This is a genomic window from Tepidanaerobacter sp. EBM-38 (genome assembly GCA_001896545.1).
Lineage (GTDB): Bacteria > Bacillota > Thermosediminibacteria > Thermosediminibacterales > Tepidanaerobacteraceae > Tepidanaerobacter.
The window spans coordinates 1-57,671 of record MPOT01000041.1; the positions used below are offsets into that span (position 1 = coordinate 1).

Sequence of the window (57,671 nt, forward strand, 5' to 3'; positions counted from 1 at the left end):
CACATGCAAGCCGAAGTGGTGGAACTGGCAGACGCGCTGGACTCAAAATCCAGTGGTAGCAATACCATGCGGGTTCGATTCCCGCCTTCGGCACCAGATATGACAATGACTACAGAGTTTTGGAACAAAAATCCAAAACTCTGTTTTTTTAGTTTTGACCACCAAAAAACATATTATATGTAAAAACCTACATATCGTTTTTCAATACATTATCTAATCTTTTTGCTGCTTTAATATCTGTATTTTTAGTTACCTTATTAATAAATATTACAATCTGTATGAAGATTGCTTTTTATAAAAAAACTTCTTGATTTTTGTATTAAACGATGGTACTCTATATATCATAGACATGCATTCGCAAGACGCGTACAAGAGGGGAGGTTAGATTAGCTGTAAAACGGTATTCCTTACTTGAATATGATGTTATTATAAAGGGGGAAAAGTAAATTGAATTTAAAACGAATGAGGAAACTATTTGTTGTATCTGTAATTCTTTTGTTAACAATGTCACTTGCGTTGTCAGGCTGTGGCAGCAAGCCGGCTGAAACAGAAAAGAAAGATGATGGTGCTGAACAAAAAGCTGCAGATGAAGATGTTATCAGAATTGGCGTTTATGAACCCATGACAGGGGCTAGTGCTGCTGGTGGCCAGATGACAGTAGAAGGTATTGAGTTGGCAAAGGAAATGTATCCAGAAGTGCTTGGTAAAGAAATCAAGTTGTTTATTGTAGATAACAAGACAGATAAAACTGAATCTGCTAATGCCGTTGCACGATTGATTGAAAAAGATAAAGTCTGTGTAATAATCGGTTCCTACGGTAGTTCAAATTCAATGGCTGGAGGACAAGTTGCTAAAGAGAAAAAAGTCCCGGTAATTGGATGTTCACCAACAAATCCTCTCGTTACCCTTGACAATGACTATTATTTTAGGGTGTGTTTCATAGATCCATTTCAGGGTAAAGTAATGGCAAAATACGCATTTAATACACTAAAAGCCAAAAAGGCCGCCATAATAATGGACATGGCCAATGATTACTCGGTAGGTCTTTCTAATTTCTTCAGAGAGGCTTTTATAGAGCTAACCGGAGATAAAGATGCCATTGTTGCTGAAACGAAATATAAGACAAATGACCAGGATTTTTCAGCACAGCTGACTGCAATAAAAGATTTAAAACCTGATGTAATTTTTGCTCCTGGTAATTATGGTGAATCCGCCTTGCTTATAAAACAGGCAAGAGACCTGGGAATTACCGCACCATTCCTTGGCGGAGATACCTATGAAGCACCGGAATTTATAGATATAGGCGGCAAAGAAGTTGAAGGAGTATCGTTTAGTACCCATTACACAGCTGAAGCTCCCGTTACCGAAGTTTCAAAAGAATTTTTAGATGCCTTTGAGAAAAAACATGGTCAAGCCCCGAGCGCTTTTGCAGCCTTAGGTTTTGATGCCTATCTTGTAGCTAGAGAAGCAATTGAAAAGGCCGGTTCTACAGATCCACAGGCTATAAGGGATGCAATTGCTAAAATTCAAGACTTTGAAGGCGCAACCGGTATAATTACCCTTGATGAAAATGGAGATGCAAATAAAAGCGCAGTGATAAAACAAGTAAAAGATGGTAAGTTCGTTTATATTGAAACAGTTCAACCCGATTAAACATAAGAATTTTTTAAAGTAAAATTTAGCATACCTTTAAACAATAAAATAAAATAGCTCTGCCCGGGGTATCCCGGGCAGATTCATGAAACTGGAGGTTTTTTCATATGACAGTTGGACTTTTTTTTCAGCATCTTGTCAATGGTATTTCCCTTGGAAGCCTCTATGCCCTTATTGCTATAGGATATACTATGGTATATGGAATTGTAAGACTTATAAACTTCGCTCATGGTGATATAATCATGTTGGCGGCATATTTTGTATTTTTTGGCGTAGGGATGTTTTCACTTCCATGGTGGCTGGCAGCCGTAGTCTCCATTGCACTTACGGTCTTGGTCGGCATAGTCATAGAAAAGGCCGCGTATAAGCCGCTAAGAGAGGCACCGCGAATCTCTGTACTAATTTCAGCTATAGGGGTTTCGTTTTTTTTAGAAAACATGGGTTTGGTAGTGTTTGGAGGCCGCGCAAAAGCATTTTACGTACCACCTATTTTTAAAGGTGTTATCAACATATCAGGTGTTTCAATCACAAGTCTTGGCATAATTATACCTATAATTTCTGCAATCTTATTGATCGGTATGGTGTATATTGTCAACCATACCGTAACCGGAATGGCAATGAGAGCATGTTCCAAAGACATGGATACGGCCAAGCTCATGGGTATAGATGTGGATGGAATAATATCATTCACATTTGGAATCGGTTCTGCCTTGGCAGCAGTAGGCGGCATTATGTGGGCACTAAAATATCCTCAGATTCATCCGCTCATAGGCATTATGCCCGGACTCAAGTGCTTTATAGCCGCGGTTGTAGGCGGTATCGGAAATATTCCAGGAGCTATGCTTGGGGGATTCCTTTTGGGACTTGGAGAAATTTTGCTTGTAGCATTTTTGCCTGGTCTTTCAGGATATAGGGATGCATTTGCATTCATTATTTTGATAGTAATTCTGCTGTTTAAGCCCACCGGTATCTTGGGTGAGAAAGTGGCAGAGAAGGTGTAGGTGAAAAATATGGCTAAAAAATATCGAAATGCTATTTTAACCACTGTTCTGATAGCAGCTTTTTTTATTTTTTTATCTTGGACTAAAACTCATTTAGATGCCTATGTAATGAGAATATTTAATCTTTGTGCGATAAATACCATTCTTGCGCTGAGTTTAAATTTAACCAATGGATTTACAGGTCTTTTCTCTTTAGGTACAGCCGGATTTATGGCTATCGGGGCATATACCAGCGCTCTTTTGACAATGCCTCCGGGTATAAAAACCATGAATTTTTTCATGCAGCCTATAAACCCAATGCTGTTAAATATCAATGTCCACTTTTTCTTTGCGCTGCTCATAGCCGGTATTTTGTCGGCCTTAGTTGGGTTTCTGATTGGTGCACCGGTATTGAAACTTAAGGGTGATTATCTGGCTATTGCTACATTGGGTTTTGGAGAAATAATTTCAGTTGTATTTACAAATACCCAGACGATTACTAACGGTGCCTTAGGTCTAAAGGGGATACCTCAATATACCGACCAATATTGGAGTTGGGGTGTAGCTATCGTAATTATTTTAGGATTAAAATCATTAGTAAACTCTAGCTATGGTAGAGCCTTCAAAGCCATACGTGAAGATGAAATAGCTGCACAGGCTATGGGTATTAATCTTTTTAGTCATAAGACACTATCATTTACTGTAAGTGCGTTTATTGCTGGCATTGGCGGTGCTCTTCTTGCAAATCTGAATTCAACAATAGATCCTACCATGTTTAGATTTTTCTTCACATATCAGATTCTGTTGATGGTTGTGCTTGGCGGCATGGGGAGTATTACGGGATCCGTTATTTCGGCATGCATAATAACGGTTCTGATGGAATTGCTTCGAGTAGTAGAATCGCCCATGGATTTAGGATTTATAAGCTTACCTGGAATTTCTGGAATGAGAATGGTGGTTTTTGCTATTCTTCTTATTCTGGTAGTATTGTTTCTGAGGCATGGGATAATGGGTGAGAATGAAATATCATGGGATATGCTGCTGGGAAAGGAGAGCGGTCATCGTGGCAATTTTGGAAGTCAATAAAATAACCATTAAATTCGGAGGTTTAACCGCAGTTTCTGATTTTTCATTAAATCTAAACGAGGGTGAAATAGTAGGCTTAATTGGTCCAAACGGTGCAGGCAAGACTACCGCCTTCAACGCCATAACCGGAATATATGTTCCTACATCCGGAAGTATAATGTTTCAAGGAAACGATATTACTAGACTTTTACCGGATAAAATAACAAAACTCGGAGTGGCAAGGACGTTTCAAAATATACGACTTTTTGAAAACATGTCTGTTTTTGAAAATGTTCTGGTAGGCCATCATCTTAGAATAAAATCGAGTTTTATTGATGCAACCTTGCGAACACCTAAATATAATAGAGAAGAAAAAATGATGAGAGATCAGACCCTTGAACTGCTGGAAAAAGTAAATCTCACGGAATACCTTAATGAAAAGGCAAGTTCGTTGCCATATGGTCAACAAAGACATTTGGAAATAGCACGGGCTCTTGCAACCCGCCCTAAACTTCTTTTACTGGATGAACCGGCTGCCGGAATGAACCCCAAGGAATCGGAAGAGTTAATGAAGTTTTTAAAACAAATCCGGGATAAATTTAACCTGACAATTTTGCTTATCGAACATCATATGCAAGTAGTTATGGGGATTTGTGAAAGAATTCTAGTACTTGATCATGGAATAACCATAGCTGAAGGCACGCCTGATGAAGTTCAAAACAATCAGAAGGTTATAGAAGCATATCTGGGGGTGGAGTTGGATGCTTGAAGTAAAAAATCTGAATGTAAGATACGGTGGTATTCATGCGGTAAGAGGCATCGATTTTAATGTTCCTGAAGGAAGTATCGTAACACTTATAGGTGCAAATGGTGCCGGTAAGAGCTCCTCTCTTAGAGCAATATGCAATCTAGTTAAGAAAACCGGCAATGTAGCATTTATGGGTCAAGACATTTCCAAAATACCTACAAAAGATATTGTAAAGATGGGAATAACCATGGTTCCCGAAGGCAGAAGGGTATTTAGTGATTTGACAATATATGAAAATCTGATTTTGGGTGCTTATACAAGAAAAGATAAAGAAAACGTAAAGAAAGACATGGAATGGGTCTACTCAATTTTTCCGCGGCTTAAAGAAAGGGAAACTCAGATGGCAGGTACGCTTTCAGGCGGTGAGCAGCAGATGCTGGCCTTGGGTAGGGCTTTAATGTCAAGGCCAAAGCTTTTAATGTTGGATGAACCGTCATTAGGCCTTGCACCAATACTTGTAAGGGATGTTTTTTCAGTAATAAAAAAGATTCATGATGATGGGGTAACAATTCTTTTAATTGAACAAAATGCTCGTATGGCTTTAAAAATAGCAGATTATGCTTATGTCCTCGAAACCGGAACAATAACACTTACCGGAACCGGAGAAGAACTTCTTAAAAATGACAAGGTGTTGAAGGCTTATTTGGGTGCGGTTTAGTTGCCGAAAAATTTAAGACTTACTTGAATTGAAAGATTAGGAAGAATTCTAAATAATTCTCCTGTAAGCTGTGGCAATATAAATTCTTTGAAGGAATTTTAAATACTAAAGTCGAATATTTAGAAGAATAAAGTGAGGGGAGGGCATATTACAAATTGAGTGCAGAAAAAGACCTCGTACGCCGGGCTAAGAGAGGCGATATTTCAGCCTTTGAAGACCTAATTTCCGGGTATGAGAAGAAAGTATATAATACTGCTTATCGATTTTTTAATAACGCAGAAGATGCTATGGATGTAAGTCAGGAGATTTTCATAAAAGTATTTACCTCCCTTCGTAGATTCAGGGAAGATTCAAGCTTCTCAACATGGCTATATCGTATTGCGGTAAATACGTGCATAGATTTTTTAAGGAAAAAGAGAGAGGATGTTCTTCCTATAAAAGAGGAAATAGTCATGGATGATAAAATAGAGTTAGGATTTCATACTGAATTGCCGGAAGAATTTGTGGAAAAGCAAGAGGCTAAACAAGCCATTATGAAAGCAATAAGCACCTTACCGGAAGAACAGCGAATATGTATTATATTAAGAGATGTCCAGGGCTTCAGTTATACTGAAATCAGCGATATACTATCATGCTCCCTCGGCACAGTAAAATCAAGATTATTCAGAGGCCGCCGGGCTTTAAAAGAAAACCTTAAGGATTCGGAACTTTTTTCAGCAAATGACGTCTAAATTTTATAAAGAGGGGGGAAGCAACGTGGCATGCAAAATTTACGAAGATTTGATTGACAAATATGTCGAAGGCCTGGTAACTGCTGAAGAAAAGAATATTTTAGAAGAACATATAAAAGTCTGCTCTGATTGCCGGCAAGAAGTAAAAGAACTTCAACAAATAATAAAAACGGCTGGTTCTTTGGAACAAATTGAGTTGCCACCAAATTTTGCACCCAACCTAATGGAAAAAATTAACAGCATTGCTTCCGAGCAAAGACCGGTTGATAAATCATCGCGTTTTATACGATTTTTAAGAAGTATTCCCGCATTTATATCAAATTCATATTATTATAACAAGAAGGCATTTACTGCGGTGATGAGCGTACTTATCATCGGTGTATTTGTGGTTACTTTATCCAAAATGGGAATTCTTAGTATGAATTATACTGAAAACAGTATAAAGGATGAAGCACCGCAGATTTCAGCACCTGCTGCCGAACCTTATGAGATGAGGAGCAGTTCCAAGATGCTACCACAGGATCAGATTGAAGATGAAAGTTTTGATGGAGCCAATGAGCTGAATATGGCGGGGCAGAGCTTGAAGACATTTGCAGCTGAGGAAAGAGCCCAAAAAATCATTAAAAATGCCGACATATCTATATATGTAGAGAATTTTGATGAAAAAGTCGATAAAATTATAAATTTTGTCGATGAATTAGGAGGCTATATAGAAAGCAGCCAAATTGAGGGTTCGGCATCTGCCGACTCATCTCGAAGAGCTTATATTACTCTAAGAATACCCCAAGCTGAACTTACAAAAGCTTTAGATGTGTTCAAAGCTATGGGGAAGGTCAGCAGCCAGCACATAGGCGGAGAGAACATTACCGAGGCATATTACGATACAGCCGCAAGAGTTCGTAATCTTGAGCAGCAAGAACAAAGGCTTCTTGAAATATTGCAAATGGCAAAAAGTGTCGACGAAGTATTGAAAATAGAAAATGAACTTAATCGTGTAAGAACAGATATTGATACACTGACGGGTCAACTTGTTGCGTGGGATAAGATGGTGGAAATGTCTCTTGTAAATTTAAATTTAATTGAACAGGAACCTTCAAAAGAAAAACTTGGCGCATTAAATTTACAGGAATTGTCACGAAGGGCGAAGCAAGGCTTTATTATAGCGATAAACTTTTTATTAAATCTATTGGCATCTTTAGCGGAAGTCATTGGGGCTTTGTTGCCTATAGCAATTATAGCAGGTGTTTTGTTTAAAGGCATTTACTCGATTATTAAAAGATTTACTAATCGGAAAAAGAAAAGCCGGCCTTAAATCCCTAAAGATATAGGGATTTTTTTGTTTCCTTGCAGGTTTTTAATAATTTTTGGTGAAATAATAGTAGTAAAATAGGAGTTGAGTAGTATGAAGAAAATGCTATTGATTGACGGAAACAGTTTACTTCACAGAGCTTTTCATGCACTACCGCCCCTGAGAACGTCCAAGGGTGTACATACTAATGCGGTATATGGTTTCCTCAATATGTTATTTAGAATTTTACAAGAGGAAAATCCGGATTATGTAACGGTAGCTTTTGATAAAAAAGGTCCAACATTCAGGCATGATGAATATGCGGCTTACAAGGCTACAAGGCCTAAGACTCCCGATGAGTTAATAGGGCAGTTTGATATTTTGAAAGAAATACTAAAAGCACTGAACATTAATTTTATTGAAGCAGATGGTTTCGAGGCAGATGATATATTGGGGACAATTTCAAAAAAAGGAGAGCAGGAAGGGATTTTTTCCATAATTGTAACTGGCGATAAGGATGCTTTGCAATTAGTTTCTTCAAAGACTAATGTTCTACTTACAAAAAAAGGCATTTCCGAAATGGAAACCTATGACCTGGAAAAGGTAAAATCAAGGTATGGCATATGTCCGGAAGCTGTAGCCGATATGAAGGGTTTGATGGGAGATAAATCCGACAATATACCTGGAGTGCCGGGAGTAGGTGAAAAAACTGCTACAAAGTTGATTCAGGAATTTAAAACATTAGATAATGTTTTAAAGAATACTGATAAGTTAAAAGGTAGGGTCAAAGAAAATTTAGAAAAATATGCCGAGCAAGCTGAAGCGAGTAAATACCTAGCTACAATTGTTAGAGATGTTCCTTTGGAATTCAACCCTGACGATATTGCTTACTGTGAGCCGGATTATGATAAATTGATAAACTTATTTAGGGATCTGGAGTTTTACAGCTTAATTGACAGGGTCAAAATACCTGCAACTGCCATAGATACGAAAGAGTTTGATGATAATGTAACGCAAAATATTGAAAACAATAATGCACTACAGAAATTAGTGAAAAAAATTAACTCCACAAAAAATATTGCGGTTCTTGTTGATGCTGAAAAAAAAGACTTGGTATCATATGCGATGGATGGTATATATATTTCAGTTGAAGACAAGTGTTATTCCATTAGTCATAAATTATTGAAAGAAAATAGCAGTATTTCATATTTGAAGCAAATTTTAGAGGATACTGCTATATATAAAATCACTCATGACGGTAAATTTACAAGAAATGTTTTGAGACAGTTAGGCATAGATTTCAGGTGCCAGTTTGACACTATGTTAGCTGCTTATCTTTTGGAATCATCAAAACCTCGTTATGATATACCGATACTTGTTATGGAATATTTAGGAAAGACACTTGCAGATACTTCCGGTTTTGATGAAAAAACCTCATATCTTTTTGAATTGAAGAAAATTATGGATGAGAAAATAAAGGATTATTTAATGGACAAACTCTTTTATGAGGTTGAAATACCATTTAGCGTTGTTTTAGCAGATATGGAACATGCAGGAATAAAGGTGGATTTTGCTAAGTTACAAGAACTATCTGAAAGATTTGGTAAAAAGCTTGCTGCTTTGACTGAAGAGATATATGATCTAGCTGGCACAGAATTTAATATAAATTCACCTAAACAGCTTGGTGAAATATTATTTGAAAAACTTTCATTGCCTGTTATCAAAAGAACTAAAACAGGCTACTCTACCGATGCTGAAGTTTTAGAAAAATTAAGACCGTCTCATCCTATAATAGAAAAGATTTTAGAATACCGCTTTTTAATGAAAATGAAATCGACTTATGCTGATGGGCTTTCTGCTTTGGTGGATAAAAAGACAGGCAGGATTTATACAAGCTTTAATCAAACAGTGACATCTACAGGGCGTATAAGCAGCACAGAACCAAATCTTCAAAACATACCTGTAAAAACTGAAGAAGGCAAGCACATTCGCGGGGTCTTTACCGCTGATGGGCCCGGTCATATACTTTTATCCGGAGATTACTCCCAGATTGAGCTTAGAGTTTTGGCACATATGTCACAAGACCCCGGTTTGATTGAGGCTTTTGTTAGCGGTGAGGACATCCATAGGCGTACAGCCAGTGAGGTTTTTGGCGTGGCACCAGAAGAAGTAACTCCATCGCTAAGAGATAAGGCCAAGGCAGTAAACTTTGGAATAATTTATGGAATAAGTGATTATGGTCTAGCTCAAAACTTAGGAATATCAAATCAGGAAGCAAAGGAATATATAGATGCGTATTTTGCAAGATATCCAGGAGTAAGAGATTATATAAGGGAAACCATAAAGTCGGCCAAGACCTTGGGATATGTTACCACACTGCTTAACCGCCGCCGTTATATTCCTGACATCAATAGTCGAAATTACCACCTGCGATCCTTTGCAGAACGGACGGCTGTAAACACACCTATTCAAGGCAGTGCTGCCGATATAATCAAAATAGCCATGGTCAAAGTATATGATAATTTAAGGCAGAACAATTTAAAGGCTAAGATTCTGTTACAGGTACATGATGAACTTATTTTAGATGTACCTGAAGAAGAGCTTATTATTGTTAAAGGAATACTAAAACAGCATATGGAAAATGCTATTCCTTTAAGTGTACCACTGGTAGTGGATTTTAAACAAGGCTTTACTTGGGAAGAATTGTAGAAGGGGGGATGGCTTTGACCGTAGTAGGCCTGACCGGTGGAATAGCCAGTGGAAAAAGTACAGTATCGTCATTGCTTAAGGATAAAGGTGCTGCTATAATAGATGCAGACGAAATAGCAAAAGAAACAATGTCAAAGGGTAAGCCTGTATGGGTTAGTGTTATAAATCATTTTGGAGAACAGATATTAAATGATGATAAAAGCGATATAGACAGAAAAAAACTTGCCGATATTGTATTTTCAGATAGAGTCCAACTAGAGGCCCTGAACAGTCTTACACATCCGGAAATTTTAAAAGAAATTAAAAAACAACTGGAAAACTATAAAAAAGCTGGAAGAAAAGTAATAGTTATTGATGCGGCGCTGCTTTTGGAGTCGGGTTTAGATACCCTTGTAGATGAAGTATGGTTGGTAGTTGTTGATGAAAAAACCCAACTAGAAAGATTAGTTATGCGAGAAAAGGATATGGATTTTGCTCAAGCTTTAAACAGGATAAAGTCTCAGATGCCATTAAAAGAAAAATTAAAATATGCAAATAGGGTTATAGACAATAATTCTAGTATAGAAGAAACGAGGGAACAGATAGATGAAATCTGGAGGGAAATTTCATAGTTGTGTCTAAAAAATCTGCAATAATATTGATAATAATTATTGGCGCTTTTGCCTTATACAACAATATATCTTGGTTCATGAAATACATTTACCCACTTAAATATGAAGAATCCGTCATTCGTTATGCGACAGAATATAATGTGGATCCGTATCTTGTGGCATCGGTAATAAAAGTAGAAAGCAATTTTTCGCCTAAAGCCGTATCAACACAGGGCGCCATAGGTCTTATGCAGTTAATGCCCGAAACTGCTCTTTGGGCTGCAGAAAAAATAGGAATACAAAACATCGATATATCAGATATTAACAACCCGGATCTTAATATAAGAATTGGAACATGGTATCTTGCCTCGCTGCTTAATGAATTTGATGATAATATTATTTTAGCTCTGGCTGCATATAACGGTGGCCGAGGTAATGTAGCCGAATGGCAAGCGCAAGGTAGTTTTGAAGAAAAAACAATAGACGAAATTCCATTTTCAGAAACCAGAAATTTTGTTGCAAAGGTAATAAAGTCCTATAAGTGGTACAAGCGACTTTATAAGCTGTGAGGTGAACATTTTTATGGATCAAGGAGTATTAATAATTTTAGTAATACTTATTTTAGGGGTACTTTCAAAAAACAATTCGCTTGCTTTAGCTGCTACTGTAATTCTTGGCTTAAAACTTATTAATTTAAAGCAAGTATTAATTTTTATTGACAAAAATGCATTGAAATGGGGTATAATCATTTTAACCATGGGAATTATTGCTCCTTTTGCAACAGGTGAAATCACTGTAAAAGATGTGAATGGAGCTTTAAAAAGCCCTTCAGCTCTTGCAGCACTATTAGCAGGAGCTCTTACGGTAATTCTTTCTGGTAAAGGGACCAATTTAATAGCGGAAAGTCCTCAGGTGGTTGTGGGTATTATACTTGGTTCTCTCATAGGTATAGCATTTTTCAAAGGTGTTCCCGTTGGCCCGCTTACAGCTGCGGGCATAGTTGCAGTAATTATGAAATACATAAAATAATAAGAGAGAGGTTTGCTTTATGGAAGAAATCAAATCATTAAATGATGTCAAAAACATTAAAATTGATTCAAAAAGGCGATTGTTCTCAGCCAATCACGACGAGATACTTGCCGGAATGACAACAGATATATATTTTATTAAAACCATGGAAATTTTGCGGCATATGAATATTTCAACAAAAGAAGTGGTGGCTGAAGTGTTCCCCAGAAAATCTGGCGTTATGTGCGGCGTTGAAGAGGTTGTAAGCCTTTTACGAGATAAAAACATTGAAATATATGCCCTTCCGGAAGGCGAGACCTTTGAGCCAAAAGATACGGTTATGAGAATAAAAGGTTCTTATGAAGAGTTTGGTATATATGAAACAGTTCTTCTTGGGATGATGGCGCATCCTAGTGCGTGGGCGACAGCAGCACGCAGTTGTCGAGAAGCTGCAGGAGAGAAGACTTGTATATGCTTTGGGGCAAGGCATGTCCATCCGGCTGTTGCACCGGTTATGGAAAGAGCGGCAGTAGTAGGTGGTGCCGATAATGCCAGCTGTATTTTAGCGGCAAAGCTTCTAGGCAGAGAACCCTCCGGGACTATTCCACATGCGGCTATAATAATGGCAGGAGATACTGTTAAAGTAGCAAAGGCGTATGATGAAATTATGCCGCCCGATTCTCCGAGAATAATTCTTGTAGATACCTTTAAAGATGAAGCTGAGGAAGCATTAAATATAGCTACAGCTTTAGGAAAGGACTTGGAAGGTGTGAGGCTGGATACTCCAAGTGAGCGTGGGGGTGTTACACCGGAGCTTGTATATGAAATCAGAAAGCGATTAGATCAAAAAGGCTATGACTATGTAAAAATATTTGTATCAGGAGGTCTTAGCCCTGAAAGAATAAAGATTCTTATTGAAGCTGGAGCAGATGCTTTTGGTGTGGGTAGCTATATATCCGGAGCCACACCTATAGATATGACACTAGATCTAAAAATGGTAGATGGAACACCTGTTGCCAAACGAGGTCGAATTCCCGGATTAAAGGATAATCCTAAACTTAAAAGAATGAAGTGATCTAATATAATAAGCATGGAAACCGAAGCATTATTTCAAGCTTTGAACATTCCTAGCTTAAGCATGAATAAGATTTTTGATGGTAGGAGCTGCAAAATTCAAGCTAATTGTACTTAAAAAACAGTTCCAACCTTATTATCGATTTAGCGATGATTTTATTGGGGTGCCGTAAATGAAAAGAAAATTGATAGCAATATTAATACTTATAACAGTATTTTTTAGTACAGCTTGTTCCGATACAAAGCATTTAAACCCCATTGAGCCAAAGGAACCTGAGAAACAAGAAACAGATGAATCTCCTCAAAGCGGCGGAACGGTTAGTCTTGCCACAACTTCGAATTTAAACCTAGATCCTTTAATGGCAAATGATGAGGAAACAAAGGCAATTCTAAGCATTATTTACGAAGGACTTGTGAGAATCGATGGTCAAGGCATGCTGCAACCTGCTCTTGCTGAAAGTTGGCAAATTGATGAAGATGGCAAAACATATACTATTACTCTGAGAACTGATGTAAAATGGCATAATGGGGAAACATTTTCAGCAGCAGATGTCAAAGCTACCTTCGATAGAATAAAAGAATTAAAAAAGTCTGTAAAAAAAGGCGAAAGGCCGGATTTTACTGAATTTGACAATGTCCAAAGCTACGAAGCGCTAGATAAAAATACTTTTATTATTTCTTTATATAAACCTGATGCTGATTTTTTATATGGCATGACTAGAGGCATTCTTTCAGCATCATTTATTGAAACATTAAAAGCAAATAAAAGTACAGAAAAAACAGTTTCAGAGTATATCGGTACAGGGCCTTTTAAAGTAGTTAACAAGTCAAGCGATTCAGTAAGCTTAATGCGAAATGATGACTATTTTAGTGAAAAACCATATATAGAAGAAATAAATATCAAAAATTTTCCGGATAATATTGCTATCAAAGAAGCCTTTAACAAGCGGGCAATTGATATGATTAATATTGAACCAGAGGACTGGAATGTATTTCATGAAATGGAAGATGTTTATCTGCTTCAATATCCTTCAAGATATTTTGAATTTATTGCAGTAAACTTAACTAATCCTATATTAAGTGATGTTAAGGTGCGTCAAGCTATACTTATGGGAATTGATCGCAACAGAATTCTCCAGGATACGACTTTAGGGCGGGGTTTAGTGATTGACGGTCCAATTTTACCTTATTCATGGGCTTTTAATTCTAATATGCAACATATAATGTATAATAAGAGAACGGCAGCGCAAAAACTTAAAGAAGCAGGCTGGGAAGACGAAGATAATGATGGAATTTTAGAGAAAACCATTGGTAAAAAGAAATATAAACTTGCATTTGAATTACTGGTCAATACTTCAAACGGAGCTAGATATCAAACAGCATCCCATGTGGAAAAGGATTTAAAAGAGTTAGGTATTTCTGTTAAACTGACAAATGTCACATGGGATGAATTGAAAAGCAAGGTTATGAGCAAAAAATATGATACTGCTATTATGGGGTGGAAACTTGCACCTAATCCAGATTTGCAGTTTATGTTTGCCAGCAGTGAAATAAAGAACGGATATAATTTTGTATCATATTCAAATCCCGAACTTGATGATATTTTAATTCGAGCTAAGACAAACTATGAGGGTAAAAAGGAACTTTTGTATGAGGTTCAAGAAATTATAAACCGTGATTTACCATATCTGTTTCTTTACAGTCCCAATGAAATTTTGGCTTTAAACAAAAGATTAAAAGGAGTCAAGCCTGACCCCATAAACCTGTTCAATAATATAAATGAGTGGTGGGTTGAACAATGAATTCATCTAAAAAACCCAATTTAGATGCAAAAGATATCTTAGCAATGATAATAGCAGCATTTGAGTTACTACTGCCTCCAGTGCTTATTATATTTGGTGCCGTTATGGTGATATATTATATGCTCAAGCTTTTGATAGCTTGAAATTCCTGGCTATTTTGTTTTATCAGATAAGCGGTTTTTCTACTAATAGCTATAAGCTTTTTGAAATCATAGGCATAGCCAGTAGACTTCAAAGTACAACTAAAAAGCGAGCTATATAGCTCGCTTAAAATTTACTCAGTATGGTGCGGAGAGCGGGAATTGAACCCGCACGGGATAACCCATACGCCCCTCAAACGTACGCGTCTGCCAGTTCCGCCATCCCCGCATATGACAATAAACATTATACCTTCTTATCGTTTTTATGTCAATACATCCCAAGCGATTTTTTCAAATCTCATTGTTTCATTATTATTTGTTTAGGTTTAAAAAAGAAGGGAGAGTTTGAAAGTGAAAGCCTTACTTGTTATCGATATGTTGAAAGATTTTATTGATGAAGGCGGTGCTTTGAGTGTGGGGCCGCAAGGTAAAGCCATTATAGGGTTTATAAAGGAAAAAATAAACAATTTCAGGGAGCATGACTATCCGGTTATATTTATTTGTGATAACCACGAAAAAAACGACAAGGAGTTTGAGATGTTTGCTCCTCACTGTATTGCCGGAACTTACGGTGCAAAAATAATCGAAGATTTAGATGTAAAAGATGATGATAAAATAATAGCAAAAAGACGTTACAGTGCCTTTTTTGGAACTGATTTGGATCTATATTTAAGGGAAAATAAAGTTGATGAGATATTTCTGGCGGGTGTTTGTACAAATATTTGTGTGCTTTATACGGCTGCTGATGCTAGAAATTTGGCATATAAAGTGAATATTTACAAAGACGGGGTAGCTTCTTTTGATGAAGAGGCACATAATTTTGCATTAAAAGAGGCCAAAAACACATTAGGCTGCTTGATTATTTAATGGTTTTCGCAGTTGCATCCCTTGTTATGGTCAGAATGACCGCAGTCTTTATCCTTATGTTGATGATTACAGTAGTTTGAAGGGTCTACAATTTTTATGCTGTCTAACTGTGATTTTAAATTTGCCTTCATAGAATCGATATAAAGCCGGCGTAGGTATGCCTGCTCTTTTTTTTCTTCTTCGGAAAGGCCGTCATTTTTTTGCTTTTTATAAAGTTCGTTGATGCGAGCGATTTGTTCCTTTGATACCATAAAAAATCATCCTTTTCAAGTTTTTTGAAGTGAACTTTCATTATAATGTATAATATAATTATAAAGATTTTCATAAAAAATTCAAATCGGAGAGAAACATGGATATAAAGCAAGACATAATTTGTTTTTCAAAGGAAATAGGTTTGGATAAAGTCGGTTTTACAACAGCTAAGCCGTTTGTGCATGAAAAGAAAATTTTATTAGAAAGAAAGGCAAAAAATCTAATATCCCCCTTCGAAGAACAGGATATTGAATTTAGATGCGATCCGGAAAAATCTCTGCCAGGCGCTAAGACCATTATATGTTTTGCCATGGGGTATCTTATATACCCGCAAAGCTCATTAGAGGTTGTTTCATCTCACATAGAAAGCAGGTTTGAGGGTAAAATTTCTAGGTACGCCCAGGTTAAGGATTACCATGTCGTACTAACTGAAAAATTAAAAAATGTCGTTGATTTTATTTCAAAAAAACGGTCCGGCAGATTTAAAATTATAGTTGATACAGGCAGCCTCATTGAAAAAGCTGCTGCCAGACGGGCGGGTTTAGGATGGATGGGCGAAAACACATGTTTTTTTACATCAGAATTGGGCTCGTGGATATTTTTAGGGGAGATTCTAACAGATATTGAAATCGAACCGGACAGCCCTATTGAAAGTAACTGTAACGGATGTGGCAGCTGCGTAAGTGCGTGCCCTACAGGGGCACTAACGGCACCTTTTCAAATAAATCCGTATAGATGTCTTTCTTATATTACTCAGATGAGGGGGCATATTCCGGAAGAATTTAGAAAAGTTTTGGGTGATAGGATTTTTGGATGTGATACATGTCAGGAGGTTTGTCCTTGCAATCAAAAGGTAAAAATCCCCAATCATAAAGAGTTTATACCTGATATTCCGGTAGAAAGAGATTTGGAAAAGCTTGCAATATTGAGCAAGCAAGATTTTAATATGATATTTAATAATATAGCTGCCGGCTGGCGCGGAAGAAACGTTATTCGCCGAAATGCCGTATGTGCATTGGGGAACCTGAGAGATAAAAATACTAGAAAATTACTGGAGACATTAACCAAGGATCCGTCGGAAATTGTAAGAGAACAAGCTCGTTGGTCATTACAGAATTATCCATGTCTTTAAGAGACATCATATCCTGGCAGGCACCTGCAAGTTGATATTTTACGCGGCAATCTCTGTTTTTAAACTGCTCATCCATGGAATTTATAAATAGAGGTGGCAAAAGAAATGCCTTCTGCCACCTTTTGACTGATTATTGGGGTGTGTACCAGCCGCGCTGATTCATTGCGTCAAAAATCATCTTTGCGTGTTGTTGTTCTTCATCTTGAATCTGCCGAAGTGCATTTCTTACAGTTTCGTTGGCGGCCTCCATTATTGCTGTTTCATAAGTTCCTGAAACATATTTTTCTGTCATAAGCATATCGTTTAGGATATCTTTATCGATTGTAGTTCCGGCTATATTTGTGTTTTGCGCTTGATTCACTAAAATACCTCCTTGTAGAAAAAATTATTGGCTTTACTATTGAGTTTAACTTTGTTGTAAAAGCCGGTTAATAGTGTCAATGTGCTGCTGCTCGCGACTGGCAAGGGTTTTAAACATAGAGGAAAGCTCTGTATCCTGCATTTGATTTGCATAATTATTATACTTTACAACACAAATCTGCTCATGACTTAAGGCATCCTTTAGCAGCATGGTCTCCTTTTGAGTTAATGGCAACTGATTCACCTCCAATAACTTTCATTCAACAGTCTTATTTTATCCCGTAATTTAAGTTACTATGCCTTAATTGTATTTTTCAAAACAAGTACATATTTTCAAATTGTGGTGATGAAATTTTTGATGAAATATAATTAAAAAAGGTTGAATGATGAATACTAATAACAGCAACAATAGGGAGGATGATTTTTTAAAAATATCAAAAACATCGGTGAGTTAGATAGCTTACTTTGTATTAGTAATTGTTCGAGCAAGAAAGAATTGAGGATTTTTCTGTTAATAAGTAGGGCAAAAGTTGATGACATAGGATGAACTTGTGATATAATAAAAATGTTAAACTTTATTTTGAACAAGTATCCGAGGATATTACTAAAAGGATAGAAAGTATAGCAGGTGATGAATTTGAGGCAGGTATATCTTGATAACAGTTCTACAACTAAGGTTTTGGATGAAGCAGCGCAAACTGTTTTTGATATAATGACAGTGTATTTTGGCAACCCATCTTCTCTGCATGGAAAGGGAATTGAAGCCGAGAAAATAATGAAGCAGGCACGTGAGAAGGTAGCACAAGTATTAGGTGTAGACCCTGGCGAAATATATTTTACCTCAGGTGGAACAGAGTCTAATAATTGGGCTATTAAGGGAGCTGCCCACAGCCTTCGACGGCAGGGCAATCATATTATAGCCACATATATTGAACACCCATCGGTTTTAGAGGTGTTTAAGGCTCTTGAAAACGAGGGCTTTAAAGCTACATATATTAAAGTAAATAAAGAAGGTTTTATAGACATAAATGAGTTAAAAAATTCATTAACACCGGAAACTATTCTTGTAAGTGTTATGTATGTAAACAATGAAGTGGGATCGATTCAACCCATAGAAGATATAGCCGAAATTATTAAAACACATAACAAAAATATACTTTTTCACGTTGATGCGGTACAGGCCTTTGGGAAAATGCCTCTTGTTCCTAATTTAAAAGGTATTGATTTATTGTCTTTGAGTGGTCATAAAATATATGGTCCTAAAGGGATTGGCGCTCTTTTTGTAAGAGATAAAGTGCGCATAGAACCCCTTTTACATGGCGGTGGTCAAGAATCAGGCCTTCGTTCAGGAACGGAAAATATGCCAGGAATTGCCGGATTAGGTGTGGCAGCCGAAGCTTGTTTTAATAATATGATAAATTGGCAAAGTAAAATGCAGGAACTTAAAAAATACTTAAAAGATGGTATACTAAAAGAAATTCCGGGTGCGGTTTTAAATGGTCCTGAGATAGGGGCTCCACATATTCTAAATATTTCTTTCCTCGGTACAAGGGGAGAAATACTTCTACACGCGCTTGAAGCTAAAGGCATATATGTATCTACAGGTTCGGCTTGTTCCTCCCACAAGAGTGGAACAAGTCATGTATTAAGAGCCTTAGGTAAGAGTCCTGAAGAACAGGATAGTGCTTTAAGGTTTAGCTTATCACCTTTTCTTTCATTGGATGACATGGATTACACCATACAAGTCCTTACTGAAGAAGTAAAAGAAATAAGAAAGTTTGTAAGGAGGTAAAAATGGAGAGTCTTTACTTGATAAGTTTTGGTGAAATAGCCTTAAAAGGCGGAAATAGACCTTTTTTTGAGAGAATTTTGATGCAGCGAATTAAACAAGCGTTGAGACCTTATGATGAAAACGTCCGTCTTCAAAAAACTCATGGACGAATTTATTGTTTTACAAAAGCCCCGCGAGAAAAAGTAATGAATGCCTTAAAAAAAGTTTTCGGTATAGTTTACATAAGCCCTGTGTTAAGCTGTGAAAATGATTTAGAACAAATAAAAAGAGCTGCTCTTGAAGTAGTCAAGGGCCAAAAATTTGAAGGTAAAACTTTTAAAGTAGAAACCAGACGACCTAATAAATCTTTTCCGCTTAAATCTCCTGAAGTGAGTCGAGAAGTAGGGGCACATATTTTAAGTAATCTGGGAAATTTAAAAGTCGATGTTCATAATCCTCAAATAAGGGTTGATATCGAAATTCGGGAAAAGGCTTTCGTTTACTGCGAAAGAGTTTCCGGACCGGGAGGGCTGCCTCTAGGATGTAATGGAAAGGCCGTATTGCTGCTTTCCGGAGGTATTGATAGTCCGGTAGCTGCTTATATGCTTATGAAGCGAGGAGTTGAAATTGAACCGGTATACTTTCACAGCTTTCCCTTTACAAGTGATAGGGCAAAAGAAAAGGTAATAGGCCTTTGCAGAGTCTTGGCAGGGTATTCGGGTCAAATGCGATTGCATGTGGTAAATTTCACGGAAGTTTTAAAGCAAATTAGTAAAGATACTCCTGATGAATTTTTAACTATAATTATGCGGCGTATGATGATACGAATAGCTCAAGAAATTGCTGAGAATGTAGGAGCAAGAGCGCTAGTAACAGGAGAGAGCTTGGGTCAAGTAGCAAGTCAAACTATGGAAGCATTAGTTGCAACCAATGAAGTTGCTACAATGCCGATATTTCGCCCGCTTATCGGTTATGATAAAATAGAGATTATGGACATTGCAAAGGAAATAGGGACATATGACATTTCCATAGAGCCATATGCGGATTGCTGTACGGTTTTCGTACCTCATCATCCTAAAACGCGTCCGGACCTTTTAAGTGTTCACAAGGCAGAGAGTGGAGTTGATGTAAAAAAATTGACAGAAATAGGTCTTGCTGATATTGAAATTATAGATGTGCAACCATAGTTTTAACTGCAAGATGTTCTAATTATTATAAAATAATTTCTAAGAATTATAAATATACCAAATGACGGTTCAAAAACCGTCTTTGCTTTTATGGGAAATAATTTTGAAAGAAAAATTATTAAATGATAATGAGGCGATTTTTTTTAATATTTCTAAAAGCTATAAACATGTATTAAAATGATAATTTTTTTTTAGCGAAGAACTTCTTGTCGAAAACGGTCCTTAAAGTATATTTGACAAAGGTTTCCCTAAATAGTAAGCGTAAAACATTTAAGAGAATATTAAAGGCATATTTCTTGCATTATTTTAAGGGTGTAAAACAGATAAAATGGTCAGATATTTTAAACTAGTAGCTAAATATTATTTGAAATAAGAATTGGAGGGAGATTAATTGCGTGTAATGCACCATCCCATTTTAGGGGATGAGACAAGACAATTTAATGCTACGATTACAGTGGATGGGAAAAAAATACAAGCTATTGAAGGAGAGCCGATTGCCGCAGCCCTTCTTGCCGCAGGCATAAAAAAATTTAGAGAAACTCAGAAACATCATAAACCCAGGGGAATATTTTGTGCAATTGGCCGTTGTACTGATTGCGTAATGACAGTTGACGGTATTCCCAATGTCAGAACATGTGTTACACCGGTTAAAGACGGAATGATTATAAGCACTCAGAAAGGTCTTGGGGAGTGGGGTGACAGATTATGAAAACAACGGATATCGCCGTAATAGGTGCCGGCCCTGCTGGTCTTTCGTGTGCCGTGGAAGCTGCAAAGGCCGGGGCAAAGGTAACGGTGCTGGATGAAAACTTAAAACCCGGGGGACAACTCTTTAAGCAAATCCATAAGTTTTTCGGATCAAGGGAACATAGAGCTGGAACTCGAGGATTTCGCATAGGTCGGCAGCTTTTGGAAGAAACCGAAAAACTTGGTGTAGAAGTACTGCTTGATGCTGCTGTTTATGGAATTTATGAGGACCGCCTTATAGCTTTTATTACCGATGGGAAAGATCACACTTTAAAAGCTGAAAAGATAGTGATGGCAACCGGTGCCTCAGAAAATGCATTGGCTTTTCCGGGATGTACACTGCCCGGAGTTATGGGTGCGGGTGCGGCGCAGACCATGATTAATGTAAATCGCGTTTTGCCGGGACAAAAAATTGCAATGGTAGGGTCTGGAAATGTTGGTCTTATAGTTTCATATCAATTGATGCAGGCAGGAGCTGATGTGGTTGCATTGATAGAGGCGGCTCCTAAAATAGGCGGGTATGGAGTTCATGCCTCGAAGATTCGAAGGGCTGGTGTTCCGATATACATCTCTACTACAATTAAAGAAGTGGCAGGAAAAGAAAAGGTAGAGGAAGTTATCACTGTAGAACTTGATGAAAAGTGGCAGCAAGTTAAAGGAACTGAAAAGCAATTTGATGCTGATACTGTTTGCCTTGCTGTTGGACTTTCGCCTCTAACAGAACTTGCCTGGATGGCAGGTTGTGAGTTTACCTTTATACCTGCATTGGGAGGTCATGTCCCTATTCACAACAGAAATATGGAAACAACATTAAAGGGTATATATGTAGCCGGTGACATCACAGGCGTTGAAGAAGCATCTTCTGCTATGGAAGAAGGACGACTAGCCGGTGTAGCGTGTGCCGAAAGTTTAGGATACTATGATGAAGAACAGGCTCTAGAGCTGAAAAATCAAATTTGGGACCGATTGGATGCATTGCGTACAGGGCCGTTTGGTGAAGGAAGATTTACAGCTAAGCTTAAGCAGATAAGTGCAAGGAGGCAACTGGCATGACACAAAAATCGGGAGTAATTTATCAAGGGTTTCCTTCGGAAGAGGAGCTTTCTAAAATTCCTGGAGTTCCGTCAAAAGACCGCATTCAAAAGGGCCCGGTAGCTTGCATAGAATGTGTCCAGGAGATACCGTGCAATCCATGTGAAGAGGCGTGCCCTTATGGCGCCATTACTGTCGGTAAACCTATTACTAATTTACCGGCACTTGATGAAGATAAGTGTATTGGCTGCGGAACATGTATAGCGGCATGCCCGGGACTTGCAATATTTCTATTAAACATTTCGGGGGAAAAAGCTGAAGTCAGTTTTCCGTTTGAATATTATCCACTACCTAATAAGGGCGATGAAGTTGATTGTGTTGATCGAAAAGGCAGTGTAGTGGTTAAGGGTAAAGTATTAAGAATAATCAAATCTCCAAAATACGATGCTACTGCCGTTATAACGGTTGAAGTGCCTGTCCAATATATGAACATAGTTCGGAGTATAAAACGCCTAGGGAGGTCTGAATAATAATGAATGAAGAATATATTTGCCGTTGTGAAGAAGTCACCAGGAAAGAAATTCAGGAGGCTATTGATGATGGAGCTACAACTTTAGCCGGAGTTAAGCGCAGAACTCGTGCCGGTATGGGTCTGTGTCAGGGTAGAACTTGCCAGCGTTTGGTTACTCAAATGCTGTCAAAGGTCAAGGATCCGGCTGAAATAAAACCACCCACCTCCAGACCTCCGGTACGTGCTGTAAAAATCGGAGAAATCGTGGAGGGGGAAGATGAGTGAAGAAAAATGCTGATGCAGTAGTTATAGGCGGTGGGGTAATAGGCACTTCTATAGCATATTACTTATCAAAGAAGGGTATAGGTGTAATTCTTCTTGAAAAAGACGACTTGGCATCAGGTTCTTCAGGAGCTTGTGATATAGACATAATTTTGCAATCTAAGAACCCGGGTATCCACTTACAGCTTGCTATGGAAAGTGCAAAAATGTATGAGACTCTAGCAGATGAATTGGACTTTGATATAGAATACAATGCTACCGGTGGCATGATTTTAATCGAAAATGAAGACCAATTGAAAGTTATGAAGGATTTTGTCAGACGGCAAAAAGACATCGGTCTTCAAGTGGAACTTCTAAGTCTTAAGGAAGCATCGAAGATTCAACCCGGGCTTTCACCGCATTTAGTGGGAGCTACATACAGCTTGCAGGATGCTCATGTAAACCCAATGCGGCTCTGTTTCGCATTCTCTCGAGCCGCAAAGAGATTAGGTGCAAAAGTATATCTGGGCACTTCGGTTTTAGACATAAGAGCAGAAAATGGTAAAGTAAAGTCAGTTATTACTAATAGAGGAGAAATTGAAACAAATATAGTTATAAATGCAGCAGGGGTTTATGCTCCATTCATCGGTGAAATGGCAGGCCTTTCACTTCCCATAAAACCCAGAAGAGGCCAGATAATTGTGACGGAGCCTGTACCGAAACTGGTTATGGCGGATGTGCTTTGTGCAAAATACATAGCGGCAAAATATAATCCAAATCTACTCAAAGAATCGGATAATCCAGAAACCCGGCTTGGAGTAGGCCTTTCGCTGAGCCAGACCCGTGATGGCCAGATATTAATAGGTGCTACTCGTGAATTTGCAGGTTATAATAAAAATACTACTCATGAAGCACTTCATGCCATTGTTAACAATGCTGTGCGTTTAGTACCTGCCTTAAGGCATATTCATGCTATCAGATCTTTTGCAGGCCTTAGACCTTATACTCCTGACGGGCTACCTCTATTAGGACCTGTTGAAAATGTACAAGGGTTTATAATGGCTGCTGGGCATGAGGGCGACGGGATAGCACTTTCTCCGGTTACGGGAAGGATTATTTCTGACTTGATTACAGAAGGCAAAACATTTATGGATGTAAGCAAATTAAGCCCTTCGAGGTTTGGGTCTTTGTCAGGTAATGAAAATGCAATGTAAATAAAGACTATGAGGTATAATAATAGGCAAAGGAGGTAAGGAATTTTCAATATTTTATAGAATATATACTTATTAAAGTCATTTAATTATCCAAGCATAAGGAGGACTATTGAATGGAAAAAATACGATTTGCAATAGCAGGTTGCGGTGCTATAGCTGATACGCATGCACTTGCCATATCCCACATAGAAGATGCAAAATTAGTTGCTGTTTCCTCAAGGAGTATTGGTAAAGCCAAAGAGTTTGCCGTGAAATATGGATGTGATTTCTATACGGATTTTAATAAGATGTTAAAAAGACCCGATATTGATGTAATAAATATTTGCACTCCCAGCGGCCTTCACGCAGATATGGCGATTGCTGCGGCTAGAAGCGGTAAACATGTAATTGTTGAAAAACCAATGGATGTTACTCTGGAAAAAGCTGATGAAATGATAAAAACTTTCGAAAAAAATAAATTGAAATTATGTGTTGTTTTTCAGCGAAGATATGAAAAAGATATGCTAACAGCTAAAGAAATAGTTAATGAAGGAAAATTAGGCAAGATTTGTTTCGGTGGCTGCTATATAAAATGGTACAGAAACCAACAATATTATGACAGTGCCGATTGGCGAGGAACATGGAAATTGGATGGAGGGGGTGTCCTGATGAATCAAGCCATCCATTATATCGATCTTTTACAACATTTTCTAGGTCCGGTACAGGAAGTTTTTGCAAATTGCGGCACATTCAATCACAAAATTGAAGTAGAAGATTTAGCAGTAGCAAACTTGAAATTTGCCAATGGCGCTCTCGGAATTATTGAAGCTACTACTAATGCATACCCGGGTTTAATGTCCAGAATAGATATATACGGCTCTAATGGTACTATGGTTATAGAAAACGATGCCATAACAAGTCTTCACATAATAGGCGGTGAAGATGTAGTTGATAAAACAGAAAAGCAGGGAACTGGTGCGAACAGTCCCGCTGTTTTATTTGAAAACCATAAGATGCAATTTGAAGAAATGATTAAAGCAATCCGAACCGGGTCGGATATAGGAGTAGACGGCAAAGAGGGTAGGAAATCCTTGGAGATAATCTTGGCAATATACAAATCATCCCTTTCCGGTAAGCCTGTCAAACTGCCGCTAACAGACAGTTTGTTTTTAAATGAAGGTATCGGGAATGGATTTAATTAGAATTTCTAAGTAGAAAAACTGCAAAAACCTTTTAAAGGCAAAGAAAATGCCGGTGCGAAACATTCGTTATAAAATACTAAAAAAGTTTTTAAGAAAAGAGGATTTTATATTTTTATGGCGAATATAAAATATAAAAAGATAGTTAATTAATTTAAATAAGTATCATTTAATTGTTTAAGATATAAGGATAAAGGTGATATATTTGGCAAAAGAACCAGGTAACAGTAAGTATGTAAAAAAGCTGAATAGAATGTCAGTTATAAATACAATAAAAAAACATGAACCTATATCACGCCAGCAGCTTGCAAAAGTTACAGGTCTAACCCCTCCGGCAATAACAGGTATAGTTCGCGAATTACTGGATATGGGTATTGTAAGGGAAGTAGGCCTTGACAAATCCAGAGGAGGGCGGCGACCGGTTAAGCTGCGTTTTAATCCTGATGCGGGATATGTTATGGGTGTAGAGGTTACGAGATTCGAGTCTTTTATAGGGACAGCGGATTTAAAAAATCCTCCCACGGATTTTAGAAAATTAAAGATCGATATGACAGAACCTGAAATAGGTATTAAGCAATTGTCTGCCGAAATAAAAAAGATTATGAGTGAAGAAATATACATTAAGAAAACATTTCTTGGAATTGGAGTGGCTTTTCCTGGTCTGCTGAATATTTGCGAGGGCAGTGTTAAACGTTCAATCAACTTAGGTTCAAGTTGGAATCATTTCCCAGTCAAAGAGATTTTAGAAAGAGAGCTTGAACTACCGGTTTTTATAGAAAACAATTCCAATGCATCAGCTCTGGCCGAACGATGGTTTGGAGGGGGATCTGACTGTAAAGATTTAGTATATATTAATTTAGGCGAAGGCATAAGTGCAGGGATTGTGATTAACGATAGGGTACTGCAGGGGGCTCAAGGCCATGCGGGTGAAATCGGTCATATGTCAATACAGGAAGATGGCCCTTTGTGTAATTGCGGAAACCGAGGATGCCTGGAAAGCATATGCGGTATCCCAGCATTGGTGAGGCAAGCCAAGGCGGAGTTGCCTGTAATCCCTGATGATGATGCATTAAAAAAGGCGTGGATGGCTAATAAGGAAATATCCATAGAAGATATAATAAAATCTGCATGTATTAAAGATTCATATTCTTGGGAACTCTTAAGGCAAATGTCTGTATATGTAGGTAAAGCGATAGCAAATGTTATAAACTTTTATAACCCCAAAATAGTTTTTATCGGTGGGAAAATGGCAGTAGTAGCAGATTATTTCATGGACATTATAAAGCAAAACGTTGATACTCATGCATTTCCTGAAATAGCACTTTCTACAGATATAGAAATTTCAACACTTAAAGATAAATCCGGAGTAATGGGGGCATGTGCCTTAGTGCTAAAGCATTTATTTAAATCAAATTCAGACATGCTTGAAGATGTACAGCAAGCTTCATATGAATAATTGTTGGGCAAGAACCTATAGTTCTAAAACTTGAACTTGCCGATTTTTACAAAATCTCAACCAAATCGGTCCGATGTTATATATAAGGCCTGCTTTTGGTATGTAAAAATCTAACAATTAGGTAGATAGTTAAAGAAAACGTAAAGATTATAAAGGGAGGCAAATTATTGAGTTGGTCAATGGCAGAATTTGAGATAAAAGTTCAGAGGGTCCGTGCTCTCATGAACGAAGTTGGAACATCTAATCTATTAATCAGTGGACTGATAAATTTTTTATGGTTAACAGGTGGTAGGCCTTACGTAAATATTACATCACCTAAATCCTGTGCCGATTTATTGGTAACTTACGATAAAATATATCTACTTTCGAGTAATATCGAGGCTCAGAGATTAAAAAACGAGGAGCTAGATGGCCTTCCAATAGAGGTTGCAGAATATCCTTGGTGGGAACCTGCAGCATATGATGATATTTTGAAGGAAATAATTGGAAGTAACAGTGTTTATACCGATTCTCAAATAAGCGATAAATTTTCCGAGTTGAGATGGGAACTACTTCCTGAGGAACAAGAAAGATATCTGGAGACCGGAAAATGTGCGTCGAAAATTTTAGAGGAGGTAGCCTTTAGTATAAAACCGGGCGATACTGAATTAGAAGTAGCAAGCATGATAAAGAAGGTCTCGGCAGGGAATGATTTTTATCCTTTCGTAAATCTTGTGGGTGCGGATGAACGGGCTTATACTTGCCGACATCCGCTGCCTACAAAAAAGCCTATTGAAAAGTACGTATTACTTGCAATTTCTGGTCATAAATATGGCCTTATGACATCGATTACTCGTCTTGTTCATTTTGGAAAAGTATCCGAAGATTTGAGAAAGCGACATCAAGCAGTGCTACAAGTTGATACTGCATTTATAACAGCGACAAAGCCGGGCGTCAAAGTTAAGGACATATTCGAAATAGGTAAAACCGCCTATGAGCAGGTGGGCTTTGCAAATGAATGGCATTATCATCATCAAGGTGGTATGGCCGGGTACAATTCAAGAGAGTTTAGGGCAACTTCCTATTGTGAGGTAACAGTCGCCTTAAATCAAGCGTATGCATGGAATCCCAGCATAGCGGGAACAAAATCCGAGGATACAATCTTAGTTACTGAAGATGGACCTGTAATATTAACTGAAGTTATAAACTATCCTGTTACAGAAGTCGAATTTAAGGGAGAGTCGATGTATAGGCCAGATATTTTAGTCAGGTAGTTAAGTATTTATAAGATAGTGAACTTAAAATGGAGGTTTTGAATGTGGACTACTTTTATCCTAGCAATGACGTAAAAGGTTACAGCCAAGTTGTAAAAGCAGGCAAAGACCTTGAATTTTGTGGGTTGGGCTTGCTGAAATTAGGCTCAAATGAGGTATGCAACCTGAAGACAGATGATGAAGAGGCAGTATTAGTTATTTTATCAGGCAAGTGTAATGTGGTCGTAAATGGAAAAGAATTTACCAATCTTGGAGAAAGGAAGGATGTATTCTCAGGCAACCCCACATCGGTTTATATACCAATTCAAAGTTCATTTAAAGTAGAAGAAGCACAAGGGTTTGCCCTGGAAGCTGCAGTGGTTTCTGCCAAAGCTGAAAAAAAATTCGAGCCATTTTTGGTAAGGCCGGAGGAAGTGGTATGCAATCATCGTGGTATTTTAAACTATCAGCGGGATGTCAGAGATATTATTGTGGCAAATGGTGAAGGCAAGGTTCATCGCATAGTAGTTGGTGAGACTATATCCTGTCCCGGACAATGGTCCAGCTATCCATCTCATAAACATGACGATTATAATCCTCCCTATGAGGCTAAAATGGAAGAAGTGTACTATTTTAAGATAAAGCCTGAAGATGGGTTTGGAATTCAAGTAATGTATAATGATGATTTGTCACTAAGAAAGGCATATATGCTAAAAGATGGAGATACAGTTATCATTCCAGAAGGTTATCATCCTGTAGCAGCAGCTCCTGGATTTCAGGTGTATTATCTGTGGGTAATGGCAGGAGATTACGGAAGGGAGCTTGTCCCAAAAGATGATCCTAAATTAGCTTGGCTTAACAATGTAGCTCCATTACTGAAATAAAATTAATCCTTAAGGGAGGTCAGGTTTTATGGTAAAACTAAATAAAGAATTATTAAAAAGTGATTTTAAATTTCCAAAAGACCTTATGGTGCAGCCTTTTCCTGATGATTTACCTGAACGGGTTATCCAGTTTGGTGAAGGCAATTTTCTAAGAGCTTTTGTTGACTGGATGTTTCATCAGATGAACAAGCAGAACTTATTTAACGGCCGTGTGGTAGTTGTTCAGCCGATTGCCCAGGGTTTGGTCGACAGGTTAAATGAGCAAGACGGCTTGTATACTCTAATTTTAAGAGGTCTAAAAGATGGAAAGCCTACTGAGCTAAAGGAAATTATAAGTTCGATAAGTCGCGGGATAAATCCTTATACTCAATGGGATGAATATCTTAAATGCGCGGAAAATCCTGATATTGAATTCGTGATTTCCAACACTACTGAAGCCGGTATTTCATATGATAAAAATGATAGTCTTAATAAAAAACCGCCCATTTCCTATCCGGGAAAACTTACAGCATACCTATACCACAGATTTAACCACTTTAAGGGCGATCCAACAAAAGGCATGGTTATTATACCCTGTGAACTTATTGATAGAAATGGCGATAATTTGAAAAAAATTATTTTGCAGCTATCCGATGATTGGAGCTTGCCTGAAGAATTTAAAAAATGGATAAAGGATAATAATATTTTCCTTAACACACTCGTAGATAGAGTAGTAACCGGCTATCCGAAAGATGAGATAGAGGATATCTTAAATTACCTAGGATATGAAGATGGCTTGGTAGACACTGGAGAACTTTTCCATTTATGGGTTATTGAAGGTCCTAAAGAGCTTTCTGAAAGACTTCCCTTTACCAAGGCAGGGCTTAATGTATTGTGGACTGATGACATGGCACCATACAGAACAAGGAAAGTCAGAATATTAAACGGTGCTCATACAGCCTCGGTGCCTGCAGCATTCCTATATGGTCTAGAAACTGTTGGTGAGATGATGGATCATGAAGTTCTAGGTAAATTTGCACGGCAGGTTATATATGATGAGATAATTCCTTCTATAAATTTAGACAAAAACATGCTGACTGAATTTGCAGATTCTGTTGTTGAGCGATTCCAAAATCCATATATTAAACATTATCTAATAAGCATACTGCTTAACTCATCATCGAAATTTAAAACAAGGGTATTGCCGTCAATTATCGAATATCAGCAATTGTACAGCAAGCTTCCGGAAAAACTTACATTTTCTTTGGCAGCCTTGATTTCGGTATACAAAGATGGAAAGGTCGAAGGCAGTGAAATGAAAGCTCGCCGAGATAAAGGCGAATTTATCATGAAAGATGATTTGTGGGCTCTGGAATTCTTTGAGAAAACATGGAGTGAATTTGACGGTAGTAAAGAAGCCGCTAAAAAGGTAGCCGAAACGGTACTTGCTAACAGCAAGATGTGGGAGCAAGACCTTAATAATATTGATGGTCTTACAGACAAAGTGGCTGATTATCTGTATCAAATTACCAATGATGGTATAAAAGCTACTGTTGAACGATTAGTTTAAGCATGTGAACATAGATATAGACAGATAAAAGAAACGGAGCAATAAAGGAAAGCAGTCCCTATGCTTGCCGGAAAAGCTTAAGGCGACGGCAAGCTTGCTTTTATCTTTGCACTCATGCGAAAGGATTGAAAGTTTTATGACGGTAATTAGAATACATGAAAAGGACAATGTGGCAGTAGCCATCGACAAGATAGACAAGGGCGAAGTTGTAAGAGTAGATTCATTTTCGATTACAGCCCTAGATAATATAGACCAAGGTCATAAAATCGCTCTTTGTGATATAAAGCAAGGCGAAAATGTTATAAAATATGGATTCCCAATAGGCCATGCTACGACCCATATAAAGGCGGGTGAGTGGGTTCATAGCCATAACCTGAAAACGAATTTAGGTGAAATATCAAACTATGAATATAACCCTCATCTTTCTAATATGGATATCATCGAAACTAGTCGCACTTTCCGCGGTTTTGTTCGTGAAGACGGCAAGGTAGGTATAAGAAATGAGATATGGATTATTCCCACAGTAAGTTGTGTAAACCGGAATGCTACTCTTATAGCCCAAATAGCTGCCGGAAAATTTGCAGACGTTAAAAACATAGAGGGTATTTACGAATTTACTCATCCTTACGGCTGCTCGCAGCTGGGTCAAGACCATTTAAGCACTCAAACAATTCTGGCAAATCTGGTCAAACATCCCAATGCAGGCGGAGTTTTAGTGTTAGGTCTTGGCTGTGAAAACAATAATATCGATGAATTTAAAAAAGTACTGGGACCATACAACCCTGATAGAGTAAAGTTCTTAGCAGCTCAAGAAGTAGAGGATGAAATCCAGGCAGGAGTAGAGCTTATAGGAGAATTAGTCGAATATGCATCACATTTCGAGAGACAGGCTTGTCCAATATCAGAGCTGGTAGTGGGACTTAAATGTGGTGGTTCTGACGGATTTTCAGGTATAACTGCAAATCCGTTAGTGGGTTCTTTTTCAGATAAGTTGATTTCTTATGGTGGGAGTACGATTTTAACTGAAGTACCGGAAATGTTTGGCGCTGAAACCATCCTTATGAACCGAGCTATAAATCAGGATGTATTTGAAGATATAGTAAAAATGATAAATAATTTTAAAGAGTATTTCATGAGTTATAACCAGCCAATTTATGAGAATCCATCACCAGGCAACAAAAAGGGTGGTATTACAACTTTAGAGGAGAAATCTTTAGGCTGTATACAAAAGGGCGGAACAAGTGATGTAGTAGATGTGTTGGATTATGGCGATGTGGTAAAAAAGAAGGGTCTTAGTTTGCTAAACGGTCCCGGTAATGATATGGTAGCATCAACGGTGCTTGCTGCTGCAGGGTGTCATTTAATTCTGTTTACAACAGGAAGGGGAACACCTTTGGGAACTGCAGTGCCTACCATAAAAATATCTACTAATAGTGACCTTTATAATCGGAAATCAAATTGGATGGATTTTGATGCAGGTAGGCTTTTATCCGGTGAAACAATGGAAAAACTAACTTTAGAACTTATAGACTACGTTACAGATATTGCTTCAGGACAAAAAAATAAAGCTGAGGAGATGGGATTTAGGGAGATTGCCATTTTTAAAAATGGAGTTACATTGTAACTTGTACGCTTACAGGAGGAGATAAATTGACAACAGTTGTTGAGAAATTTTGTAGCAAGGTTATATCGAATGGGTTGAATATAGAAGAGGCAAAAGCCGAGGCGGTTAATAATTTTGACGATATTTATCCAGATTCTATTCATGAAATTGATGCAAACATGATTTTTTTAGCTAGAATTGAAGGATGTAAGAAATTAGTTCTCATTGAGAATAAATCGCCAGCTTTGACTGATGAGTTTCAAACTGAGAGTAAAATAAACCTTAAGGATAAAAAGATAAAATTTGCATCTTTAAGTCATAAGAATGCTGACGTTTTGCGCAAACTCCTGCCTTTTACTTCACCGGTAACTTTTGGCAAAAATGGAATGAGTATGGGGCTGGGCGACAGACTGGGATTAGCATCACCGGGTCATCTAAGACTTATTAAAAATACTGCTGTAAAGCCTGTCCTTGCTCAACAATCCATAAGAGAGCTTGATTTGACAGAACGGACTTATGAAGAAGTAATGGATGCTGCCTCTTGGGCGGTTTTGCAAGAGGGATACCATAGCGGCTTTGGCGCAGATGGCGACCACTTAAAAACTGAAGATGAAGTTAAAATGGCACTTAATCTTGGCTTTACTATGATAACGCTTGATTGCTCAGAAAAAATAAACAATGATGTACCTTTAATGAACGATGATGAAGTAGTAAAAGCATATGACGAACTTAAGTCAGATTATAGGAAAAGGATTGAAAAAGATTATCTTGATAATGAGTTTGTTATTGACCAGTATAAGATAAAGTTTGATGATAAAAACCTTCAAAGATTAGCTTTAATATATGGAAAAGCCTTGGATTTTATTGCACATATTTTCTTTGATATAGTTAAGCCTATAGGAAGAACGATTGATTTTGAGGTTTCTATAGATGAAACCCAAACTCCTACCACTCCGGAGGCACACTTTTTTGTTGCATCAGAGCTTGAAAAGATGAAAGTTGAGGTTACTAGTATTGCCCCTCGATTTTGTGGTGAATTTCAGAAGGGAATTGACTATATAGGAGATTTAGACCAGTTCGAGAAAGAGTTTAAGGTTCATGCAAAGATTGCAGAGCACTTTGATTATAAATTAAGCATCCATTCCGGTAGCGATAAATTTAAAGTATTTCCTATAATTGGTTATTACACTAAAGGAAGGGTTCATGTTAAAACTGCTGGCACCAATTGGCTTGAAGCTTTAAAGGTTATAGCTGTAAATAACCCCAGCCTTTTTAGAAGAATATACGCATTTGCATTAGAACATTTTAAAGAAGCCACAAAGTACTACCATGTAACTACAGATTTAAGTAAAGTTCCGGACATAACAAAGTTATGTGACGAGGAATTAGATAAGGTATTGAACCAGAATGATGCACGGCAGATGCTTCACATAACTTATGGCTTGATTCTAACTGCAAGAGATGCGAACGGCAAATTTCTTTTTAGGGATGAACTTTACGAAACCTTAAATCTCCATGAGGATGATTACTATAAAGCTTTAGAAAGACACATAGGCAAACATATTGAACTGTTGAATTCTAACAGATAAAAAGCCATGGATATATGCTAAGTTCCGGTATGTATACTTATACTGCCGGAGCTTTTTTAACTTTTACACCAAAACCATGATATAATGATATTGATTACGGTGGGTTTTTACTGGAACACTTTTATATGCCAATTTTAAAATATAAACCGAGGGGTAGAAATGAAAACATTACTGGTAGGAATAAATGCAAAATACATTCATACAAATCTTGCTATACGGGACATTGCTGCCTATTGCAGATATGAAGATATTAGCGTCTACGAGGCAACAATAAATGACAATTTTGATGATATTCTAGAAGATATCATGTCTTACAATGCTGACCTAATTGGGTTTTCCTGCTATTTATGGAATATTGAAGACGTGTTGTACATCGCTGAAAATATAAAAAAAATAAAGAGTGAGACTGTGATTGTTCTAGGCGGGCCGGAAGTTTCGTATGAAACAGAAGAATTATTAAAAAGGGTTCCGCATGTAGACTATGTAATATTAAGTGAGGGAGAGAAGCGCTTTTGCGAATTACTTCAAGCTTTTAATGGGAAGATGCCTATAGAAAGCATTGATGGTTTAGCATATCGAATCAATGATAATATATTGGTAAACATTCCAAAGGAGTATGTGGATTTAAATGACATTCCCTTTCCCTACATCGATGAAGACCTGGAACATAAATTAGTGTATTATGAAACGTCTCGAGGATGCCCTTTTAAATGCGCATTTTGTATTTCTTCACTGGAAACCCACGTCAGAACAGCAGATCTGGAAAAAGTTAAAAATGACTTATTAAAATTCACCCAGATGGGAGTAAAGGTAGTAAAATTAGTAGACCGTTCGTTTAACTGCAATTTAGACAGAGCACTGGATTTGTTGGATATCATTCGTCAGTTTCCTGGTAATACAGTATTTCATTGTGAAATAAATCCAGAACTGGTAAATGACCGTTTTATAAAAGCTTTGTCAGGCATTGAAAAGCAGTTGCAGTTTGAAGTGGGAATCCAAAGTACCAATCCGGAAACTCTGAAAGAAATATCAAGGACACCAAATGTAAAAAGGGCAATTGAAGGAATTAAGCTGCTTAAGACAACCGGTATAAAGCTTCATGTGGATTTGATAGCAGGGCTGCCGCATGAGAGCTTTGAAAGGTTTGGTTATTCCTTTGATGAGGTATACAATCTTCATCCTGCTGAGATTCAGTTAGGATTTTTAAAGCTTTTAAAAGGTACCAGTCTGAGAAAATATGCCCATAAATACGGCATTGTCTATCGCACAAGACCTCCTTACGAAATTCTTTATAACAATGATATAAGCTATCAAGAGCTCTGCATACTTAAGGGAATAGCTCATTTAGTGGATAAGTATTATAACACTGGTCGATTCAGATACTCGATGACTTATCTTAATACAAAATTTGAACGGCCATTTGCGCTTTTTATGTCTCTTTACAATTATTGTAAAGAAAGAAACCTTTTTAGAACCAGACATTCTTTAAAAAATCAATATGATATATTATATTCCTTTGCAGAAAATATTGGCATTGATACAGATGCTTTCAAGGATATAATTAAATTTGATTTTATGCTAACTAGCGGTAAAGCAGCTTTACCAGAGTGTATTGAACCTATCGAAACTCGAGAATTTTTAAAGAAGGCCAAAGAATACGCATACAATAAAAAATGGCTTGAAACAAATTTGTTTCAAGCCATGGGTTTATCAAATCACAAATTATCCCAACAACTGAGTTACGGCCTTTTCAGGCATGATGTTCCAAACAGTACCAATAAAAAAACGAAGGGTATAGTTTTTTTACAGAAAGATGGGGAAAACTACTATGCTGAGTTTGACATCTAAGCCAGCATAACTCTATCTTCAGCAAATTTTTCACCTTGCAGCTGCTCAAACTTATTGAGCAGGCGGGGGATGGTCATGGTAGATTTTTCTTCACCACTTAAATCCATGACAATTTGCCCCTTATGCATCATAATGAGCCGATTGCCCATTTTTATAGCGTGTTCTAAATTGTGAGTTACCATGATTGTAGTGATATTATTCTTTTGCACGATTTCCTCTGTAAGACTATTTACCATTTGTGCTGTTTTTGGATCTAAAGCAGCTGTGTGCTCATCTAGGAGCAGAAGTTTTGGTTTTTTCATAGTAGCCATGATTAGAGTTAAAGCCTGTCGCTGACCACCTGAAAGTAATTTCACTTTAGTAGAAAGTCGATTTTCCAGCCCGAGAGGAATGTTCTTCAGATAATCTTTAAATATTTTCCTACGCTGAAAATCTAAACCCCAGCAAAGTGTCATATTATTGGGTCGTGCATAAGCCATGGACAGGTTTTCTTCAATTGTCATTGAAGGGGAAGTACCGAGCATGGGGTCCTGAAAAACTCGACCAATAAAAGCAGCTCGCTTAAATTCCGGAAGATGAGTAATATCTATGCCGTCTAGAAGAATTCTACCGCTGTCAACAGGGTGTACCCCAGCGACAACATTAAGCATGGTAGATTTACCGGCACCATTACTGCCGATTACGGTAATAAAATCCCCATCTTCAACTTTAAGCGATAAATTGTTTAAAACTTGATTTTCGTTAGGAGTATTCCGATAAAAAATTTTTTGTATATGGTCAAGAATTACCATAAGAATCACATCCTTTTATACGAAGTTTCAAGGCCTGTTTAATCTGGGGTGCTGTTAAAGCAATAACTACAACGATAGCAGTAAAAAGTTTTAAATCCGAGGCTTGAGCCAAACGGAAAGAAAGAACTAACGAAATACTAAATCGGTACAGGAAAGAGCCAAACAGCACTCCCAATGTGCTAATAAATACAGTTCTTCCACCTAAAAGGGTATCGCCGATTATTACTGAAGCAAGGCCTGCTACTATAGTGCCAACTCCCATTCCGGCATCTGCAAATCCAAGATACTGTGCCACTAAGGCGCCGGACAAAGCTACCAAGCTATTAGAAATAACTAAGCCGATTATCTTTGCAAGATCGGTATTTACACCTTGACTTCGTATCATTTGAGGATTATCACCTGTAGCTCTAAGTGCAAATCCCATTTGCGTTTTTAAAAAAGCATCCACTATAAACTTAATTAATAAGGCAAATATTATAAAAAATATCAAATAAACATGCTTTGACGGAAATGCCGGCCAAATCCCTTTTACAAAAGTATCTATTACTGAATAAATTGTCGGCTGATTTAACAGTGGTGTATTTGGCCGACCCATTATACGAAGATTTATTGAATATAGTGATGTCATGGTCAGAATCCCGGATAAGAGGTCGCTGATACCGGCCTTAGTATTTAAAATTCCGGTTATACATCCTGCCAATGCTCCAGCAAGAAGTGCCGCCAGAGTAGCGAAAAAAGGATGATAACCTCCTACTATAAGGGCAGCAGCTATTGCGGCTCCCAAAGGGAAACTTCCATCTACGGTAAGGTCGGAAAACTTCAGTATCTTAAAAGTTATATATACTCCCAGAGCCATTATACCGTACACCATACCCTGCTCCAATGAATTCAAGAGTAAGTTTTGCAACATGTGGAAAACACCCCTATTATTTTTCTATAATTTCATCTGCCCTGGATAGCACCTGTTCAGGAACGCTTAAACCTAATATATCGGCGGATTTTTTGTTTATTATGAGCTTTAAATCCTTAGATCCCTCAACGGGTATATCTGTAGGAGCTTCACCATTTAAAACTCTTGCAGCTACTAGACCTGTCTGTTTTCCTAAGAGATAATAATCTATTCCTAATGTGGCCAAGGCTCCACCATCTACATGGCCCCGCTCAGCGCCTATAACAGGGATTTTTGCGTCGTTCGCAACTTTTACAATATTACTTATGGCTGAAGCCACAGTATTATCAGTCGGAGTATATATAGCATCGACTTTTTCAATTAAAGATTGAATCGCCTGATTTACTTCACTGGTATTAGCTACGGTAGCTTCAAGTATTTCAAGTCCTAATTGTTTAGCCGATTCTTTAGCAATATTGACTTGAATAACTGAATTAGGCTCAGCAGCATTATAGACTATACCTATGCTTTTTGCTTCTGGAAGGATTTCTTTTAACAATTCTAACTGCTCATAAACAGGATTTAAGTCAGTGGTACCGGTAACATTTGTTTCCGGTTTTTCCAAACTCTTGACAAGACCTGCATCCACTGGATCGGTAACAGCAGTTACTAAAATCGGTATATCTTTGGTCGCATTTGCTGCTGCTTGAGCCGACGGAGTGGCAATGGCCAAAATAAGATCTACTTTTTCTGCTATAAGCTTACTGGCTATGGCTTGAGTAGTCGGAAAATCCGCCTGAGCATTTTCTATTAAAATATTTAGATTTTTACCTTCTTCAAAGCCGGCTTCTTTTAATCCGTCAATAAAGCCTTTGCAAGCTGCATCCAATGCCGGATGTTCGACAAATTGAGATATGCCTATTTTGAATATCTTGTCGGCAGTGGAAGGTTCAGGAGAAGATTTATCAGAATTTAAACTGCTGCTATCTTGACTGCCGCATCCAGCCAATATAAATGATAAAGCAATGATGAGGATTAATGTTGTTACGAAAATTTTCTTCAATTAAAAAAGCCCCCTTATCTTAGTTAGCAGTATGGGGGGGGATATGGACAAATAAAGAGTACACAAAAAAACACCCAGTAAGAGTGTTTTCGTACAAACAAAACCCATCTCCTACCATACTACCGTTCTACAAGTTATTTTGCATAAATCATATAACTATAATCAGAATTTGTCAATAGCAATTTTAATCTTGAAACTATTTGGGTTTGATTAGTAGTCATTGCCAGGTAAGGACCTGTGTCCTAAACCGATAACCACTTCATTAAAACTCAAAAAGCCTACGCCAAAAAACATAGCTACACTTATATGTTCTCCCCAGCGGGCAATTCCGATTTTGCCACCCACATTAAAGCCAACAGCTTTTTGCAAGACTTGTGAAAGAGCTTCTCTGGTGGCACCGATGAGAGCACCTTCCAATACGTGAACATTCTCCTTTATAACCCCTTCTCGCTTTGCGGCAACCAATGCCCTTTCAATAATTTTTTCAATGGAATTTACTAAATTACCTCCAAAATCTACGGCACAAACCTTTACATCCATATTTCGAAAAACCTGTTTTAGCTCAGCTTCTTCAGACCGTGTAGAAAGAGCCATTTTTATAGCCGCTTTTGCTACATCAGTACTCTCCAAAAAGAAAACCTCCCTACCCAAAGTATATTGTCCTTTAATTGCATATTTTTTATTATTATATCATAGAATAAACCACCTTACTACATTAATCTGCTTATTAGAAAAGCAGCTAAAAATCCAAATAATAATCCTGCATTTTCTAAATGCGTTCCTAAACTATGAGCTTTTGGAATGAGAGATGTACCTGTCATAAACAATATAGAGCCACCCGAGAAGGCCATTATCATTCCCAACCAAACATCGCTTAAATTTTTTAGCAGATAATATCCGGTTAAAGCGGCTAACGGGTCCAAAAGTGCTATAGTTATGGCCAATACCATGGCTGATTTTGCTGTAAGTCCAACTTTATCCATAAGATCACTTGTGGAAGATATACCTTCGGGAATATTATGGAGTAGAACTGACAGAGCTATTACTATTCCCAACTTACCTTCATCAGTGGCAAATCCGATTCCCATGCTCAAAGCTTCAGGTAAATCATCCAGAGCTGTACCGAGTATTGCACCGGTACCTGGCGCCACAAATTTAGCCATTAAGCTTTCTACAATATAAAAAAAGGCACCTCCGATTAGAAAAGCAAAGGAAGTAAAAAATGGCCCTGACAGTTGGTAAGCTTCATGCATCAGAGAATATGAAAGCACCGATAATAAAACTCCTGATCCAAAGGCCAAAATAAAAGCAAGGATCTTGTCCGGAATATTTTTTGTTCCGAGATAACCGCCTAAAACTACAGCTAAACCCGAAATAGAACTAAAAAATAGTATTTTAAAAAATGTATGCATTTGCTCTATACCACCTAAAAAATTTTAATAACAAAGCAGGATTTATAAAAGAATTAGTGAATTATACAATAAGCGGAGCGGATATTTCAGGGTAATCATTTAAGTGGGGGGGTTATATTGCCGTATATCATATGCCCACATTGCAACAAACGCTCATATTCTGCAGCGAATTTGGACGTTTGGACTTGCCCGTATTGCAATAAAGATATAAAAAAAGAAGAAGAAAAGGGGAACACAAAGAAAGAACAGGGAAAATAGCCCTGTTCTTTCTTTGCATATGCTAGGGGCTATTGCAGTCTATTATAATAATGCCCAAAACTTAAAAAAAATTTCCGACACCATATAATAAATAATGCCGGAAAGACCTTTAATCGTAATAGTTTTTCAAAATTATAGCAATAAAATATCATTAATTGAATATAATCACCAAGAATTTAAGATAGTTTTTTATAGTTTTTATCGATGTTTAAAACATATGTAGCTATGTTAAATGAGTGATCTCCCACACGTTCAAAATTGCTTAACATATCAAGGAAAATAACACCTGAGCTTGGATTGCATGTTCCCTCGTTAAGCCTTTTTATATGATTGCTGCGCAATATTTTTTCCATACTATCGATTTCTTCTTCATTTGCAAGAATTTTTTTAGCAGATTCTTCATCCCAATGCAAAAAAGAATAAATAGCCAAATCAAATGTTTCTTGAACCTTTACAGCCATTTCAAGTAACTCATTAATGGCATCTTGACTGAATGGCAATTTGTGTTCCTCGCGGAATTCCGCTAATTCTAAGATGTTCATAGCATGATCTCCTACACGTTCCATATCATTTACCGCACTTATAAAATATGTTATAGATTTATATTCATCAACTGGTAAAGAGGTTCGTGAAAGCAAGGCTAAATAACGGGTAGTCTCCCGAGCAAGCTCATTAATAACTGTTTCTTTTTCCCTGGCAAGTTTATCTTTTTTCTCATCATATTTGAGAAATGTATCTATTGAATCTTTAAGAGTTTCTAAAGCTAAGCTGCCCATTCTGGCAATTTCTTTTTTTACTTGGACTAGAGCAAGAGAAGGTGTTTCAAGCAGCCTGTCATCAATGTATTTCAAACCTCGCTCAATGACCTCAGGTTCTCCTGGAATAATATAATTGATTAGCTTTACAAGTAAAAATGCAAAAGGAAATTGAATGACAGTATTTACCACATTGAAAAAAGTATGAGCATTGGCGATTTGCCTAACGGGGTCAGAAGAAGTTAAGGCAACAACCATCTGAACTAACGGAAGCATTAGCAAGAAAATTATCGTTCCAATGATATTGAATAAAAGATGGAATAAGGCGGCTCGCCTAGCATTGATATTAGTTCCGATGCTTGATAGCAGTGCGGTGACACATGAACCAATATTATCTCCGAATAAAATTGGCAGGGCTATTGATAAATTTACCAGACCTTGGCTGGCTAGTGCCTGGAGTATGCCAATGGTGGCACTGCTGCTTTGAATAAGACCGGTGAGTATAAAACCTGCTAACACGCCCAGAATCGGTGTTTTACTAAAACTCGTCATAAATCCGATGAACTGAGGTAGTTCAGCAAGAGGTTTTAGGGCTGTTTCCATGGTCTGCATGCCAAAAAATAAAAGACCGAATCCTAATATAACTTGTCCTATAAATTTGCGAGTTTTATTTTTGCTGAACAAAAATATACCGGTTCCGATACCGATGGCCGGTAAAGCGATATTAGAAAGTTTAAAGGCGATGAGTTGTGCTGTCATAGTAGTTCCGATATTTGCACCCATGATAACACCGACTGCTTGAGAAAGATCCATAATTCCTGCATTGAGCAAACCTACTACGATGACAGTAGTAGCACCGCTGCTTTGAATTATAGCTGTAACCAGGGCACCTACAAAAACGCCCATTAGACGATTTGTCGTTAAAATTTCCACCAGGTTTTTAAGCTGGTCGCCGGCAGCCCTTTCTAAACCCTCACCCATCAATCTCATGCCATATATAAAAAGTCCTAAACCGCCAAACATTGTAAAAAATAAATTCCAAGACAACAGATACCCTCCTTTCCAAAAAGATGACCTAGTTTAATTTTAGCAAAAGCTCTATGATTTTACTATGCCTGTTATTTACACCCAAAAAGGAGTTGCTAATATGATTTTATTATTTTTACAGTCTTTTGTAGTTCTTATCTATTTTTAAAACGTATGATGCAATATTAAAGGAGTGATCTCCTACACGCTCAAGATTAGTTAAAAGATCAAGAAATATAACACCTGAACTAGGATCACAAGCTCCTTCACTAAGTCGCTTTATATGGTTAAGACGCAATTTGCTTTCCATATTGTCAATTTCCTCTTCATTTTTCACAATTTTTTGAGCCGAGGGCTTATCCCAATGCAAAAACGTATAAACTGCCAGATCAAAGGTTTCCATGACCTTAGAAGACATTTCAACTAATTCTTGAATGGCTTCATTGCTAAAAGGCAATCTATGTTCATTGCGAAATTCAGCAAGTTCCAGTATATTCATGGCATGGTCTCCAACACGCTCCATGTCATTTACTGTGCTTACTAAGTCGGTTATAGAAACATGTTCGTCATCAGGTAAGGATGTGCGCGAAAGTAAGGCGAGATAACGCGTGATTTCTCTGGCTAAATCATTGATAACAGTTTCCTTTTCTTTTGCAATTTTATCTTTTTGTTCGTCGTAATAAAGAAATGTATTTGTAGAATCCCTTAAAGTTTCTAAGGCTAAATTACCCATTCTTGCAATTTCTTTCTTAACTTGAGCTAAAGCAAAAGAAGGTGTTTCAAGTAGCCTGTCATCAATGTATTTTAAACCGTGTTCGATTATTTCCGGTTCCCCGGGAACAAGATGAATGACAAGCTTCATAATCAAAAAGGCAAAAGGAAGTTGAATAATGGTATTTGCCACATTAAAAATAGTATGGGCATTTGCAATTTGCCTTACTGGATCAGAGGAAGTTAAAGCTACAGCCGTTTGAACTAGCGGCAAAAGCAGCATGAAGATTATAGTTCCGATTATATTGAAGATAAGATGAAATAAGGCAGTCCTCCGAGCTGTAATATTCGTGCCAATACTGGAAAGCAAGGCTGTAACACATGTCCCAATATTATCTCCAAATAAAATAGGCAATGCTGCGGATATATTAACAATGCCCTGACCGGCTAAAGCCTGCAGAATACCTATAGTAGCACTACTGCTTTGGACTATGCCGGTGGTTAGAAATCCTGCAAAAACTCCCAGAAGAGGATTTTTACTAAAGCTCGCTATGAATTTGGTAAATTCCGGTATTTGAGCAAGAGGTTTTAGGGCTATTTCCATAGTCTGCATGCCAAAAAACAAAAGACCAAATCCCAGTATAACCTGTCCAAGAGATTTTTGAGTCTTATTCCTGCCAAAAAGGAATATTCCGGTTCCGATGCCTATGGCCGGTAGAGCAAGATTAGTCAGTTTAAAGGCGATGAGTTGAGCTGTCATTGTAGTGCCGATATTAGCACCCATTATAATGCCTATGGCTTGAGAAAAATCCATAATCCCTGCGTTTACAAAACCGACCACCATAACAGTGGTGGCACTGCTGCTTTGAATTATTGCGGTAACCAGAGTACCTACTAAAACTCCTAATAAGCGGTTGCGAGTAAGGAGCTCCATTAAACCTCTCAATCGATCGCCGGCAGCCATTTCAAGCCCATCGCCCATAAGTCGCATGCCATATATAAAAAGGCCCAAACCTCCTAATAATGTAAAGAATGAATTTAGTGACAAAGTATCCTCCCCTTGTGAAATTGATGCGTCGATTTAATTATATCAAAATCTAAACAACTTAAATATGTATTATTAATGAAGATTTTGATGCGACTTGGTCTAATCAAAATCTTAATAATTTAAATATGTATTAATGCCTACTAATTCTACCATGATTCTAGGATAAAACGCAATTGATGCTAAAATATTTTTTATTAAGTTATAGTCTTTGATATCGGTATTCCTGAAAATAAGTATGATTAATGTGACATTTTGAAATGGATTTTTAGAACTTTTGAGTAATGAGTAGTATACCTATAATTATAAAAGCAATACCTCCCCCTAAATGGATATAATGCATAGGCAGTGATTTTGATATAACCGAGCCTAAATACACACCTATAATAGTGTTTAAGATAAGAGCCAAAGCTGCTCCGAGAAAGACACTTAGATATGATTCGTTGTGAGCGGCTAAAAGCATTGTAGACAACTGAGTCTTATCTCCCAGCTCTGCTAAAAAACCAAGGTAAAAGTTGTCACAAAGGTTTTCCATATAAGCAAAATCACAGCCCCCTTCGAGAAAGTTTTTTCCCTTTTGTTTGAAACAGCCCAATAATTTTAACACTTTTAGTAAAAAAGTCCAATAGGCTTGCTGTAAAAAAACCTATACCAGCTCCCAATAGAATACTAAAAACAAAAGCATCGCCGCGATTTAATGCCAGTTCAAGGTTAAGTCCCAGCGCTGCCGGTATTCCAACATAACTTCTGATTCCACTTAGGTATTTAGTATAAAAAGGTATCCATGAAATAAAGCTCCAGATTATTCCTAGGACAACTCCTTTTCGCTGCCTCGTGGTAATCATTCAAATCCACCTCCCAATTTATTAGTAAATAGTATTCGAAACTTTTAACTTATATTCGATGCAATGATATTTTTGCTTAATATTCATATCAGGCTTTTATTATGAATAAAATAAAGAAGTTTGAAGTATTAAGAGGGAGGTGGGAAAAATCAAACGGTTATCTTTTAGCAGGATTAGTATAACTAAGCTTATATGTTTTTTAACATTGGCAGCTGTAATATTCGCTAATTATTATACATTTTTCCCCAAGGCTATTGCTGTTTTTGCCGGAGCTGATCGGCTTGTGCCCATATATCGGGTAGAAACACAGGAAAAAAAGGTAGCTATATCTTTTGATGCGGCTTGGGGTTCGGATATTACGCCGAAATTATTGGAGATATTGAAGAAATATAACATAAAAACCACTTTTTTTCTCGTTGAATTTTGGATGGACAAATATCCGGATATGACGCGGCGCATAGCCGCAGAAGGTCATGAGATAGGAAATCACTCAGCAACCCATCCTAATATGGGGAGCCTTTCGAAAGATGAAATTGTGAAAGAAATAACTGAAACACATAATAAAATCAAAGAACTTACAGGTCAAAATGCCACTTTATTTCGACCACCTTTTGGAGATTATAGCAACATACTTATAGCTACTTGTAACGAGTTAGGATATTACGCTATACAGTGGGATGTAGATTCTCTGGACTGGAAGGATTTGAGTGCTAATGCAATTTATGAAAGAGTAATAAATCAAGTAAAACCAGGTTCCATAGTGCTTTTTCATAATAACGGAAAACATACGAAAGATGCCTTGGAGTCAATTATAAAGGAGCTTAATCATCAAGGATATGAAATTGTACCTGTATCAGAGCTTTTGATAAAAGGAGATTACTACATAGATAAGTCCAGTGGAGAAATGAAAAGGGGGAAGATGTAATTATTCTTACGTATTGATGACAATAAAGTGACCTTTTTAAATTTTTGAAATAACTTTAAACATTCATATATTGACTGGCATACTGGTTAAATCTATAATATGGTTAGGGAATGGAATATAAAGATTTGACTTTAAAAAGACCTGCTAGACTCAAAATAAGAATTTGAGCAGTAGATTTAAAGGTTTTGTTCTAACTAGGGAGGGGCTAGATGTGCAAGGAGACGCAAGAATACTTGTAGTTGATGATGAAAAACGTATTGTAGATTTAGTGAGATTGTACTTAGAAAGGGAAGGATTTATTGTCGATGAGGCTTTTGAAGGCCAACAGGCTCTAGATATGATATCAAATGTATCCTATGATTTAATTATTCTGGATCTGATGCTTCCGGTTATTGACGGTTGGACTGTTTGTAAAAAAATCAGAGAAAAATATGATACGCCTGTGATAATGCTGACGGCTAGGGGCGAAGAATTTGACAAGGTTTTGGGGTTTGAATTAGGAGCAGATGACTATGTGGTAAAACCTTTCAGCCCTAGGGAACTTACTGCTAGAGTCAAAGCACTTTTGAGGCGTATGGCATCTAAGGAAGATGATGAAGCTGAAGCCTTAAATTTCCCAGAATTGTTAATTGACCCTGCAGCTAGAGTTGTTAAGGTTGATGGCAAAGAAGTTGCACTTACACCTAAGGAATTTGACCTCTTATATTTTTTAGCTAAAAATAAAGGAAGAGCATTTAATAGAGAAAAGCTGTTAAAAGAAGTTTGGGGCTATGATTTTTACGGTAGTCTGCGAACCGTGGATACGCACATAAAACAACTTCGGGAAAAACTTGGCCGCAGCAGGGCTGCCTCATATATAAATACTGTTTGGGGCATTGGCTATAAATTTGAGGTGGAAAAGTGAATCTGAAGAAAAGTATCGTAACAAAGTTATGGCTTTATATGACGGTTTTAGCTATCGTTACTCTTTTGTTCTCGGGCCTAGTGCTTTCCAGCGTATTTGAAGACTTTTATTTTAATATGCGAAAAAATGAGATGATAAACGAAGGGCAACAACTTATATCCTTAATTTTAGGAGGAGCAAATCCGTCAGAGCTGCTTGATGTAAGTAAGTTTATCAATGCTCATGCTGTATTAATAGACCGACAAGGTTTGATTCAAGCCAGCTCAAATGTGGTAAAATTCAACGGCATTGCTATTGGACCAAAAGAATTGTCAGAGGTCTTAAAAGGTAATATTGTTGTGCATAAAGGCCATATGCCTCAGTTTAATGCTTCTATGCTTACTGTGGCTTTACCTATAAGAACTGAGGCAGGGGTAGCGGGTGGCCTTATTTTGTTTTCTCCTATGTCGTCCATTGAAGACACTGTATGGCAGATAAGACGTTTGATTTTGTCTGCGGCGGTTATAGCAATATTGATTTCTACAGGCTTGAGCTTTGCATTATCAAGAACTGTATCTAAACCACTGGTTCAAATGAAGAAGGCGGCAGAGGAAATGGCAAGGGGTGAATTCAAAAGCAAAGTTGATGTGGATTCTGAGGACGAAATTGGGACTTTGGCCAAAACTATAAATTATTTATCTGATGTAATAAATGAAAATATTAATGCACTAGACCAGGAAAAAAAGCAGCTTCAAAATGTACTTTTAAGCATGAGTGACGGTGTTATAACATTTGATACTGCAAATCAGGTTATAATGGCTAACCCTCAAGCACTTGAGATTATGCCAAATATAAAAGAACATGATAACAGTTACCTTAATATCCTAGAGCCTCTGCTAAAACAAGTTAAAGACAGTGGAGAATATGTTAGTAGAGAATTGAGAATTGATGGAAGGATTATCAGCACAAGGTTGACGCCGCTTTTTAACGAAGACCGGCAGCTATGGGGAATCCTTGTAGTGCTAAAGGATGTTACTAGAGAAAGAAAACTGGAAGACTTAAGGAAAGAATTTTTAGGTGATGTTTCGCACGAATTAAGGACACCTTTAACGTATTTACAAGGTTATACTGAGGCCCTACTGGATGGTTTAGTCGAAAATCGTGAAGAACATGACAGATACCTTAATATTATTCTTGAAGAAACGCTGCGACTTCGCAGGCTGGTGGACGAACTATTACAACTTTCGCATATTGAGGCAGGTCATTTAAATATAAAAAAAGACCGTGTATCAATTAAAAACTTAATTGAAAGGGTTTCTAAAAAGGTTTCACCTATTTGCGATGATAAAAATATAGAGCTTAAAATAGAAATAGAGGATATTCCAGCGATTACAGCTGATGAAGATCGTGTTGAGCAGGTGATGATAAATCTTATAGATAATGCTGTAAGATATTCTCCTAATGATAGCAAAATAATAATAAAAGCACAGCCTTGCAAAGAGGGTGTCATTATTTCTGTAAAAGACAGCGGAAGCGGTATACCAGAGGATGAACTTCCTTTTATTTGGGAAAGGTTTTACAAGGTAGACAAATCCAGAACACGGCAAAAAAGCGGTACAGGTTTGGGTCTGGCTATTGTAAAAAAAATTGTTGAACTGCATGGGGGTAGAGTTTGGGCAAAAAATTGTCCGGAAGGAGGGACAGAATTTTCCTTTCTTATGCCGTGGGATGCATGAGCTTGAGCATTAGTATATAAATAAGAGGGTTTTCTCTTTTTTTAATCGAATATTTATAGAAAACTAAATTTAAAAAGGGTGATATGAATGTCAAAACAAAAGCAACTTGTTAAAGATTTCTTAAAAAGGTATCATATGGATTATGAAAATATAGATATAGAAGAAAATTGCAAAATATTTATTGATGAGATGAAAAATGGTCTTGAAGGTAAGCCTAGCTCTCTTCAAATGATACCTACATACATAACTGTAGATAAGGAAATACCTCTTGAAGAACCTATTATAGTGCTGGATGCCGGCGGTACAAACTTTCGAGTGGCCACCTGCTATTTTGACCGAGAGGAAAAACCAATTATTGAAAATTATAAATCATATCGCATGCCTGGAACCTACGGAGAGATATCAAAAAAAGAGTTTTTTGAAACAATGGCCAACTACATTAAGCCGGTTTTGCAGTATAGCAAGAAAATAGGGTTTTGTTTTTCATATCCGACAGAAGTTCTTCCGAATAAAGACGGACGACTGCTTCAATTTAGCAAAGAGGTAAGAGTTAAAGATTTGATAGGCGAGGTCATTGGTGAGAATTTGTTAAAAACTTTAAGGGATATGGGATTAGATGGTAATAAGGATATAGTAATCTTGAATGATACTGTTGCAACACTACTTGGAGGTAAGGTCAAATATCCGGATAGAATATTTTCCAGCTATGTAGGTTTTATCCTGGGAACGGGAACAAATACATGTTATATTGAGCAAAATAGTAATATAAAAAAAGCTAAAGCTCTTGTGGAAAAATCGGGTTTCACAATTATTAACGTAGAATCAGGGGGGTATTCCAAGGCACCAAGGGGTTTAATCGATGAGGAATATGACCTTCAAACAGTTAATCCGGGTGAATATGCTTTTGAAAAAATGCTTTCAGGCAAATATCAAGGCGGTTTAATAGCCACTGCCATAAAAAAAGCTGCAGCAGAAGGCTTGCTTTCTGAAGCATTTTCTAAGAAATTTGATAAAATAAGTGAACTCACTGCTAAGGATATAAATGATTTCCTCTATTATCCTTATTCAAAAAGTGTTCTTTCTACTTGCTGCTCCAAGGAAAGTGATGACGCCGTAATCCTATATCACATTATTGACTGCATAATAGAAAGGGCTGCAAAACTTGTGGCAATAAATCTTTCAGCCATATTACTCAAAATTGGTGAAGGTATAAATCCTTGTAAACCTGTATGTATAACCGCTGAAGGTTCAACTTTTTATAAATCCAAACTGTTTAAAGATAAACTGGATTATTATATAAAGGATTATCTTAATGATAAAAAGGATTTTTACTGTGAATTTGTGCAGGCAGAAAATGCAACATTAATAGGAGCGGCTATTGCAGGATTGCTAAACTAAAATATGGCTTTCTATGATTATATAGTGTAATAAAAAACTCTACTATGTAAAGTCAGAATTTCTTTACAGAGTAGAGTTTTTAAAAGTTAAATTTGTTAAATTTCATTTATTACTTCTTCTACAGAATAATATGGAAGATTATGAGCTTCGGCTACCGCTTGATTTGTAATTTTATTGTTCATGATGTTTATACCTTTTGCTAATGCTTGATCATCTAAAGCAGCTTGTTTCCATCCCTTCTTAGCTATTTCGACTAAATATGGTAAAGTAGCATTAGTCAAGGCAAGAGTAGATGTGCGGGGTACCGCTCCGGGGATATTAGAAACGGCATAATGTATAACGCCATGTTTTACAAATACAGGATTAGCATGTGTCGTAGGCTGTTTAATAGTTTCAACACAACCGCCTTGATCGATAGCTACATCAACAATAACGCTGCCGGGCTGCATTTTTTTAACCATTTCTTCAGTAATTACCTTAGGAGTTTTAGCACCGGGAATTAAGACTGCACCTACTACTAAATCGGCATATTTTGTAGCCTTGGAAAGGTTAAAACGGTTAGAATACAGTGTTTCAATTCTGCCCATGAAAATATCTTCCAGATACCTGAGCCTGTCCACATTTATATCTATAACGGTTACACGAGCGCCTAATCCCATTGCCCTCCTGATGGCTCCTCTCCCGACAGTACCGGCTCCAACTACTACTACCGATGCCGGGGTTACGCCAGGCACACCTTCTAATAATATACCTTTACCTCCACGGGTTTTTTCAAGGTATATTGCACCTTCTTGAATAGCCATACGCCCAGCCACTTCACTCATAGGGGTTAAAAGAGGAAGACTTCTGTCATGGCGCTGAACTGTTTCATAGGCTATTGCGGTAATGCCTGAATCCATAAGAGTTTGAGTTAAGCTTAGATCGGCTGCCAAGTGAAGGTAGCCAAAAAAGGCTAAACCCGGTCTTAAATACTTATATTCTGATTCATGGGGTTCTTTGACCTTTACTATCAGTTCACTGTTTTTCCACACGTCAGAGGCACTGTTTATCATATCTGCTCCTGCGGCTGCGTAACTCTCATCGGAAAAACCGGATCCTATACCGGCACCTTTTTCAATCAAAACCTTATTGCCGCAAGCTGTTAGGGTATCTACACCGGCAGGTGTAATTGCCACGCGATTTTCCTGTTCTTTTAATTCTTTAACAATACCAATAATCATTTTTTTGCCTCCTCAAAAAGATTGCGAGCGTTAATAAAAAATAATATATTTTAAAGTATATCAAAAAAGTAATAATTAAACCAGTAAAATTTAAAAAAAAAAGCAGGATGAACCTGCTAAAGAGGGGCTTTAAACAAATTATAAAGGGGGATTTAAATAAACTCTTATATAAACTTAATTTTAACAATGAATTTTGGTAGAAATTTGTGTGAAATGTGATGTTTTTGTGATACTATATTATTAAGTGGAAACATTGTGGCCATTTTGGTATAATTTTATTAAATACGGTATAAGGGAAGAAAAATCAAGTGGATAATAATGTAAATGAAGAAAAAGATGTTTGTGAAGTATTCTGTATTGAAGAAGATAAAGTAAGGCGATTGGCAAACACTATTCCGGATATGTTGGATTTGGCAGATTTATTCAAAGTTCTTGCTGATGAAACACGGGTGAAGATTGTTTACCTGTTATCCAAGGAAGAATTATGTGTATGCGATATTGCAGCTCTCTTAAATTCTACGGTTTCCAACGTATCTCATCACCTTAGGGTACTTCGAACTGCTCACCTTGTTAAATTTCGCAGAGAGGGCAAGCAAGTATACTATACTTTGGATGATGAGCATGTAGTCCATATCATAAAAGAAGGATTTGAACATGTGAATCACATTCATCAGGAAAAGTGACAATCCTTCCTTCTGCTTATATAATATTGGTGGGAGGAATTTTTATGTTTAACCCGGATAAAATAGCGGATTTCCCAGAAAAACCTGGTGTTTATATAATGAAAGACAAGCGAAATAGAATAATATACGTAGGTAAGGCCATATCTCTAAAAAACAGAGTGAGGTCTTATTTTCAGTCCCCGAAAAACCTTCCGATAAAAGTTGCTTCGATGATTTCAAAAGTCGAAAATATTGAATATATAGTTACGGATTCAGAAGTTGAAGCGCTTATACTAGAGTGTAATTTAATAAAGTTTAATAGGCCTAAATACAATATTTTACTCCGCGATGATAAGCAGTATCCTTATATCAGAATTACACTGAACCAACCCTTTCCACGTCTAGAGGTTGTCAGAAGGGTAAAACAAGATAAAGCTCGCTACTTCGGACCTTATGCTGATGTAGGGGCTATGAGGGAAGCTATTGATGTAATAAATAAGATTTTTCCAATTCGTAGCTGTGGAAAGGATTTAAGCCAAATTCCGCTAAAAGAAAGACCATGTCTTAATTACCACATAAAGCGCTGTCTTGCTCCATGCCAAGGTTTTATTGAAGCAGAGGAGTATGATGAAATTATTAAAAACATTATAATGTTTTTAGAAGGAAAACAGGAAACCCTAGTTAAACAACTAAAGGAGAAAATGCAAGAGGCTGCTGATAATTTGAATTTCGAAAAAGCTGCTGCGCTAAGGGATCAGATTGCGGCATTGGAGAAGGTATTAGAAGAACAAAAGATAGTATCTACAGATATGATAGATCAAGATATTATTGCTATGGCAAGAGGCATTGACATGGTATGTATACAGGTATTTTTTGTAAGAGAAGGGAAAGTTGTAGGGCGGGAACCTTTTATTTTGAGCAATACAAATGGTGCAGAACGGAAGGAAATCCTTACGGCTTTTGTAAAACAATTTTATAACAATGCTAATTTTGTACCTGATGAAATTATAATCGATGAAGACATCGATGATAAAACTACAATAGAAGAATGGCTTAAACACAAAAAAGGGTCTAAAGTTTATGTAATAATACCAAAGCGTGGAGAAAAGAAGAAACTGGCGGAAATGGTTGCGGAAAATGCACGAATATATTTAGATCAAGTTGATAGCAAAGATGAGCGTGAAAAATTGAGAAACCTTCAAGCACTTGAAGAGTTGAAGCAATATCTAAATCTAGAGAATGTACCCAGGCGCATCGAAGCATTCGATATTTCAAACACGCAAGGTGCTGAATCGGTGGCGTCCATGGTAGTCTTTGAGGAGGCTCAGCCCAAAAAGGAAGATTATCGGAAATTTAAAATAAAGACTGTTAAAGGGCCAAATGACTTTGAAAGTATGAAAGAAGTTGTTTTCAGACGGTTTAAGCGAGCACTTTCAGGTGATAAGAAATTTAACAATTTACCTGATCTTCTTCTAATCGATGGAGGTAAAGGCCAGCTCAAGTATGCACGCCAGGCTTTAAAGGAATTAGGTTTATCTTTCATACCCACGATTGCTTTAGCAGAGGAGTTCGAGCATATTTTTACGGAAGGAAATGACGAACCCATCATACTGCCGGAAAACTCTGAGGCACTTTATTTAGTTCAAAGGATAAGAGATGAAGCGCACCGCTTTGCACTGAGCTTTCATCGAAGTCTCCGAACCAAGAGGAATCTAAAATCTGTGTTGGAAGACATTCCGGGTATAGGAAAAGCCCGCCGGTTGGCACTTCTCAAGACATTTGGCGGTCTTGAAGGTATTAAGCAGGCTTCCTTAGAAGAACTTGCGAGCGCACCGGGCATGAATAAGAAAGCAGCACAGGCAGTATATGAACATTTTCACTGCATCTCAAAATAAAAAGGCATTCAGGTAATCTTATTATACTAACTATCTTTAAACCACAATATCAAAGGGCATTTAAACACAACAAAAGCAAGTTTAATACTAATGTTTATAAAAAACAGGAAAGTTCCTGTTTTTTTTTCATAGATATTTAAGGGAGGGAAGAGATAATGAATCATATTTTTTCTTTTTTTGTTTTAGGGGGTATTATTGCGGCAGCTATTAACGGAAAGATTGATGTTGTTACAACTGCCGCTATGACAGCGGCAGGCAGTGCGGTTCAAAGAGCCATAGCTCTTATAGGTATTGTCGGTTTATGGATGGGTATAGCAAGAGTAGCAGAAAAATCCGGTCTTATAGATAAACTCAGTCATCTAATAGCACCGCTTTTTAGCTGGCTTTTTCCGTCGATACCTAAAAACCATCCGGCATTAGGCTGTATTTTAATGAATTTAAGTGCCAATATACTGGGCTTTGGAAATGCGGCAACCCCTTTCGGCCTAAAAGCTATGCAAGAACTACAAAAACTCAATAATGACCCTGATACCGCATCTGAGGCTATGTGCACATTTTTGGCAATCAATACTTCAAGCGTTACTTTAATTCCTACAACATTAATAGCATTAAGGGCATCGGCCGGGTCTAAAAATCCATCGGAAATAGTAGGGACTGTTCTGTTTGCCACTACTTGTTCTACTATTACGGCTATTATAAGTGATATGATAATTCGAAATCTATACCGGAGGAGGAAATATAATTGACCTCTGAAATGTTGGGAGAAAGTTTTTCATGGTTTATACCGGGCTTGATTTTTATAGTGTTTTTATATGGGCACATAAAAGGAGTCAGGATATTTGAAGTTTTTATCGAAGGAGCTCAAGAAGGATTTATAATGGCTGTAAAACTTATACCTTACCTTATTGGGATATATATTTCCGTAGGAATCTTTAGAGAGTCGGGGGCTGTTGATATCCTTGTAAAACTCTTGTCGCCCATTTTAAAAGTAATAAAGGCCCCGACAGATGCTCTGCTTTTATCTATAATTCGCAGTCTTTCGGGGCCTGCAGCACTAAGCATGACGATGGAAATCTTTGATACACACGGTCCTGATTCGTTTATTGGAAGATTAGCATCAACAATGCTCGGTTCGAGTGATACCACATTTTATATAATAGCAGTATACTTTGGTTCAGTAGGTATACGAAAAACAAGATATTCAGTTTTATTAGGTTTGCTTGCTGATTTTGCAAGTTTTGTGGCTTCAGTTTACATAGTTAGAAAAGTTTTTCTGTAAAGAATTTATTTTGACAAAAAATCAATATTAACAGTTCTTTACTCTTATTTTAGGCATATACCGGCACTAACAGCTCCGATAAAGCGGCCTTCTTTGAAAATTGGAGTCGCTACGGTAACCGTAGGTTTTCCGGTAAGAGCCGAAATATACATTTGTGATGTAAAATCCTCTCCTGCTTTTGCAGCCTTAAACCAATCTCGAAAAGAAAAATCGGTTACTTCCGAAGGATTAGAATTTGCTACGCTCTTTCCGTAAGCATCAACAGTAATTATACCTGTAAGGTTTGGGAATTCTCTTTTTAATTCATTAAAGATTTTAAGATGGTTTTCTTTTTGCATAGAGAGTATTTCGTTTGACTTGACATGATTTTTAAGCGCATCTAGTACTTTTGATTTGATTTCTGCAGATACGTCGTAATTCCGATTTTGTAGAACTTTCTCCACGTAACCCGATATTTCTGAAGATACTTTTACAAGGCTTTCTGTAGTGTTGTTTATATTACTCATTACAGCGGCCTGCTCTTCAGAAACGGCAGCGGTTTCCTGAAAAGCAGCAGATATATTCTCGGTCAGTGATGAAAAATCAACAATTAAATTTTTGATGTTTTCGGTAGCCGAAGCCTCATCTTTTGTAAGTTCATTTATGTGGTCCATAGACTTGAGCGTGTTTTCAATTATTTCAGAAGTAGCCTGCAGTGAATCTTTTGTAGTATTTGCATGTTCTGCCTCTTTTTTTATTTTATTAAAACTTGATACAATTTCTTCTGATAATTTCAATATCCTGTCACTAATATTTTTTATGTTATTTTTAATTTCTCCTGCAGCAGACTGAGCATTTATTGAAAGCTTTCGTATTTCATCGGCGACAACAGCAAATTGCTTTCCGGCATTGCCGGCTCGAGCAGCTTCAATTGCTGCATTTAATGAGAGAAGATTCGTCTGCTGGGCGATGCTTTCGACAGAAGTTATTATCCCGCCGATTTTATCGGTTTCCTGTTTTAAACCCTGAACCCTTTCGGCGGTAACGCTGTTTTCCTGTGAGGTCATTTCAACTGAATGGACAAGATTTTCAATCATTTTAAAGGTTTCGCTTAACGATTTTTGCACCTCAATATTTCCCGAAACAACACTTGCAGTTTCTGAAGCTATGCGGTTGGAAAGGTTGCTGAGATTTCCAACTTCATTGACGGCATTGCTGCATGCTTTTACCTGCTCTTCGGCTCTATGAGCTATATGACTTATGGTTTCAGCAACTTCCTGAGAGGCCTTAGCCGATGTGTCGGTTTCTGAAGAGAATTTCTTGCACAGTTCTTGCAACTGCTCGGACGCTATAGAAAGTTCGCCTACGAGATGCCTCGTGTTTTGTGTTACAGCATTAATTTCTTGACAAAGTTCGCCTAATTTACCGCCTTTAATGTCATCGAAATTTTGCCATAAAAGCCCGTCGTTAAATTGCTGGAGTCGTTCTATTACTTTGCCAATCTTATCTTTTTCTTTTTTACTTTTTATAAAGTGTATTATGGCGAAAAGAATAACGACTGCCAAAAGAGTAGCCGTAATATAATTTTCATTTACCATGTTAAAAAACTGCAACAGTAAATCCTCCCTTCAAAAATATCGCACTTTATTTAATAGCAATAGCTTTTACGGCTTCCAAAACTGTATTTATATCTTCTTTTGTAATCCAATAATGGGTTACAAACCTTACAGTTGCTGTATTTCCGCCGTTTATCTTTATACCTCTTTCATAAAGTTTAGCTGAAAATTCATTAGCGGATATTTTAAGACCACTGATATCACATAAGACTATATTGGTTTGGACAGTTTCCATGTCTATACTAATACCTGGTATGTTGTTAAGCCCTTCGGCTAAAATCCTAGCGTTATCATGGTCTTCGCTTAATCGAGAAGTCATTTTTTCCAATGCAACAATACCTGCAGCTGCTAAAAAACCAGCCTGCCGCATTCCGCCGCCTAACATTTTTCTAAATTTACGAGCCTTTAAAATAAAATCTTTACTTCCGACAACTATAGATCCTACAGGGGCACACAGTCCTTTTGAAAGACAAAACATTACTGAGTCAGCATAGCCTGCGATTTCCTTTACCGAAACCTTTAAATATGAGGCTGCATTAAAAATTCTGGCTCCATCCATATGTATAGGAATATTATGCTTTTTCGCCACTTCATAAGTGCCTTTTAGCACATCTAAAGGGATTACAGTACCGCCGGCTCGGTTATGGGTATTCTCAAGACATATAAGGCTGGTTTTAGGTTGATGAATATCGTCTTCACGTATAGCTGCCTCGATATCCGAAGGGTTCATAATACCCTTTTTGCCTCGAAGAAGTCTGCCTTGAACTCCTGCAAGTCGAGCTATGCCGCCAACCTCATAGGTTATTATGTGACATTTTTCTTCAAGAATGATTTCATCACCCGGTCGTGTATGTGACATTACACATATCTGATTACCCTGGGTTCCGCTGGTGACAAACATAGCCGCTTCTTTGCCGAAAATGTCGGCTGCCATTTCTTCCAACCGATTGATGGTGGGGTCTTCACCGTATACATCATCTCCTACTGAAGCATGACAAATTGAATCCCGCATTTCTTGTGTTGGCAAAGTTACTGTATCGCTCCTCAAATCAATGTATTTCATAGTACATCTCCTCATAATTCTGATAAAATCTATTTTTGGATTTAGCATATTAATTCTACATAAAAATGGGAAATCCTTTCTGTAAAAAATACACAATGTCAAAAAATAAAAAAATAAAAAATAAAGAGGTTATTTGCGGTTTATAACGAATATATAATTTAGATGATAATAAATTATATAACAAAGGAGGGCTAATTCTATGAGTGGCAAAACCTTTATAAGTGATTCGGTTTTTATTGAGATAGCAAAAGAGGCTATGCGTAAAGTTGAGGAAGTTTATAAGCAGGATAAAAAGGGAGGCCTTGCAGGTTTCACCAGAATGTTTGTAGATAGGTTTACACCACAGATTTCAGTAAAGAAAACCGATCCGACGGAGTTTGAGGAATCGGAAGGCACTGTGTCTTTTGAGGTAAAAGTTACCGTTTTATATGGTGTTAAGATTCCTGAAGTAGCCGAAAAGGCAAGAGAAAAGATTATCAGTGAAGTAGAAACCCTTACAGGATATACAGTAGAAAAAGTTGATCTTGTTGTTGAAAGAATTATAAAGCCTGAAGATATTCAGGAAGAAAAGCCTGAAGAAAAAGTTGAAGAATAATGGGAACCGCAAGGTTCCCATCTGTGTTTTATTAAGCGATTCTCAAAGAGGTGAAAAGAATCATGCCATATAAAATAGCCATTGTAGCACCGTATGTTGAGTTATCGGATGTGGCTCGACACACATGTGATGAACTTGAAGTTGCGGCGAAAATTGTAGTAGGTGATTTAGAAGAAGGTGTTAAAGCTGCAAAAAAGCTTATCGATGATGGTGCGGAAGTAATAATTAGTCGGGGAGGTACTGCAACGGCTATAACCCGGCAACTAGATGAGCCGGTAGTGGAAATTATAGTAAGTCCCTACGATATTATAAGAGCTGTAGCCAGCGCTAAAAGATGCGGCGATCATATAGGTGTGGTTGGGTTTAGAAATATAATATACGGCAGTAGGAGCTTAGAGGAAGTATTGGACGTAAAAATTGAGGAACTGGAGATAAGAACTGAAGCT

Annotated in this window: 56 protein-coding genes and 2 tRNA genes (1 of these 58 running past the window's edge); 42 read left to right on the top strand and 16 right to left on the bottom strand. The window is 37.4% G+C overall.

The window, feature by feature from the left end:
- Positions 1-9 precede the first annotated feature (9 nt).
- The 15 genes from BUC45_RS04515 to BUC45_RS04585 all read left to right on the top strand — a co-directional run bounded on the left by BUC45_RS04515 (position 10) and on the right by BUC45_RS04585 (position 14,509).
- Positions 10-96 (top strand) — tRNA-Leu (locus tag BUC45_RS04515).
- Between the two features lie 366 nt (positions 97-462).
- Positions 463-1,653, top strand: coding sequence for an ABC transporter substrate-binding protein (locus BUC45_RS04520; protein ID WP_366749741.1), 1,191 nt, complete (start codon positions 463-465; stop codon positions 1,651-1,653).
- Positions 1,654-1,760: 107 nt separating this feature from the next.
- A complete protein-coding gene (locus BUC45_RS04525) occupies positions 1,761-2,654 on the top strand; it encodes a branched-chain amino acid ABC transporter permease (protein ID WP_296970681.1) in 894 nt (297 codons plus the stop codon).
- Positions 2,655-3,719, top strand: a complete 1,065-nt coding sequence (locus BUC45_RS04530; RefSeq protein WP_366749702.1) for a branched-chain amino acid ABC transporter permease — start codon at positions 2,655-2,657, stop codon at positions 3,717-3,719. It begins immediately after the preceding gene.
- Positions 3,697-4,467 carry an ABC transporter ATP-binding protein gene (locus BUC45_RS04535; protein WP_296970683.1) on the top strand — a complete coding sequence of 257 codons (771 nt, stop codon included), beginning with the start codon at positions 3,697-3,699 and terminating at the stop codon, positions 4,465-4,467. The genes BUC45_RS04530 and BUC45_RS04535 overlap by 23 nt, the downstream gene beginning before the upstream one ends.
- Positions 4,460-5,164 carry an ABC transporter ATP-binding protein gene (locus tag BUC45_RS04540; RefSeq protein WP_296970684.1) on the top strand — a complete coding sequence of 235 codons (705 nt, stop codon included), beginning with the start codon at positions 4,460-4,462 and terminating at the stop codon, positions 5,162-5,164. Before BUC45_RS04535 ends, BUC45_RS04540 begins: the two co-directional genes overlap by 8 nt.
- 155 nt (positions 5,165-5,319) lie before the next feature.
- Entirely contained in the window at positions 5,320-5,895 is a 576-nt protein-coding gene (locus tag BUC45_RS04545; RefSeq protein WP_296970685.1) for an RNA polymerase sigma factor, read from the top strand.
- Positions 5,896-5,920: 25 nt separating this feature from the next.
- Complete coding sequence (locus BUC45_RS04550) at positions 5,921-7,207, top strand: DUF4349 domain-containing protein (RefSeq protein ID WP_296970686.1); 1,287 nt, start codon at positions 5,921-5,923, stop codon at positions 7,205-7,207.
- Positions 7,208-7,297: 90 nt separating this feature from the next.
- On the top strand, positions 7,298-9,892 hold the full coding sequence (gene polA / locus BUC45_RS04555) for a DNA polymerase I (protein ID WP_296970687.1): 2,595 nt from the start codon (positions 7,298-7,300) through the stop codon (positions 9,890-9,892).
- Between the two features lie 14 nt (positions 9,893-9,906).
- Complete coding sequence (coaE, locus tag BUC45_RS04560) at positions 9,907-10,503, top strand: dephospho-CoA kinase (RefSeq protein ID WP_366749706.1); 597 nt, start codon at positions 9,907-9,909, stop codon at positions 10,501-10,503.
- A gap of 2 nt (positions 10,504-10,505) precedes the next feature.
- Positions 10,506-11,051 (top strand): lytic transglycosylase domain-containing protein, encoded by a 546-nt coding sequence (locus tag BUC45_RS04565; protein ID WP_296970689.1) that lies wholly within the window; start codon positions 10,506-10,508, stop codon positions 11,049-11,051.
- Between the two features lie 13 nt (positions 11,052-11,064).
- Positions 11,065-11,511: a DUF441 domain-containing protein gene (locus BUC45_RS04570; protein WP_296970690.1), complete on the top strand. Its 447-nt coding sequence runs from the start codon at positions 11,065-11,067 to the stop codon at positions 11,509-11,511.
- A 19-nt stretch (positions 11,512-11,530) separates the two neighbouring features.
- Entirely contained in the window at positions 11,531-12,565 is a 1,035-nt protein-coding gene (locus tag BUC45_RS04575; RefSeq protein WP_296970691.1) for a nicotinate phosphoribosyltransferase, read from the top strand.
- A gap of 172 nt (positions 12,566-12,737) precedes the next feature.
- Positions 12,738-14,366 carry a peptide ABC transporter substrate-binding protein gene (locus tag BUC45_RS04580; protein ID WP_296970692.1) on the top strand — a complete coding sequence of 543 codons (1,629 nt, stop codon included), beginning with the start codon at positions 12,738-12,740 and terminating at the stop codon, positions 14,364-14,366.
- Positions 14,363-14,509, top strand: a complete 147-nt coding sequence (locus BUC45_RS04585; protein WP_296970693.1) for a hypothetical protein — start codon at positions 14,363-14,365, stop codon at positions 14,507-14,509. The genes BUC45_RS04580 and BUC45_RS04585 overlap by 4 nt, the downstream gene beginning before the upstream one ends.
- A gap of 141 nt (positions 14,510-14,650) precedes the next feature.
- Here BUC45_RS04585 and BUC45_RS04590 read toward each other — a convergent pair.
- Positions 14,651-14,735, bottom strand: a tRNA-Leu gene (locus BUC45_RS04590).
- 122 nt (positions 14,736-14,857) lie between these two features.
- On the opposite strand from BUC45_RS04590, the gene BUC45_RS04595 reads away from it, so the two are divergent.
- On the top strand, positions 14,858-15,373 hold the full coding sequence (locus tag BUC45_RS04595) for an isochorismatase family cysteine hydrolase (RefSeq protein WP_296970694.1): 516 nt from the start codon (positions 14,858-14,860) through the stop codon (positions 15,371-15,373).
- Here BUC45_RS04595 and BUC45_RS04600 read toward each other — a convergent pair.
- A complete protein-coding gene (locus tag BUC45_RS04600) occupies positions 15,370-15,624 on the bottom strand; it encodes a DUF896 domain-containing protein (RefSeq protein WP_296970695.1) in 255 nt (84 codons plus the stop codon). The two genes, BUC45_RS04595 and BUC45_RS04600, sit on opposite strands and share 4 nt — an antisense overlap.
- Positions 15,625-15,722: 98 nt before the next feature.
- Between BUC45_RS04600 and queG the strand changes: the two genes are divergently transcribed.
- Positions 15,723-16,757: a tRNA epoxyqueuosine(34) reductase QueG gene (gene queG / locus BUC45_RS04605; protein WP_296970696.1), complete on the top strand. Its 1,035-nt coding sequence runs from the start codon at positions 15,723-15,725 to the stop codon at positions 16,755-16,757.
- Positions 16,758-16,887: 130 nt separating this feature from the next.
- On the opposite strand, the gene BUC45_RS04610 is transcribed toward queG, so the two are convergent.
- The gene (locus BUC45_RS04610) at positions 16,888-17,118 is read right to left on the bottom strand and encodes a spore coat protein (RefSeq protein ID WP_296970697.1); all 231 of its coding nucleotides are present in this window, start codon (positions 17,116-17,118) and stop codon (positions 16,888-16,890) included.
- 45 nt (positions 17,119-17,163) lie between these two features.
- On the bottom strand, positions 17,164-17,361 hold the full coding sequence (locus BUC45_RS04615) for a ferritin-like domain-containing protein (protein WP_296970779.1): 198 nt from the start codon (positions 17,359-17,361) through the stop codon (positions 17,164-17,166).
- A 387-nt stretch (positions 17,362-17,748) separates the two neighbouring features.
- Between BUC45_RS04615 and BUC45_RS04620 the strand changes: the two genes are divergently transcribed.
- The 15 genes from BUC45_RS04620 (at position 17,749) to BUC45_RS04690 (ending at position 35,179) form a co-directional block, all read left to right on the top strand.
- Positions 17,749-18,909 (top strand): cysteine desulfurase family protein, encoded by a 1,161-nt coding sequence (locus BUC45_RS04620; protein ID WP_296970780.1) that lies wholly within the window; start codon positions 17,749-17,751, stop codon positions 18,907-18,909.
- Between the two features lie 2 nt (positions 18,910-18,911).
- Positions 18,912-20,075 carry a tRNA uracil 4-sulfurtransferase ThiI gene (gene thiI, locus BUC45_RS04625; RefSeq protein ID WP_296970698.1) on the top strand — a complete coding sequence of 388 codons (1,164 nt, stop codon included), beginning with the start codon at positions 18,912-18,914 and terminating at the stop codon, positions 20,073-20,075.
- Positions 20,076-20,466: 391 nt separating this feature from the next.
- Positions 20,467-20,784, top strand: coding sequence for a (2Fe-2S)-binding protein (locus BUC45_RS04630; protein ID WP_366749711.1), 318 nt, complete (start codon positions 20,467-20,469; stop codon positions 20,782-20,784).
- A complete protein-coding gene (locus tag BUC45_RS04635; RefSeq protein WP_296970699.1) occupies positions 20,781-21,875 on the top strand; it encodes an NAD(P)/FAD-dependent oxidoreductase in 1,095 nt (364 codons plus the stop codon). Before BUC45_RS04630 ends, BUC45_RS04635 begins: the two co-directional genes overlap by 4 nt.
- Positions 21,872-22,384: a 4Fe-4S binding protein gene (locus tag BUC45_RS04640; protein WP_296970700.1), complete on the top strand. Its 513-nt coding sequence runs from the start codon at positions 21,872-21,874 to the stop codon at positions 22,382-22,384. The genes BUC45_RS04635 and BUC45_RS04640 overlap by 4 nt, the downstream gene beginning before the upstream one ends.
- A gap of 2 nt (positions 22,385-22,386) precedes the next feature.
- On the top strand, positions 22,387-22,650 hold the full coding sequence (locus tag BUC45_RS04645) for a (2Fe-2S)-binding protein (protein WP_296970701.1): 264 nt from the start codon (positions 22,387-22,389) through the stop codon (positions 22,648-22,650).
- A complete protein-coding gene (locus BUC45_RS04650; protein ID WP_296970702.1) occupies positions 22,647-23,840 on the top strand; it encodes an FAD-binding oxidoreductase in 1,194 nt (397 codons plus the stop codon). The genes BUC45_RS04645 and BUC45_RS04650 overlap by 4 nt, the downstream gene beginning before the upstream one ends.
- Before the next feature lie 113 nt (positions 23,841-23,953).
- Complete coding sequence (locus tag BUC45_RS04655; protein WP_296970703.1) at positions 23,954-25,021, top strand: Gfo/Idh/MocA family oxidoreductase; 1,068 nt, start codon at positions 23,954-23,956, stop codon at positions 25,019-25,021.
- Between the two features lie 193 nt (positions 25,022-25,214).
- Positions 25,215-26,474 carry an ROK family transcriptional regulator gene (locus tag BUC45_RS04660; protein ID WP_296970704.1) on the top strand — a complete coding sequence of 420 codons (1,260 nt, stop codon included), beginning with the start codon at positions 25,215-25,217 and terminating at the stop codon, positions 26,472-26,474.
- Positions 26,475-26,641: 167 nt separating this feature from the next.
- Positions 26,642-27,727 (top strand): M24 family metallopeptidase, encoded by a 1,086-nt coding sequence (locus BUC45_RS04665; protein WP_296970705.1) that lies wholly within the window; start codon positions 26,642-26,644, stop codon positions 27,725-27,727.
- Positions 27,728-27,771: 44 nt separating this feature from the next.
- Positions 27,772-28,590 carry a 5-deoxy-glucuronate isomerase gene (gene iolB / locus BUC45_RS04670; protein ID WP_296970706.1) on the top strand — a complete coding sequence of 273 codons (819 nt, stop codon included), beginning with the start codon at positions 27,772-27,774 and terminating at the stop codon, positions 28,588-28,590.
- Between the two features lie 28 nt (positions 28,591-28,618).
- Positions 28,619-30,139: a tagaturonate reductase gene (locus BUC45_RS04675; protein ID WP_296970707.1), complete on the top strand. Its 1,521-nt coding sequence runs from the start codon at positions 28,619-28,621 to the stop codon at positions 30,137-30,139.
- Positions 30,140-30,275: 136 nt separating this feature from the next.
- Positions 30,276-31,763: a UxaA family hydrolase gene (locus BUC45_RS04680; protein ID WP_296970708.1), complete on the top strand. Its 1,488-nt coding sequence runs from the start codon at positions 30,276-30,278 to the stop codon at positions 31,761-31,763.
- A gap of 26 nt (positions 31,764-31,789) precedes the next feature.
- A complete protein-coding gene (locus BUC45_RS04685; RefSeq protein WP_296970709.1) occupies positions 31,790-33,331 on the top strand; it encodes a tagaturonate epimerase family protein in 1,542 nt (513 codons plus the stop codon).
- 159 nt (positions 33,332-33,490) lie between these two features.
- Entirely contained in the window at positions 33,491-35,179 is a 1,689-nt protein-coding gene (locus BUC45_RS04690; protein ID WP_296970710.1) for a B12-binding domain-containing radical SAM protein, read from the top strand.
- Here the strand turns inward: BUC45_RS04690 and BUC45_RS04695 are convergent.
- The 9 genes from BUC45_RS04695 to BUC45_RS04735 form a co-directional block, all read right to left on the bottom strand.
- A complete protein-coding gene (locus BUC45_RS04695) occupies positions 35,176-35,970 on the bottom strand; it encodes an ABC transporter ATP-binding protein (protein WP_296970711.1) in 795 nt (264 codons plus the stop codon). The two genes, BUC45_RS04690 and BUC45_RS04695, sit on opposite strands and share 4 nt — an antisense overlap.
- Entirely contained in the window at positions 35,957-36,880 is a 924-nt protein-coding gene (locus tag BUC45_RS04700; protein ID WP_296970712.1) for an ABC transporter permease, read from the bottom strand. Before BUC45_RS04700 ends, BUC45_RS04695 begins: the two co-directional genes overlap by 14 nt.
- A 16-nt stretch (positions 36,881-36,896) precedes the next feature.
- A complete protein-coding gene (locus tag BUC45_RS04705; protein WP_296970713.1) occupies positions 36,897-37,922 on the bottom strand; it encodes an ABC transporter substrate-binding protein in 1,026 nt (341 codons plus the stop codon).
- A gap of 210 nt (positions 37,923-38,132) precedes the next feature.
- A complete protein-coding gene (locus BUC45_RS04710) occupies positions 38,133-38,552 on the bottom strand; it encodes a HutP family protein (RefSeq protein ID WP_013778639.1) in 420 nt (139 codons plus the stop codon).
- A gap of 80 nt (positions 38,553-38,632) precedes the next feature.
- Positions 38,633-39,334: a ZIP family metal transporter gene (locus BUC45_RS04715; protein WP_296970714.1), complete on the bottom strand. Its 702-nt coding sequence runs from the start codon at positions 39,332-39,334 to the stop codon at positions 38,633-38,635.
- A gap of 434 nt (positions 39,335-39,768) precedes the next feature.
- Entirely contained in the window at positions 39,769-41,394 is a 1,626-nt protein-coding gene (locus BUC45_RS04720) for a Na/Pi cotransporter family protein (protein WP_296970715.1), read from the bottom strand.
- 115 nt (positions 41,395-41,509) lie between these two features.
- Complete coding sequence (locus tag BUC45_RS04725) at positions 41,510-43,132, bottom strand: Na/Pi cotransporter family protein (protein WP_296970716.1); 1,623 nt, start codon at positions 43,130-43,132, stop codon at positions 41,510-41,512.
- A 265-nt stretch (positions 43,133-43,397) separates the two neighbouring features.
- Entirely contained in the window at positions 43,398-43,664 is a 267-nt protein-coding gene (locus BUC45_RS04730) for a TMEM165/GDT1 family protein (protein WP_296970717.1), read from the bottom strand.
- A 10-nt stretch (positions 43,665-43,674) separates the two neighbouring features.
- Positions 43,675-43,974, bottom strand: a complete 300-nt coding sequence (locus BUC45_RS04735; protein WP_296970719.1) for a hypothetical protein — start codon at positions 43,972-43,974, stop codon at positions 43,675-43,677.
- A 205-nt stretch (positions 43,975-44,179) separates the two neighbouring features.
- Between BUC45_RS04735 and BUC45_RS04740 the strand changes: the two genes are divergently transcribed.
- The 4 genes from BUC45_RS04740 to BUC45_RS04755 all read left to right on the top strand — a co-directional run bounded on the left by BUC45_RS04740 (position 44,180) and on the right by BUC45_RS04755 (position 48,916).
- On the top strand, positions 44,180-44,899 hold the full coding sequence (locus tag BUC45_RS04740; protein ID WP_296970721.1) for a polysaccharide deacetylase family protein: 720 nt from the start codon (positions 44,180-44,182) through the stop codon (positions 44,897-44,899).
- 211 nt (positions 44,900-45,110) lie between these two features.
- Positions 45,111-45,803, top strand: a complete 693-nt coding sequence (locus tag BUC45_RS04745; protein ID WP_296970722.1) for a response regulator transcription factor — start codon at positions 45,111-45,113, stop codon at positions 45,801-45,803.
- On the top strand, positions 45,800-47,518 hold the full coding sequence (locus tag BUC45_RS04750) for an ATP-binding protein (RefSeq protein WP_296970723.1): 1,719 nt from the start codon (positions 45,800-45,802) through the stop codon (positions 47,516-47,518). Before BUC45_RS04745 ends, BUC45_RS04750 begins: the two co-directional genes overlap by 4 nt.
- A gap of 87 nt (positions 47,519-47,605) precedes the next feature.
- Positions 47,606-48,916, top strand: a complete 1,311-nt coding sequence (locus BUC45_RS04755) for a hexokinase (protein ID WP_296970724.1) — start codon at positions 47,606-47,608, stop codon at positions 48,914-48,916.
- A gap of 95 nt (positions 48,917-49,011) precedes the next feature.
- On the opposite strand, the gene ald is transcribed toward BUC45_RS04755, so the two are convergent.
- Entirely contained in the window at positions 49,012-50,136 is a 1,125-nt protein-coding gene (ald, locus tag BUC45_RS04760; RefSeq protein ID WP_296970725.1) for an alanine dehydrogenase, read from the bottom strand.
- A 308-nt stretch (positions 50,137-50,444) separates the two neighbouring features.
- Here ald and BUC45_RS04765 point away from each other — a divergent pair, with 308 nt between their 5' ends.
- The 4 genes from BUC45_RS04765 to BUC45_RS04780 all read left to right on the top strand — a co-directional run bounded on the left by BUC45_RS04765 (position 50,445) and on the right by BUC45_RS04780 (position 53,972).
- Positions 50,445-50,819 carry a metalloregulator ArsR/SmtB family transcription factor gene (locus BUC45_RS04765; RefSeq protein WP_296970726.1) on the top strand — a complete coding sequence of 125 codons (375 nt, stop codon included), beginning with the start codon at positions 50,445-50,447 and terminating at the stop codon, positions 50,817-50,819.
- Between the two features lie 44 nt (positions 50,820-50,863).
- The gene (gene uvrC, locus BUC45_RS04770; RefSeq protein WP_296970727.1) at positions 50,864-52,693 is read left to right on the top strand and encodes an excinuclease ABC subunit UvrC; all 1,830 of its coding nucleotides are present in this window, start codon (positions 50,864-50,866) and stop codon (positions 52,691-52,693) included.
- 155 nt (positions 52,694-52,848) lie between these two features.
- Positions 52,849-53,439: a nucleoside recognition domain-containing protein gene (locus tag BUC45_RS04775; protein ID WP_296970728.1), complete on the top strand. Its 591-nt coding sequence runs from the start codon at positions 52,849-52,851 to the stop codon at positions 53,437-53,439.
- Positions 53,436-53,972, top strand: coding sequence for a nucleoside recognition domain-containing protein (locus BUC45_RS04780; RefSeq protein ID WP_296970729.1), 537 nt, complete (start codon positions 53,436-53,438; stop codon positions 53,970-53,972). Before BUC45_RS04775 ends, BUC45_RS04780 begins: the two co-directional genes overlap by 4 nt.
- Before the next feature lie 44 nt (positions 53,973-54,016).
- On the opposite strand, the gene BUC45_RS04785 is transcribed toward BUC45_RS04780, so the two are convergent.
- Positions 54,017-55,564 carry a methyl-accepting chemotaxis protein gene (locus BUC45_RS04785; RefSeq protein WP_296970730.1) on the bottom strand — a complete coding sequence of 516 codons (1,548 nt, stop codon included), beginning with the start codon at positions 55,562-55,564 and terminating at the stop codon, positions 54,017-54,019.
- A gap of 31 nt (positions 55,565-55,595) precedes the next feature.
- The gene (gene ltaE / locus BUC45_RS04790) at positions 55,596-56,630 is read right to left on the bottom strand and encodes a low-specificity L-threonine aldolase (RefSeq protein ID WP_296970731.1); all 1,035 of its coding nucleotides are present in this window, start codon (positions 56,628-56,630) and stop codon (positions 55,596-55,598) included.
- 199 nt (positions 56,631-56,829) lie between these two features.
- Here ltaE and BUC45_RS04795 point away from each other — a divergent pair, with 199 nt between their 5' ends.
- Both BUC45_RS04795 and BUC45_RS04800 read left to right on the top strand, forming a co-directional pair.
- The gene (locus tag BUC45_RS04795; RefSeq protein WP_013778622.1) at positions 56,830-57,225 is read left to right on the top strand and encodes an Asp23/Gls24 family envelope stress response protein; all 396 of its coding nucleotides are present in this window, start codon (positions 56,830-56,832) and stop codon (positions 57,223-57,225) included.
- Between the two features lie 62 nt (positions 57,226-57,287).
- Positions 57,288-57,671, top strand: the beginning of a protein-coding gene (locus tag BUC45_RS04800; RefSeq protein WP_296970732.1) for a sigma 54-interacting transcriptional regulator. 1,524 nt of this gene lie beyond the right edge of the window; only the first 384 of its 1,908 coding nucleotides appear in the window; it begins with the start codon at positions 57,288-57,290; its stop codon lies beyond the right edge, outside the window.

What these genes read in the sequence shown, in the direction of transcription:
- BUC45_RS04520 (WP_366749741.1), top strand. Translation starts at nt 463, where the DNA reads ATGAGGAAACTATTTGTTGTATCTGTAATTCTTTTGTTAACAATGTCA.
- BUC45_RS04525 (WP_296970681.1), top strand. Translation starts at nt 1,761, where the DNA reads ATGACAGTTGGACTTTTTTTTCAGCATCTTGTCAATGGTATTTCCCTT.
- BUC45_RS04540 (WP_296970684.1), top strand. Translation starts at nt 4,460, where the DNA reads ATGCTTGAAGTAAAAAATCTGAATGTAAGATACGGTGGTATTCATGCG.
- polA (WP_296970687.1), top strand. Translation starts at nt 7,298, where the DNA reads ATGAAGAAAATGCTATTGATTGACGGAAACAGTTTACTTCACAGAGCT.
- BUC45_RS04570 (WP_296970690.1), top strand. Translation starts at nt 11,065, where the DNA reads ATGGATCAAGGAGTATTAATAATTTTAGTAATACTTATTTTAGGGGTA.
- BUC45_RS04575 (WP_296970691.1), top strand. Translation starts at nt 11,531, where the DNA reads ATGGAAGAAATCAAATCATTAAATGATGTCAAAAACATTAAAATTGAT.
- BUC45_RS04580 (WP_296970692.1), top strand. Translation starts at nt 12,738, where the DNA reads ATGAAAAGAAAATTGATAGCAATATTAATACTTATAACAGTATTTTTT.
- BUC45_RS04585 (WP_296970693.1), top strand. Translation starts at nt 14,363, where the DNA reads ATGAATTCATCTAAAAAACCCAATTTAGATGCAAAAGATATCTTAGCA.
- BUC45_RS04600 (WP_296970695.1), bottom strand. Translation starts at nt 15,624, where the DNA reads ATGGTATCAAAGGAACAAATCGCTCGCATCAACGAACTTTATAAAAAG.
- queG (WP_296970696.1), top strand. Translation starts at nt 15,723, where the DNA reads ATGGATATAAAGCAAGACATAATTTGTTTTTCAAAGGAAATAGGTTTG.
- BUC45_RS04620 (WP_296970780.1), top strand. Translation starts at nt 17,749, where the DNA reads ATGAATTTGAGGCAGGTATATCTTGATAACAGTTCTACAACTAAGGTT.
- thiI (WP_296970698.1), top strand. Translation starts at nt 18,912, where the DNA reads ATGGAGAGTCTTTACTTGATAAGTTTTGGTGAAATAGCCTTAAAAGGC.
- BUC45_RS04635 (WP_296970699.1), top strand. Translation starts at nt 20,781, where the DNA reads ATGAAAACAACGGATATCGCCGTAATAGGTGCCGGCCCTGCTGGTCTT.
- BUC45_RS04640 (WP_296970700.1), top strand. Translation starts at nt 21,872, where the DNA reads ATGACACAAAAATCGGGAGTAATTTATCAAGGGTTTCCTTCGGAAGAG.
- BUC45_RS04645 (WP_296970701.1), top strand. Translation starts at nt 22,387, where the DNA reads ATGAATGAAGAATATATTTGCCGTTGTGAAGAAGTCACCAGGAAAGAA.
- BUC45_RS04655 (WP_296970703.1), top strand. Translation starts at nt 23,954, where the DNA reads ATGGAAAAAATACGATTTGCAATAGCAGGTTGCGGTGCTATAGCTGAT.
- BUC45_RS04675 (WP_296970707.1), top strand. Translation starts at nt 28,619, where the DNA reads ATGGTAAAACTAAATAAAGAATTATTAAAAAGTGATTTTAAATTTCCA.
- BUC45_RS04680 (WP_296970708.1), top strand. Translation starts at nt 30,276, where the DNA reads ATGACGGTAATTAGAATACATGAAAAGGACAATGTGGCAGTAGCCATC.
- BUC45_RS04690 (WP_296970710.1), top strand. Translation starts at nt 33,491, where the DNA reads ATGAAAACATTACTGGTAGGAATAAATGCAAAATACATTCATACAAAT.
- BUC45_RS04695 (WP_296970711.1), bottom strand. Translation starts at nt 35,970, where the DNA reads ATGGTAATTCTTGACCATATACAAAAAATTTTTTATCGGAATACTCCT.
- BUC45_RS04700 (WP_296970712.1), bottom strand. Translation starts at nt 36,880, where the DNA reads ATGTTGCAAAACTTACTCTTGAATTCATTGGAGCAGGGTATGGTGTAC.
- BUC45_RS04715 (WP_296970714.1), bottom strand. Translation starts at nt 39,334, where the DNA reads ATGCATACATTTTTTAAAATACTATTTTTTAGTTCTATTTCGGGTTTA.
- BUC45_RS04730 (WP_296970717.1), bottom strand. Translation starts at nt 43,664, where the DNA reads ATGGAAAACCTTTGTGACAACTTTTACCTTGGTTTTTTAGCAGAGCTG.
- BUC45_RS04735 (WP_296970719.1), bottom strand. Translation starts at nt 43,974, where the DNA reads ATGATTACCACGAGGCAGCGAAAAGGAGTTGTCCTAGGAATAATCTGG.
- BUC45_RS04755 (WP_296970724.1), top strand. Translation starts at nt 47,606, where the DNA reads ATGTCAAAACAAAAGCAACTTGTTAAAGATTTCTTAAAAAGGTATCAT.
- ald (WP_296970725.1), bottom strand. Translation starts at nt 50,136, where the DNA reads ATGATTATTGGTATTGTTAAAGAATTAAAAGAACAGGAAAATCGCGTG.
- uvrC (WP_296970727.1), top strand. Translation starts at nt 50,864, where the DNA reads ATGTTTAACCCGGATAAAATAGCGGATTTCCCAGAAAAACCTGGTGTT.
- BUC45_RS04775 (WP_296970728.1), top strand. Translation starts at nt 52,849, where the DNA reads ATGAATCATATTTTTTCTTTTTTTGTTTTAGGGGGTATTATTGCGGCA.
- ltaE (WP_296970731.1), bottom strand. Translation starts at nt 56,630, where the DNA reads ATGAAATACATTGATTTGAGGAGCGATACAGTAACTTTGCCAACACAA.
- BUC45_RS04795 (WP_013778622.1), top strand. Translation starts at nt 56,830, where the DNA reads ATGAGTGGCAAAACCTTTATAAGTGATTCGGTTTTTATTGAGATAGCA.